This window comes from Roseofilum sp. Guam (assembly GCF_017746735.1).
Taxonomy (GTDB): Bacteria; Cyanobacteriota; Cyanobacteriia; order Cyanobacteriales; family Desertifilaceae; genus Roseofilum; species Roseofilum reptotaenium.
The window spans coordinates 1-55,478 of record NZ_JAGHZN010000010.1 but is presented as its reverse complement, the minus strand read 5'-3'; the positions used below and the strand labels follow the sequence as shown (position 1 = coordinate 55,478).

Genomic DNA, 55,478 nt, shown 5'->3' with positions numbered 1-55,478 from the left:
GATACAACGCCTGCGGCGCACCCCCAAAACCAAGACCCCTCCCAAAATTCCCAAAATTGAGGTCAAGATTACCCCAGAAGACCGCTTGCTGTTTGAGACAGAGAGCCTGATTTTACGCATTTATCTTCATGCACCGGAGGCAAGAGAGTATTTTTTGCAGATTATGGGCGATCGCAATCTCCTCTTCCAATGTGCCCCCCATCGGTTTCTCTGGTCGCAAATTGAAAGTTTACGGGAAAGCCTACCTGTAGATTCTTCGGATTTAGTCTCTAAACTGCAAGATGGAGTCGGGCAATTTCCCAATTATAGTACTCAATTTCATCCCTTACTTTATTTGCAAGAAAAGCATCTTTCTGATATCCAAAATCCCATTTTATCGATTAACAAAGCAGCCTTAACTTTAGAGCAAATTTTGTGTGGTAAGCGCAGAAGTTATGCTGCCGAGCGCCTGGCTAAGATCGATCCTCAACTCGATCCGCGAGGTTATGCATATTTCACCGAGCAGTTATATTACAATAAGCAGCGAGAAAAAGAATGCGAGCGGCTACGAAGTACCACAGTTACTGAATTAGTCGCCAGGAGTTGAGGAAGTAAGGGGACTCCATCCCCCTATCCTCCTATCCTCCACCCACAATGGTAACGATTTCCAGGCGATCGCCCTCTTTCATCTCAGTGGTATCCCAAAACTGGCGATGGAGAATTTCGCCGTTATATTCCACAGCTACCAAGCGCGGATTTAAGTCTATGGACTCTAAGAACTGGGGTAAACTCATGCCTGTAGTACAAGCTTGGGATTCCCCATTGACCTGTAAGGTTACGTCTGTCATATTCACAACCTCTACCCCCTCACTGCTTGAGGCTTTTGAATTGCTTTCATCGTTTCCATCCGGATCAATTGGGAGAGGAAATATTGGGTCACCAGTGTGGGTTGTTCTGCTTCCATGATCGCTCGCACGACAGCAATGCGATTCGCACCTGACTCTAGCACCTCATTAAAATTATTCACATCGATGCCACCGATCGCAAACCAAGGAATGGGACAATGTTGGGCTGCATAGCGCACATACTCATGGCCAGCAGCCGCCTTATTCGGCTTCGTCGGAGTCGCAAACACCGGCCCGACACCGACATAATCTGCACCTTCGGCGATCGCCCGTTTCATCTCTTCCGGGTTCGTCGTCGAACGGCCGATAATTTTCTGGGGCCCCAAAATTTCCCGTGCTACAGCAATGGGAAGATCCTGTTGTCCCAAATGAACCCCATCCGCATCCACTGCCAACGCCAAATCTACGCGGTCATTAATCAAGAACAGAGCGCCATAGCGATCGCATAATTGCCGCAACTTCTGAGCCAAAACCAGACGCTCCCCATCCTCTGTATTCTTATCCCGATATTGAATCAGTTTCAGCCCGCCTTGCAAAGCCGCTTCGGCCACCTCCAACAACTCCGGCATTGGAGAAGTCACCAAATACAATTGCGCCTCTAAAAGCTGCTGATGGCGACTATAGGCCATTAATTGGCTCTCCAGAGTATACACTCGGTAGCGCATTTGCTTACACACTCGGCCCATTTGCCGATCTTCGAGCTTGCCATACTCCTCTAGAACTCGCAGTGCCTCCTCAACCCGGCATAAATTGGCCTGGAGCAACTGATGAATCGTTCCTCGATACTCTTCCCGTTCGTGGGTTAACTGGGTTCCCGGATCGTCTGGTGTATTCCGAGCTGCCCGAATTTCTGCTGTATGCCATTGGGCCAACTCCTGGCGCAACCGCTTACACTCCTGGGTCAGATCTGGGTTATTCAACCCAAACCGACACCATTCCTCAATAATCCGCAATCCTTCCCTGGCGCGGTCTAGATTGGCATCTAAAATGCGATAGATAACAGATTTTCCCATAACTTGACCGTTGTATAGCTCCGCCATTACCCCGTTTTGATGATTCACCATTAGGATATCCTGCCATATAGCGCGAAGCGCTGGTAATAGGTAATCTCAAGTCTGGATAATCAATGTCTTTTTATTGTAGCTGATTATACTGACTTGAGATTAACCCCCAGAAGAGTATTTTGATCAAAATGTTCAACCTTGGCTTCAGCAAAAATAATGGGAGATCGCTGGTTTTACCCCAACTAGGGAATCAGCTCGCATTCAAACATCCGATTAGCAATTTGTGGAGCAACACGATTAATAAATTCTTCGCGCACTTGTGGATTGTTCCGCAGCATTTCTATTGCTTTCTTTTGCAATGCAGCTTCCGGGCCTGTAGCCTGACTCGGATCGGTAGACTTTATTTGTGATAAATCTTCGCAAGAGGAATTGACGAATTTTTGGGTAACTAGATTTGTCGCAACGTCCATTAGCATTTCTTGAGAGGGTTGAGGCTGGGATAATGACGCACAACCATAGAGCAGAGCAAAGGTAGATACCCCACTAAAGATGAGCAAAGATAAATGCTGTTTCAATTGGACTTTCATGGCGATCGCCTCTATACATATATCGAAAACACTATCGTAAAGCACTGTAAAGGCAGATGCCAACGAGGGCGCGATCTTGCTCTGTCTGGAACCCCACCTCAATGTCATTACAAGAGCAACTGAGAATCATAGCTTATAACTCAGAAATTCAACAACAACTTACAGCTATCGATCGCGAATTTAATGGAGTTGAATGGGATGGTTTGGCTCAAAGATGACGATTCATAGAGGGGAAATTTATTTGGTTAATCTCAACCCAGTACAAGGGAAAGAACAAGCCGGAAAGAGACCTGTTTTAGTGCTTTCTGTAGACAATATTAACCAACTCCCTTTAGTGGGAACTATAATTGTAGGGACAAAGGGAGAACATAATGCGACCCATCGCTAGTGCGATCGCAAACTTATAGTCAATTCGGTTAACAGTGAGACACTAAGAAGCACAGTAATTACAAATTATTTTATCTAAAGATGTTCCTTCCGAGGCATACATCCTCGCTCTTTTTAGGGCACTAAAATCATGCTCTATATCATTCAGTTCTGGAGAATATTTCGGTAAGAATACAACTTGATGACCCTCTGATTTTACTAATTCTTTTATTGCCTTTTTTCGGTGAATTGGTGCGTTCTCCATAATTAATATTGATGCCATTACTAATGACGGCAACAAGTACAGCTTTAGCCCTCCTTCAAATCCCTCCGCATTTAGGCTTCCTCTCAACAACATTGGCGCTAGTAAATCCTTTACGTTTTTTCTTCTTCCCGCTACTAGATTTTCTCGCATCACCCGTTTTCCTTGTTGGTCTCCATACAGTTTTTCTCCTCTCTTTGACCACCCATAACGGCAACTTTCTATCTCGTCAAACCCTGATTCATCAATGAATACCAGGCTTTCTATTCCCTGGCTTTTTATCACTTCTTCCAGCTTTGTCTTATATTTCCTTCTTTCTTCTTCCTCTCTTTCTCGATACCTCAGTTCTTTTTTTTTCGAGTTATCTTCATTTTCCTCAATGCCTCACACAGTGAGCTGGGATAGACTCCAATTTTTTTCCCTCTTTCTACTAAAAGAGTCTCCGGATTTTCGGCCACATCTTTTTCCACTTCCGACCAATTGAGTTTGCGATTTCGGCGTTTGACTTTCGTCCCTTTCAGATTCGGACGAGCTAACCATCTGTATATTGTCGCCCTTCCAATTCCAAATATTTCCGAGGCTTTCTTAATTTTACCTCCCTCTTCTATATATTGTATAACTTTTTGACGAAAATCCAGGCTGTACTGCATTTTGCTAACCTCAACTTACTCTCTTCAGTTTATCTCATTTATGTTTCACTGTTAACCGAATTGACTATAGTCTATTTAACAAGCCAATAATCTTATGCGATGATTTCATTAGGCAATATCATCTTGACTCAATAAACTATGGCTAGTATTACCCTAGAAGTTGATGCGGAGATAAAAGCAGCATTTGAACGGGCGAATCCCGATATTCAAAAACAATTAAGCGATCTCGTTAAATTATTATTGCGCGAGCAGTTATACAGCAAGAGCTTAACTGAGGTGATGGCGGAGATTTCTGACAAAGCACAACAGAGAGGCTTAACGTCAGAAATTTTGCAAGAGATTTTAGCGGGTGACAATGACGAATAGATTGGCAATCGAGAGTAACCTGGAAATTCTGCTGATGCACTTACTCAACTATCAATATCAACCGGAAAAACAGACGAATAACTGGCGCTACACCATTTACGAACATCGTAAACGACTCAAGAAAGCGTTTAAAGACAGTTCCAGTTTACAAGGATAACACCTGTCAGGATAAGGAGGTAAAACGGGCTGGAAAAGCCGATTTTCCGACAAGCCGTTGGTGGCTGTCAAACCTACTTTGTTCGACGATCCCACTCTGCTTGAATACCTTCTGTTAGCTTCCACACCCCTAGTTGCTTTCCAGCCCATTCAATGCCTTTAAACCCATCTACAGTAGTCTTGGCAACGAGATCGATAGGTCTTAACTCTCTCTCTAAAACAATGTATTGACCTCGATTGCCGCGAACGCGAAAACCGGCTTGATGGAGTTCATCAATAGTATGAGCAAAAACCGAGCAAATGTACTTTTTCTGTTTGTCATTCATAGATTCCATTCTAAATGCTAGCAGTCCTCCTGCACCTATCAATCCTCCAACGACTGCTAGCTGTTCTATATTATCTTGAAGCCAATCAGCAAAGTCTGACACGACTTGGATATCGGAACTCTTTCCATCCTCTTTTTGGTTGGAGATTCCCTTAATGCCCATATACGTCACCAATGCAGAAGCACCTGCTGCTAATATTGCCCCCGGAATTTCTTGCTTCCACTGAGCTTCGTACTCTAATCGAGCATTGAAGGTCTGAAAAACATCTTTTGATAATTGACCTTCAACTAAAATGAACTGGCCTGACTCAGTGTTTGGCTCATCAAGAGGGTGTTGGTTCGTGTAATTCTTGACAGCAAGCTCGAGTTCCTCAAGAGTATATACAACAGTAACTCGCTCGGCAGCAACAAGATGGCCTTCTTCTGTCAGGTTCTTACTCCAACATTTTCGACAGAAAGGTTCGAGAGGTTCCATTTCCGCCTTACACGCTGGATTTTTACAAAGAGAAATTGTACTATTGTCCATTATTTTAATAGTTTTGGTTAAAAACTAAAAAGTTATTCAAATTATAGCTCGATAATAGAGTGGATCTAGGGTGTCATGAGGGGCAATTTAGCTCAAAACTCTTGTCCTGCAAGACTTTCAACCCTAAAGAATAAAAATGCTAGTTGTACCCCTTTCGGTTTAGGGAGTTTCACAACACCCATAAAGACTGACATTAGCACAAGCGTTATGGAAACCTTAACCGATCGCTCTCTTCTACCCGATCTCTACGATCGCGACTATTACCTGTGGTTGGAAACGACATCACAGTTATTGCGAGATCGCAAACTGGAGGGCATCGATGTGGAGCATCTGGCAGAAGAATTGGAAGATATGGGTAAAAGTGAGAAAGGGGCGATCACGAGTAACCTGGAAATTCTGCTAATGCACTTACTCAAGTACCAATATCAACTGGAAAAACAGACGAATAGCTGGCGCTACACCATTTACGAACATCGGAAACGACTCCAGAAAGCGTTTAAGGATAGCCCCAGCTTACGCGGATATTTTGAGCAAGTGTTTGACTCCTGTTACACGGAAGCGCGAACGATGGCAGCTCTAGAAACGGGAATGAACAGGGATGATTTTCCAGAACTGTGTCCCTTTGCGATCGCCGAAACCTTGGATAGCGACTATTGGCCAGAGAATGAAGTATAGAATGGAGAATTAAGTTATGGAAGGCGATCGCGGATGGAGAGGCGATCGCGAAGGAGCAGGATAGGAGATTTGGAGTCAGCCTGACTCGGTTCCACCTTGGGAGTATCGGAAAAAGGGATAATACCTGTCGGTAAAAGGAGCTTTCCTGACACCCAATAACCCTGATTATGATACACCCCCTCCCCTCGCCTAGTGAAGTTACAATGTAGAAGTATCTGCTGAAAAGCACGACCGGGACAACCCTCTAGCGAAATCCTCTCAGAGTAACTCCACGCCAATGTCCATGTAGTGCCATTAACAAGGCAGAGGTATTGTCGTCTTTATTGGTCATTGCTATGCATGTTTTATTCGTTAATCTAGATGCTATCCGGCGGACTAAATCTGGATTAAAATACATCAATGTTCCCTTTGATCAAGAGCCAATCCCTAGGAGTGCAAATGTGCTTCAATCCTATGCTAATCAAGGCTTCTCTATCTATGGGATATCTAATCAAGGAGGTATTGAATGTGGGTATAAAACCCTTGATTCAGCGTTCAAAGAAATGCAGGTTACTCTAAATATATTTCCTCAGATTAATTCAATCTTATTCAGTCCTTTGATTAATGGGACTGTTTGTTGGGTTGTTTCTCGGTCTTCCCCTCCTCGCGGGTTTACCTGGATACCTAATACCAGTCAACCCATGTGGGTCAATGGCCAATGGGTCTTCCCTAATCAACTGTTTGCCTATGGGGTAGTTGGCGAACCTAGGGTTCGTAATTTTCGCAAGTCTTCATCTGGCATGATTGATTTAGTTCTTTCTCAAAGGGGTATTCCTTACCATCAGGATAGTCTGATGATTGGGAATTGCGATGGTGATGCCTACTGTGCCAACAGTAGAGGAGTTACCTTCATTCCTGCTTATAGCTTGCTAGGTGTTGGAGAGTAAGAGTTTGACAACCTTAACCAAAAGCTGATGCTGTATCACTCGCCGAGTGTCGCTCGTGCAGTTGCTCCTCCTCTGGCCCCCATGTGCGGTTGACCCTGCGTCCCTGTTGCACGGCTGGCCGGGAGGCAATGTCCTCCGCCCACCTCATCAGATGAGTATAGGACTGTACCTCTAGAAACTCACTTGCATCGTAAAGCTTGCCCAAGGTCAATGCCCCGTACCAGGGCCAGATGGCGATATCGGCAATGGTATAATCCTCACCAGAGATATACTGCTTGTCTGCTAACTCCCGGTTGAGGACATCAAGCTGACGCTTGGTCTCCATGGTAAACCGGTCAATGCAGTATTTAATTTTCGTCGGTGCATAACTATAAAAATGCCCAAACCCACCCCCAACATAGGGCGCTGAACCCATCTGCCAAAAGAGCCAGGATAGGCATTCTGTGCGTGCAGCAGCCTCAGTGGGTAGGAACACCGCAAATTTTTCCGCCAGATAGAGTAGGATAGAGCCAGATTCAAAGACACGAGTTTCTGGGGTTGTGCTGCGGTCAACCAGAGCAGGAATCTTAGAATTGGGATTAATGGCGACAAAACCACTGCCAAACTGATCTCCCTCCTGAATTTTGATCGGATAAGCATCGTACTCGGCTTCAGAAATACCCAGGGCCAACAATTCTTCGAGCAGAATAGTTACTTTTTGACCATTGGGTGTGGCCAGGGAGTACAGTTGTAGGGGATGACTGCCTACCGGTAATTCTTTCTCATGGGTAGGCCCGGCAATGGGACGATTGATTTTTGACCAAGTTCCGCCACTGTCGGTATCGGGTTGCCAGACTTGGGGAGGAGTGTAAGGAGAGGGAGTGTCCATGGATTATACAGCGCTTTGCGCTGGGGAATAGGGAATAGGGGAATAGGGTTGTGGTATATGGATTTGAGGATTTAAGCTTGTGTTTCATAACAGCCCAAAGTGCTGTATCAATAAACAATTAACAACGGGTCTGGTTTGGGGCAAGTTGGCTCTAGAGAAGCTAATCATATCAACTCTGGCTAAACTCTTGTCATTGCGATCTCCAAGATTACCGAGATGATCAAGATTGCTTTCTGCTGCGCTTTAACTGTTTTCATAGCGGTTCTCTCTTCTATAGAGTACAGCTTAAAGCCTTAGAAACCAAGCAATACAAGCTATTGCCTATTGTCTAGCGCGAAGCGCTATATTACTTTTCTTCAATTTTAAGGGGCACTTTTTCCAGCTCTGGCAACTTGACCAATTCTTCTTCCATTTCCTCTTGCTCAATGCTCACCGGTAACATCAATGGTTCTGATTCTTCTTGTATCAAAGCACTGGCGACGGGTAAAATTTGTTCTAAGTCGTCTTGAGGTCGAGGAATAATGTAAATGGCATGAAGTTCTCCAATCCGTTGAGCTTCATAGACTCCAGATTCAATAGCCATGGCTACATCAGCCACTGAACCCCGGATAATTGCGGTACAAAGTCCAGAGCCAATGGTCTCAAAAGACATCAGTTCCACATTGGCTGATTTGAGCATGGCATCGGCCGCACCCACCATGGGCGGAAAGCCAACGGTTTCCAGTAATCCTACCGCTTGACGGCTATATCGGTTTTCTCGGTTATGAGCCGTCACTTCCATAAACTGGGGATTAATGGGAAAAATGACTTCCAGATTGGGTAAAGGTCTAGGAATGACGCTACTGCTGACCAGTTGATCGGGGCCAAATTCCTTAGCTCTTTCCGCGCCATATTCTACGGCTAATCGAATATCTGCGATTCTTCCCCTGGCGATCGCCGTACAATATCCATTACCAATCTTTTCAATGCCCACCAAAACCACTTCTGCCGCCTTAATCATGGCATCGGCAACCGCAATTACAGCCGGAAAGCTCCGGGTTGACACCAAACCTAATGCACTTCCATTGAGAGTATCGAATCTACTCATGCTCTTGACTTGAGAGGGATATCCATCATCTGCACTCCTCTACTATTAGTATAGAGGCCCAATGGTGGAACTCCATCGATTTATTTACCATTATCCTCAGAAACTGGAGAATCTTGTATATTTCCATCCAATTGTTGACGATGGGGAAACAAGGTCGCCATTAACCGTTGCAGATGCTGCTGCCCATAAACCGGGGAATTGACCGATCTCGAAGTCGGGTCTTCTGTCGAGGAATCTGTAGATGGTTGGTCTGAGTTAGGAGTATCCAGGTTACCGTTTGTACGAGTTGTGGGTGGATTAGCAATTAAATTACGGGCGATCGCCGAATGAATCGAAGCTTGAGTTGCCGAAGGATTAGATTGAGGCACTTCACCTGTAATTTTAGACTCTTGAGCTTGAGGTTTAACCTCTGGTTCAGGTTCAACTTCAGGTTCAACTTCAACTTCAGGTTCAGCCTCGACTGGCTCCTCCATCTGCTGATTCTCCGTTTCCGAACGTCCCTGGTCTCCCAATAACGAACCTGGAGGAACCACCTGCTCTGACTCCACTGAGCAATTAAACACGGTTGAAACCGGGCCTATACAAGCTCTAGCGCCAATGGTTCCCGAACCCACCACTAAGACTCCTGCGCCTAAGATCGCTCCTTCCTCAACCCTTAAGGTTCCCCCATCAGCATGGAGAACCACCCCCATACCAATACAAGCACCTGCGGCGATCGCAATCCGACTTTCAGGATTGGCAATCAGTGCCACACCAGGAGCTACCACTGCGCTAGGGTCAATGCTCACCTCCCCATCAATACAAGACTTTTGGTTATGAAGAGGTTGCCAAGGCATAACCGCCATAATACTATTGAACCTCATCGTTGCAGCACATTTTTAGATCGAACCTCAGTCCGAAATCCACTCCTTGGAGGAGAAAAACCTCCCCCATTTTTTCCGTCTGCTGATTCTCTTCAGTACATTAGAGACCTTGCATCAGTTGACAGCTAGTCAATTGTAATGCAGTTATCATAATATTTTTATGACTATTGCTAGCCTGACTTCTGCAAGAAGTCCATTCAATCCGGACTTACGGTCGTTGAATCACCGATTCAGCTACGCGCCGTTTCGCCGTCGTATCGATGCCCAACATCCGTACATATTCCCCTGCATGTTCAGCTAGGCAAGCTTCCAAACCAGCGATCACATCTGACTCACGGCTCGATTCAATTGGGGTACAGCTCTGCCAAGATCCCGTTTTATAGCGCCGTTTATCCGCATGTTCCGTACCAATCTTGTAGCCTTGGGCCAGCAAGGCACGCACTTGCTCGATCGCCTCCGGACTCAATGTTCCAGAACCCACTGCTACCGGACGACTGGCGCGAGTGACTGGAGCGGCGGAACTCGCAATACGAGAGGTGCCATTACTGCTGGGAGGAACTCTACCATCGGGTCGTTGAATCACTTCCTCTGAAACCCGGCGTTTGGCATTGGGGTCAACCGCAATCAAGCGTACATATTCACCTTCACACTCTCTCAACACCGCTTCAATGCCATTCAAAACGGCTGTGGGACTGGTTCCTGTAATCGGAGCACCGGTAAGCCAGGAACTGGTACGGAAGCGTCGTTTATCCGCATGTTCTGTTGTAATTCGGTAGCCTTGCTTAACCCATTGTTCCACTTTTGAGTTCAAATCAGCAGGCACACCTGCACCATTGGAGGATGAACCATTTTGACTGGCCGGAACTCTTGAGGTGGCTGGAGGGCTGGTGCTAGGAGTACCGGGTTGATCGCCTGGTTTTTGAATAATTTTTTCTAGGACACGCCGTTTTGCTTTCGGATCGATACCAATCAGGCGCACATACTCACCCCCATGCTCTGCCATACAAGATTCAACTGCTGACAATACGGCTGTAGTATTATTTGAATCGATTACTGGGCAGCTCTTCCAAGAGCTAGTCCGGAAACGGCGTTGATCGGCATACTCTGCCCCGATTTTATAGCCTTGGGCGAGTAAATTTTTAATTTGGGTTACGGTTTCTGAATTAAGAGTTGTCATATTGCTTTGTACTTGACCATTACTAGAATTGCCCGATAAATCACCCGATTCATCACGAATGGGCGTAATACATTCGATATTGTCGGCACATCGATACCCAGCTCTGAGAGCATCATTAATACCGACCACATGGCTGGCAAAGGCCACATCACCTTTTTGCACATCTGGCAGGCGATCGGCCTGCTGTTGATTGGTAATCACCGATCCAGAAGGCACATACTTTCCTGGAGGGATTTCCACATCTTGGATCAAAGCGTGCATCATAACAATGCATCCGTGACCAATTCTGGCGTTGAAGACTGTAGAGCGGAAACCAATAAAACAATTATCTCCCACGTAGGCTGGCCCATGTACCAGCGCCATATGGGTAATAGAAGAATGATTACCAATCCAAACGGAATACTTCTGGCCATCATCGCCAACCACTCGGCCTTCCTCTAGACCATGGATGACCACACCATCTTGTACATTGGTATAATCCCCAATATAAAAAGGAGCGCCTTCATCGGCTCGGATAGACGTGCCGGGCGCTACTAAGACGTTCGTTCCAATATGGACATCACCAATTAGATTCGAGAAAGAGTGGACATAAGCACTACTATCAATTTGCGGTTCCGCTAAGTCCTTCGACCAAGGGGTGGGGGGAGCCGCACTGCTCCGTGTCTGGTTAAGCACAACCATAATAATGATTTTCCTCCTATAGCGATTTTGTCTCTGGTGTCATGGGGTTAATTGGGTCGAGTTTCGGATGTTATCCGACCTCAAAAGGGTTCTGATTGATTAAACTGAGATAGATACAATGCATACCGCCCTCGACCAACCCTGACCCTTGAGGACTGAACATTAATAGGTATCTTTTTTGCTATAGATTCGTGAATTTCCCACTGTGACCGTGTCAATGATTCCGACAACGGTTGCATCTATAGGACGATTTTGGGTTCCTTCAATTTGGCGAGCTGCACTACCACGACTCACTAGAACCCATTCATCTAACCCAGCTCCCACACTTGGATCTGCGGCTACCTCATATTCAGGAAGAAGGCGGCCCTGCTCATCTATCAACTGCAACAGCAAAAATTTAGACCCTCTAAGACTCGGATCTTTTTGGGTGCTAACGACTGTGCCACAAACTTTAGCAACTTGCATGGATCGAATATCAGATCCTTACGAACGACTGGACCGAATAGCATTGGTACTTTCGGCAAATTGCTGTACATCTTCGGTGTAACGAATGGGGAGTACATACTCCAAGTTTTCGTGGGGACGAGCAATGATATGGGTAGAAAGGACTTTTCCGCCATTGACGCGCTTGATATTATCTACTCCAGCAGCAACAGAAGCTTGTACTTCAGATACATCGCCTCTAACAATCACGGTTACTCGACCACTACCAATTTTCTCATATCCAACCAGGGTGACACGAGCGGCTTTCACCATTGCGTCGGCTGCTTCTACAACGGCAGGAAAACCTAGGGTTTCTACCATTCCAACTGCAATTGACATTGATTCAAAACTCCTAATGTTTTCAACAGAGATGGGTAAGTGTGAGGGTGAAGTTGAGTAATACTTGCTAACTCAACTTCGTCCTGTTTTGGCTTTCAACGGTGCTAGTAGCTTCGGAACTGCTCCACCGCTTCGGTGTAACGGATGGGAAGAACATACTCTAGGTTTTCGTGGGGTCTGGCAATAATGTGAGTTGATAAAACTTGTCCTCCATCAACCCGCTTGGCGGATTCAATCCCCGCAGCTACTGAAGCTTGAACTTCCGACACATCTCCCCGGATAATGACGGTTACCCGACCACTCCCAATTTTTTCGTATCCAACAAGGGTCACACGAGCAGCTTTTACCATCGCGTCAGCAGCTTCGACGACGGCAGGAAAGCCTAATGTTTCTACCATTCCAACGGCTATGGGCATTGTTAATCTCCTGATCTGAAAAAGCGAAAGATAGCACTAGGACACCCAATTTTCCTAGGAAAGCAAAATAGTTTTTTGCTTCTCTATTAAGGATATGGGAAGCATGACTCTCCTGGCAATAGAATTAATCATAATAACCCTTGATTTGAGTAATTAACTTTTGTGATGTCTTAACAGAAATTAATTTTTTATTAAAAAACTTAAGATACAATGATAGACCAACTTAATTCACGAGATAAGATGTGTAAATATACTTAAGGGAGTTGGCAGGGGACAAGTATTGTGCCAGTGATGAGCCACGCGATCGCAACAGCATTTTGGGGTAGGCTAAGGGATGGGATCATCTCTTAGCCGTAAGGTAAGGCAGGGATCAAGAGTCTGCAAATGTCAAGAAACTCAGATTAAAAGTTTAACCAAATTATTAAAATACAGCCAATTAGACCATTAACGTAACCTATGTCTGAATATTTCCTAGAAACAAGTTGGTACATTCCATTCTATGGTTTGATCGGAGGCATTCTCACCTTGCCTTGGTCAACTCGGATGGTGCGTCGTACTGGGCCTAGACCAGCAGCCTATTTTAATCTGCTGATGACAGTTTTAGCCTTCGTGCATGGATTAATTGTCTTTAATCTGGTTTGGGATAGAGAACCCCATTTAATTGTTTTTCACTGGTTAAAGGTGATTGATATTGATTTTTCCCTAACCTTGACCATTTCTGCCGTGAGTTTAGGGGCAATGTCCTTAATTACGGGATTAAGTCTATTGTCCCAAATCTACGCTCTGGGATATCTAGAAAAAGATTGGGCGCTGGCACGTTTCTTTGCCATAATGGGCTTTTTTGAAGCAGCGATGAGTGGAATTGCCCTAAGTGACTCTCTCTTGCTGACCTATGGTTTGCTGGAAATGTTGACCCTATCAACCTATCTCTTAGTGGGCTTTTGGTATGCTCAACCTTTGGTAGTGACGGCGGCAAGAGATGCATTTTTGACCAAACGAGTGGGTGATATTTTATTACTCATGGGCTTGGTCGCTTTGGGAACGACCGCAGGAACCTTGGATTTCGATCGCCTCTATATCTGGGCTGAAACGGCTGAATTATCCCCTTGGTTTGCCACTCTCCTAGGGTTAGCTTTGATTGCAGGGCCAACGGGAAAATGCGCCCAGTTCCCCTTGCATATGTGGTTGGATGAAGCCATGGAAGGGCCAAACCCGGCTTCGATTTTGAGGAATTCGGTAGTGGTGGCCTGTGGGGCTTATGTGTTAATTAAGCTACAACCGATTTTAGCGCTCTCTCCAGTGGCTTCAGCTACATTAGTCGTCATTGGTATTTTAACGGCGATCGGCTCGTCTTTAGTCGCTTTAGCACAAGTAGATATTAAACGCGCTCTATCCCACAGCACGAGTGCTTATTTGGGATTGGTATTTATTGCCGTGGGAACGCAGTGGACAGGCTTTGCATTGATGCTACTGTTTGCCCATGCGATCGCCAAAGCCTTATTGTTTATGAGTATTGGTTCGATTATCCTCACCACCAATAGCCAAGACTTAACCGAGCTAGGGGGACTACAGTCGAAAATGCCTGTGACCACCACTTCATTTCTGGTTGGTAGTGCAGGTTTAATCGGAATTTTACCCCTCGGTGGTTTTTGGGCTTTGCGCTTGGGTGCGGATAACTTTTGGTACTACGAACCTTGGTTATTGGTCGTCCTGCTCTTAGTCAATGCTTTGAGCGCCCTGAATTTAACACGCGTTTATCGTCTCGTCTTTGCTGGAGAAACCCAACCCAAAAGCCGACGGGCACCTGAAGTGGCTTGGCCCATGGCCGTACCAATGCTGAGTTTAATCATCATCACCTTAGTCTGTCCCTGGCTCTTACATCAATTATCCCTGATTCCCAATTGGGGCTATGTTCACAAAATTACGGTTATGCTGGTGATTATGTCAGGTTTAGCCGGATGTCTCGTTGGTGCCATCATTCCCCTACCCAGAACATTAGCCCGATCAATTATCAAACCGCTTAAATTTATCCAGGATCTACTAGCGTATGATTTTTATATCGATCGCCTCTATCGCATGACCGTTGTCTTTGCTGTAGAACAATCTGCTCGACTCACTTCTTGGTTCGACCGCTATATCATCGATGGTTTAGTCAACCTAGTGGGTGTGGTTACCCTGTTTAGTGGAGAAGGTCTAAAGTATAGTTCAGTTGGGATTGGCCAACTTTATGTTCTGACCATTATATTTAGCGTTGGCTTTCTGGTCACACTGATCGGTTGGTTCGTCTATGTGCATCCTTAACAACGCACAGCGTTGGGGAATAGGGTTTTGGTACATGGAGAGAGAGGATTCAAGCATGTGTTTCATAACGCAAGCAAAGTGCTGTATTCCAGACGCAGGGATAATATCAAGTCCGAGTAATCAGTTTAATATCAAATCTATTTATTTACGCTACAGAGATCTGTAGGGGCGGGTTATACCCAAATCTTGTAGACTAACAACTATTGCAAGTAAACCCGCCCTCCTCCACCATGTCTCTACTTGTAGCAACCATTTAAGGATTTGATATAACTATGAGTGCGTTTCCACTCCTACATTGTTGCGGTAGAAAATTGCCTATTCCCTATTGCATAGCGCAAAGTGGTGTAACTGGAAGAGTTACCCGTACTTCTGTACCTTGTCCACTCTGAGAAAACAGGCGAATCTCTCCATTATGCTGTTGAATAATTTGGTAACTAATGGATAATCCTAAACCGGTTCCCGAACCCACAGGTTTGGTTGTGAAAAAGGGATCAAAGACTTGAGCTTGAATGTCTTGAGGAATCCCCACACCATTATCTATAATTGTTACTTGTACTTGAGCCTCATTTACACAAACAGTGGAAAGCGTTAAATGAGGATGCTTAATCTCCGGATGCTCTTGGAAAACATCTATAGCATTGACGATTAGATTCATCCAGACTTGATTGAGTTGGGCAGGGTAGCACTCAACTAAGGGTAAAGTATGGTAGTTTTTAGTTACAGTGATCTCCGATCTAAAACGATGATCTAACATCACCAAGGTACTTTCTAAGCCTTCATGAAGATCGACGGTTTTTAAGTCTGATTCATCTAAGCGCGAGAAATTCCTTAGGGAAATGACTAGATTTTTAATCCGTTCCGATCCTTGTTTCATAGAGTTAAGCATTTTGGGTAAATCTTGCTCTAGGAATGACAGATCAATATCATGAATATAATTAACAATCTCTGAATCAGGCTGCGGATAATATTTTTGATAAAGATATAAGAGTTCTAATAAATCCTGAATATAAATTTCGGTGTGGCGTAGGTTGCCATAAATAAAATTCACAGGATTATTGATTTCATGGGCGAGTCCAGCAACCATCTGACCCAAACTAGACATTTTTTCGGTTTGAATCAGTTGAGCTTGGGTGTTTCGCAGTTTGTCTAAGGTCTGGTTCAGTTGTTGATTTTTAGATCTCAGGCGAGTTTCTGACTTTTGTAATTTTTCAGCGATTTGTTGCCGTTGAATAATTTCGCTGTTGAGGATTTGGTTATTTTCTTCTAATTGATCATAGGTATGAATATAATCAAGGATCAGTCCGGTTAAAGGAACGAGATAGGCAATGATTTTGAGAAAGTGGGCGATATTAAAGTGATTATCAAATAGAGCAGTAGAACCAAAGGCCATGTGGAGTTGGGTTGCTACATTAGGGATGGTGCTAATAATGAGGGCATGGGAAAACAGACTAGGATATTTTTGGTAGAACTGCGGATAAATCCAGAAACCACCGAGCAAAAATAGGATGAGGGGAATCAGATCCCAGGGCCGGGTGAAGAGAGTGCCAGGATACATGGTTTCTGGAAGGGTATTGCTGGTGGCGCAGAGGTAGATAATTTGGTAAGCAATGAGACCAAAGATGAAGCTGATAGCAATAACGACATGAAATTTACGTTGCCAGCGTTGAGCGTTGGGGAGAAGTAAGAGGCTAACTCCAGCTAACGCAATAAGCACATTAAATAGACGGCAAATGGCCCAAGTGAAGGGGATAAGGTTGTGGTTATCAGCAACGGCTGGTATCAGGCGATCGGCTGCTAGGGTATGGAATGCATCCATAACCCCAGCAAAGAAGAGGGTGATTCCAAGAATAGGGGTGGTTACGTCTTGGTGAATTTTGAAGTGGGCAAAGGCCAGAACTACGGTAAATAGGGCTGCACAAAAAGCACTCCATTCCAAGATAGTATGGGTAAAACTTCCGGATAGGGTATGGTGTAGAGTATCGATCAGTTGGTTAGAAGTTAGGCTAGTTGCTGCTTCTAGATCAAGTTCTGGGGGATAAGTACCAAAATCTACTCCCATCAGGTTGAGAGTGATAGGAAGTAGGCAAATGCACAGTATAGCGATCGCCAGTTGACGAGGTAAATGTAACGGTTGCTTTGAGGTTTGTCTTGGAAGAATAAGGGTCTGAGATCCCCAAACAAGCCGGAAAAATCGGCAAAGGGAATTAATGAGGAAATCGGTTTTAATCAAGGTTTCATCCTATCCTTGGACAATAATCAGGAACGTTGAAGCTATCTGGTATCGATGATGCATCCTGTAACTTCTGAGTTATGCAACCATCAGCATGTCAGATTAAAATACAGAAAACCCTACTACATGTATAATCTAGATTACCAACAAGATTAAGGGCAAGGCAGTAGCTAGATTTACGAAATCCTCGTCTAAAGTTGAAAAACGACGGAACATTGGAGCGATCGCTTCCATAGATTGCCCTTATTTGAATAAATCGATCAAAATTTGGGCAGGTTTAGCAAATCGATTCAATTCGTTGTAAGCTTCTATAAGCCGTGCCCCTTCAACTTCGATTTCCGGTGTTGGGTATTTTTGTAGGGTTTCTAATAAAGTAATTTCGCCATCTTCACTAGCGGATAAAATTAAAGCAGCTCGGAGTGCTTGAGTATTTGCACCTTGGGAAGGTGTCTGGACAATTTCCGCTACCCGATCCAGAATTTTACGCCCGATGGTGCTATTTAAAGCTCTATCGAGAAATAAAACATCAACACTGATAGGTGCAGTTAACACAGTACGAAAATCTTCAGGATTTTGCCCGAGGGTTTGTAAGTTGCGTTGCAGAGCAGGAGTCATTTCTCCAGTTTCAGCAAACGTGGTTAATTCTGCGACAGAGAGCGATCGCCGAAAGACAGAATACTTAAAGACAACGCGCTCTGCACCCCAACCCGGAAGGGAGATCAAGGGAGAGGTAAGAGCGATCGCAAAAATGGCTATCCAGGATTTCATCAGTACAATGGAATTAAAATCTAATCATTCAGGACAATTTCAGCCTGACTTTAGTTTCCATACTAATCCAATTCCCTAAGTTACCAATTACCATCGCATGAGAGAGCTTTACCCCCCCATTGAACCCTACAACCAAGACTATCTATCTGTCAGTGTCTTACATACCCTCTATTATGAACAATCGGGCAATCCAGAAGGCACTCCTGTAGTGGTCTTACATGGGGGCCCAGGAGGAGGATCTTTACCCGATTATCGCCGCTATTTTAATCCCCAGAAATGGCGTATTATTCTCTTCGATCAACGGGGATGCGGTAAAAGTACCCCCCATGCAGAATTACAAGATAATACCACCTGGGATTTAGTTGCCGATATTGAACGCTTACGCACTCATCTAGGTCTCGAACAATGGGTTGTATTTGGCGGGAGTTGGGGGAGTACCCTATCTTTAGCCTATGCTCAGAGCCATCCAGAGCGCTGTCAAGGGTTAATTCTGCGAGGCATCTTTTTATTGCGCTCCCAAGAATTAAACTGGATGTATCAGGAAGGAGCCAGTTATATTTTCCCGGATACTTGGGAAGAGTATGTTAAACCCATTCCACTCGAAGAACGGGATAACTTTTTATCTGCCTATTATCGACGACTGACTAGCGATGACCCACAGGTGAGACAGGAAGCGGCCCGAGCGTGGTCAGTGTGGGAAGCGAGTACCAGCAAGCTCTTTCCGGATCTGAATTTAATGGAAAAGTTTGCTGATGATAGGTTTGCGGATGCTTTTGCTCGGATTGAATGCCATTATTTTATCAATCTCGGCTTTTTTGATAGCGAAGATTGGTTCTTTCAAAATCTCGATCGCATTCGCCAGATCCCCACTGCTATTGTCCAAGGACGCTACGATCTCGTTTGTCCGATGAAAACGGCTTGGGAAGTCCATCGAGCTTGGCCAGAAGCTGATTTTCAGGTGATTGCTGATGCGGGTCATTCCATGGCAGAACCGGGTATCCGTAGTGCATTGATTGAAATGAGCGATCGCTTCCCAGTTTAGATCATTCACCTCATTTTTTCAGAAACAAAATTGCACCCGCAAGCACGAGTCCCACCCCCAAATAACGGGATAAGGTCATCGGACGGGGGTCAAGTCCGATGCCGTAGCTATCCAATAGGGAACCGAGAAAAAATTGAATGGCTAAACTCAAGGAAAAAGTCGCCAAAAGACCGACCCGCGATACACAATAGGAAATACCACCCACAATCACTAAACCGCAGATTCCTGGCACAATAGCATATCCGGGTAAGAGGCTATAGTTACTCCAGCTATAGTCTGCCAATACGGTCCGCAATAGGGCGATCGCTAAAATGAGTAGCCCCCCTCCCGCATAGGTCATCACAATATTATCAAATACACCGATTTTCTGTTCTAAAATGCCCATAACTTGGGCTTGAAGTGTTACCGCAACTCCGACAGCAACGACGACCAATAAAGTGACGAATTGGGTCATAATGATCTTAAAATAGGGACAGGATTAATTAGAAATTTCCGTAATTTCAATTACGCGATCGTGGAGGTCTTTCACCAAAAAATTCAAGGGTTTATTGCGGCGAATTTTATTCTTTACTCCTCGCAATTGTACCCGCATTAACACCTGTTCTAAACAATCGTGATCGAAACAAACATGGCGTTGGCGATCGTTATGGCCTAAACTTGCCCCAGAAATCACATGCAGTTGGGCATTTTTTTTCAATTGGTACCACAGTCCTTCCGGGATATCTTTTTGCACTGTTTGCGTTATTCCTGGGGAGAGATAGAGCGGATCTAAACCTGTAGTTCCCAAGGTTTGCTCGTAATTGTAATAATAATGAAGCGGTACATCGGCTTCTGGTAATTGCAGTAAATCCTCGTACAATACTCTAGCAATCTCTAAGTCCGATACCATAATCGTATAAACTTTAGGGGCACTGGTGAGGAACATCCACATCGCTCCAGCATACGCCATGAGCAACATTACCATAATTCCCTGAGTAGAAAAAAGGGAATCAATCGGTAAGAAAGAAAACAGAGACCCGAGTAAAGGGAAGGTGAAACCTGCGATCGATTGTGTTTCTAAGACCATGGACTCAAAATAAGGGCAATGTTATTTAAGAATAATGGCATACATGGGAAAATGTCCCATTGTGCCCATCATTCTAGCAACTTTGCGCTCAATCGGAAGAGGAGTTAACGGTGATGTGGTTAGCATTGGTTATGGGAAACTCGCGATTTCATTGGGGATTAGGCGATCGCCACTCATTGCTCTCTTGCTGGAATACAGCCAGCTTATCCGTAAATGAAATAGAGAAAATCATCCCTGAACTAGAACAGGGAAGAATTTCAAAACAGATCTTGGACGGATGTCCTCTCAAGGATAAATTTCATTCAAGACTATTTAGTACTCTTCCATTGTGGATTGCATCCGTAATCCCCGAAGTTACTCCCCTCTGGACATCCTATTCGCAAACCCATGTGATTGAGTTAGCCGATTTACCTCTGAAGGGAATGTATCCCACATTTGGCATCGATCGCGGGTTAGCGGTTGTTGGTGCGGGGGCAAAATGGAGATCGCCAGTATTAGTCATTGATGGAGGAACGGCATTAACCTTAACGGGAGCAGATGGCGATCGCCATTTAGTCGGTGGAGCAATTTTACCTGGATTAGGTTTGCAAACGAGTCTATTAGCCGAACATACCCGCACCTTACCCCAAATTAGCCTATCTGAGCAACTGCCCAAACGCTGGAGTTTGGATACGCAAGAGGCGATCGCCAGTGGTATTCTGTATACTGTCTTAGCTGGTTTGCACGATTTTATTCAAAATTGGCACAACCACTATCCCCAAAGTCCGATTGTTCTCACAGGTGGGGATGGAGAATTACTCACCAAAGTCCTGATCCAAGAGTTTCCTCAATTGTACTCTCATCTCCATTTTGACCCCGATTTAATCTTTTTAGGGATACGGTGTAGCATGAGCCACAAAATCTGATATAGCTGTTATCGAATTAGTGAGGTACAGATTGAAGTCTTGGAACCTAAGCCATATAAGCTATTCCCTATTCCCTATTCCCTAGCGCGAAGCACTATATGCTTTTATTCAAGATTGGGTTGTGGAAGAATTGGATCGAGGGTAACTTCTAACTGGGCATTACTGACTACTCGGCGATCGCCTGAGATCGCCGCCTCAAAACTCCAAGTTTGCTCGTTGACCAAACATTGGACTAAATTTTGATAGGCAATGCTGGCATCTTGAGAATTTAAAACCCGCGTATAAGTAGGTAAAATCTTTCCGTTCTCATCAATAGTAACGAACAAAGTAATAGTTTGACCAAAGTATTCTCGCGTATCAGACTCTACAGGACAAGTGGGATTATCGGAGTCTAAAATTAGGGGTATTCCTAAGGGTTTAGCTTTAGCCCATTCATCTGGAATATCAATTTGTTGCTCTGGGGGAGGGGGTTGGATACCTAAAAGTTTAGGAGAAAATTCCTCCGGTTTAATATCGCCAATATTGGGTAATTCTTCTTCTGCAACAGCCGGATTTTCAGGCAAGGGGTTAACGGGAGAGGCAGACACTTGAGGAGGAGGAGAGGGAAGTGGAGATCTTACAGGAACAGACTCGAGATCCGGTGAAGGAGTCACCAAAGGACGAGGAACGACACTCTGCGTAGGAACCGGAGTGCTTTCTGGACTTGGTGTCGGTTCTGGTGTTACAGACGGTTGAGGTGAAGGTTCTGGACTTGGAGTTGGAGAGGGTTGAGGTGAAGGTTTGGGTGTTGGAGTTGGAGAAGTTTCTGGGGTGGGTTCTGGACTTGGCGTTGATTCAGGTGAGGCTTCAGGCGTTGGAATTGGAGATGATTCAGGTGAAGGTTCGGGGGTTAGAGTCGGTTCAGGTGAGGCTTCAGGTGTTGGAGTGGGAGTCGGTTCAGGTGAGGCTTCAGGTGTTGGAGAAAGTTGGGGAACCGGAAAAGGGGAAAACGTAGGAGAAGGAAAGGGTTCAGGAAAAGCGTCTAAGGAAGGGACTCTCTCTTCCGGTTCAGGCTGTACTTCTGGGACAATTGGAGGTGGACTAGGAGAAGAGGATGGGGGTTCAAGTTCTGTCTCATTGACTGGAGAAGGTGCGGCTTCAGGAGCTGGAGTTTCCTCAACAATAGCCTCAAGCATCTCAATAGGAATAAAGGATACAGAATCCTGCTCCGTCATCCTCAGACGCAATAGGGGCTGTACTATCCATAACACTAATCCATGCAGCAGGATTGACCCCAAAACTAAAAGCAACCAAAATTGAGGAGAATGGGGTGATTCGCTCCGTGACCCCTTCGGGGAACGCCTCTGATGATAAGATCGATCGCGAATAAAAGACATAACCACCACCTTCAATTAAGAATTAAAAATTAAAAATTAAAAATTGATCGACGATCGCCTTTACAATTACCCGTTCCATGGCTAACTAACGATAGCTCACGCGCAAGTATCCTAACACTTCGCGACCGACTGGTACGCGATCGGTTACTTGCCTCTAGCAACACATCTGATATGATGATATTATATACAGGTAAAATTACAGAATCGCCAAATAAAGATAAAACTGCCCATAAAATTCGGGAATAGGTAATTGAGGGTGTGTAGCAGTTTATTAGGGAAGAAAAAATATTTGATGATATTACTTTAGTGATTTTGAATAAATGATGAAAAATCTAGATTTATCGATATCTTTTTCAAAAGAAAATAATGATTTTCTGACTCCTAGTTTAGAGGATTTTTTGAAGGCTATTGAGTCAGGTGATTTATCGCGAGTTGAATATTACATTTCTGTTGGAGTAGATGTCAATTCCCCTCCTCATCTAGACATTATGCCTCCATTAGGATATGCAATTGCTTATGGATATACAGATATAGTCAAAACTTTACTAAAGGCAGGTGCTGAAGTCCATGACTTCTTCATCGCTCAACTTCCTCACTTGCCTTCAATTGTTGAAGTAGCCAATCAAGAGGTTTATGATATTCTGACTCTACTGATTGAAGCAGGTATTGATATTAATTTCCCTCTTGAAGAAGAAGATACTTTACTTCATAAAGCAATTGAAGATAGGGATCTTCCCTTCGTTGATTTTCTGATAAAAGCGGGTGCTGATGTTAATGTTCGCAATCAGTATGGTTGGACTCCTCTCATGAGTACAGCTTTTTTTGTCGATACTAGCTCTCATGGAATTTATACTCAATTAGAGATAGTGAAGTTTTTACTAGAACACGGAGCTGATATAGAATTGAAAGATAACAGAGGGAAAAATGTTTTAGAACTGGCTGAAGAAGATGAAATACATAAAGAAGTAATTGAGTTACTGGAAAAGAATATATAATTATTATACAGCTTATGAAAGACAGACGGCGATCGCTAGTCATCTGAGAAAATCATGCGATCGCACCAGGAAAATATGGAATGCACAAGCATTTAAACGATTTGTTATCCTAAATATCCTTCTATTTTCAAAGTGGCACTTATCTATTGATGGAGGTGGTCATGTCATATTTATCAAATCTAATCAGTAAAGGGGATATGGAAAAATTAAGAACATTAATCTTGGAGCAGAAGTATTTAATTAAAGAATCACAAGGAATGCGTGCTGTGAGTCAAGCGATTCGTGAAGATAAAATTGAGATTGTTCAGTTATTGATTGAGTGTGGTGCAGAAGTCAATGACTTAGACAATATTCATTACTCTCATGAAATTCCAATATCTCACGCTGCATATCAAGGAAACTACGAAATGGTCAAGTTGCTGATTGATTCAGGAGCTGAAGTAAATACCTCTGATGAAGATCCAGAGTATTGGAATCCCTTAATGTGTGGAGTGAGTAGTGGCAAATTAGATGTAGTCCAACTTCTAGTTGAAGCAGGTGCAGATGTTAATCAGCTTAGAGATGGTGGAAATTGTGCGCTCAATATAGCAGCTAGTTTAGGATTTCAAGATATTTTTGAATATTTAAATTATTTGTCAAATTTACCTATACAATATAGTGATAACATCAATTGATAAATTTAATGTTAGGATAATGTTAGGATATAGAGTGTTCAACAAGTAAAAGGCTAGGGATTAAAAAGGTTATTACTCGTATGAATAGTCAAAATGAAGACGCACACGATAATATGTCTCCTCTGTTTAAATCTATTGAAGTTGGTGACATTTCATTGCTCAAACAAATCATAGAATCAGGAGATGACATTGACGAAATGGATGATGAAAATTACCCTGGATATACAGCTCTTGACTTGGCAGCAGAGAAAGGAAATACTGAAGCGATCGTGATACTTATACAAGCTGGAATGCATGTTGACTACAGTGGCGAATCATCTCCTTTACATTTCGCAATTAGAGGAAAGAGTATAGATGCAGTCCGAGTCTTAATCTCTCATGGAGCAGATTTAGAAATAGAGGAAGATGATGGTGTAACACCACTTATGAACGCAATCATGGGACATGAGACAGAGATAGTTAAATTATTGGTTGAAGCTGGAGCAGACTTAAATGCTTGGAGTCGTTTCAGCACAGTGTCTGAAGTGGCGATAAAATATGGATACAAGAATTTATCCGATCTTCAAACCTAGACGATTCTTTGCGCTTGGAGAAAGAGACGTATTACAATGCCTATTTAGCTTAAGATCATCCTCGATCGCATCGATATTCAGGTAGACTTACGGTAACAGTGGTTCCTCGATCGCCTTGGGACTCTATTTTAATAGAGCCATTATGGTTATCCACGATCGCCTTTACAATCGCCAATCCTAACCCCGATCGTGTCGCTACTTGACCTTCAGGATCTCGCACATCTCGGCTCCGAGACGGATCAACCCGGTAAAATCGATCGAAGAGATAGGGTAAATCCGCTTTAGCAATGCCTATCCCCGTATCTTTGACTTGCAATTGCACTCCAGAACCTTGAGTTAAATAGACGGTAATGGTTCCTCCCGTAGGTGTATATTGCAGAGCATTACTAATTAAATTGGTGCATAAACGGGTTAACTGAGTCCAATCTCCAGTGACAGTGAAGGGGTCTAGATCCGGAGGAAAATCGGGAGAGTCGAGATTAAAGTCTAAGGTTAAATTACGCGATCGCGCAATCAACTGCTGTTCTTCAATCACTTCCATCACCAAGGCATCTAAGGGAATAGATTGCCATTGCTGTTCAACCATACCACTATCTTGCCGAGCCAAAAATAACAGATCGTTAACTAAGCGTCCCATACGGCGCGTGAGTCGTTCTATCACTTGTAAAGGTTGATGTTGTTGAGGATCTAAACTGGGATCGGCAAGAGCCACTTGAACGTTCGTTTGAATCGTAGCAATCGGATTTCTTAATTCATGGGAAGCATCGGAGGTAAATTGCTTCAGTTGGAGATAACTGACTCTAACCGGTTCCATCGCTAAACCGGATAAAAACCACCCAATCGCCGCGACGGCAATAATGGTTAAACTAATAACAGCCGCCAAATCCACCATTAACTGGCGTGTGGGTTTAGTGACTTCAAACCAAGGATGGCTCACGCGCAAGTATCCTAACACTTCACGATCCACTTGTACGCGATCGGTTACTTGTCGCAAGAGGACATCCGAGTCTGTATAATTCCAAAGATTTCCATGGGGCGATCGTGCAATTCGTACCGTTTCCCCCATACGATTAAAATGGAGAGGAAGATTGAGGGGAGTTTCCCAGGTTGACCATAATAACTCTCCTGTGGGACTAAACCATTCTAAATCAATGCGATCGTCCTCTGCCGGTTCCACTTGGTCTTGAAAACTCGCTTCTAGATTAATCTGAAAATGGGGAGATTGACGATTAGCGGTAGACAAAGCATCAAAAATGAGCGATCGCTCCACTACTTCCACAACATGATTCAGGGTATCATCAATGCGCTCAATTAACGTCGCTCGCACATATCCATAAATCCCCCCAGCAAAACACAGCAATAGCACCGCAGTCACGGCAGTGTACCATAAGGCTAAACGGCGACGAGTTGCTTGAAACATGGATCCTAAGGAATAGGAAATAGGAAAAAACCGTTTTTATAGCGCTTCGCGATAGTGTGTTTACAATAATCTGTAGGGGAATCGGTCATGGCTGCACTTTGTCAGTAGTTGATAAGTAGTATGATAGGCGATCTCCTCTTCCCTGACTCCCTAAATAGCTTGGGTAGCGCTAAGGTAAAATACGGAAGCATTGACGATAGATATTCAAATGCAAGAATATGGAGTGGGTAGAAGGAGTGAGGATGGAGAATAATCCGCTGAAGAGTCCAGAACCAGCACGGGTGATGGATCTTCCCATTCATTTATGCGACGATTATCCAGGGTGGTTACTGCATCTGCTCAAGGAACGTCAAGGAGCACATGTGGTGACTCTGAATGCAGAAATGACTATGCAAGCGCGGGAAAATCCAGCTCTAGCAGAGGTAATCCGCCAAGCAGATTTGGTCATTCCCGATGGATCGGGAGTGGTTTTATACTTGCAATGGCAGGGGTATCAAATCCAGCGCTTTCCCGGTATTGAGTTAGCCCAAACACTGCTTTATCGTATCCCTGAATTCTCTTCATCAGAGGAAGTCTCTAAAGGGGTATTTTTCTATGGAGGACAGCCAGGAGTTGCTGAAGAGGCGGCGCAAATGTGGCAGCAGCACTGTCCAGATCTTGAGATCGTGGCGCAACATGGGTATCTGTCTGAAGCTGAACAGCAAGCCCTTTTATCTACGTTAGAAGAAAAACAACCTTACTTGATTTATGTCGGCTTAGGCGTTCCCCGTCAAGAACTCTGGATCGCTCAACATCGCTCGATCTGTCCGGAGTCCATTTGGATTGGAGTGGGGGGCAGTTTTGATATTTGGGCAGGACGAAAAGATCGCGCTCCGGTTTGGTTGCGCGATCGCCATTTAGAATGGGTGTATCGTCTCTACCAAGAACCGAGTCGTTGGCGGAGAATGTTAGCCCTACCTCGGTTTGCCTGGCTATCCTTAACGCAGTCGTTCTGAATCGGTTCAGATGAAAACCCTAAAACAAACGCTACAGTCAGTCCGGCAATGGTGGCAACCGTCTCATTCCCCAGAACCCTCGGTTGCGGGAAAAAAAATCATTATTCAGTTTCAGAACATCCAAAAAACCTATAACAATGGTACTTGTCCCCTGCGCCAAATCTCCTTAGTAGTCTGTAAGGGCGATTTTCTGTTTATTACGGGAGCATCTGGAGCGGGGAAATCGACGTTTCTCAAGCTCATTTATGGGGCAGAAAAGCCCACATCTGGTCACTTGACTGTTTTAGGGGAAACGATGACGGACTTAAAAGGCGATCGCCTTTCCCAACTGCGGCGTAAAATGGGTATTGTCTTCCAAGACTACCAACTTATCCCCCAAAAAACCATTGCTGAAAACCTGACCTTTGTTCTTCGCGCCCAAGGATTTAGCCCTGCACAAATCCAGCGCCGTCTACCCCCTACCCTGAAAATGTTGGGCTTATCCCACAAAGCCAACTGTTTCCCCCATTACCTCTCTGGAGGAGAACAGCAACGGGCAAGTTTGGCACGCGCTCTGGTGGGGACACCTCCCCTGCTGTTAGCCGATGAACCCACAGGTAACCTGGATTCCCACAACGCCATGCAAGTGATGAAAATCTTACAAAAAGTCAATCGCATGGGCATCACCATTCTGGTAACCACCCATGACGAACGATTGATTCAGTTTTTAGGAAAACCAGTCTTATCTCTCCATCAAGGGCATTTAACCCCTGTTGATTAGAATTCTACATCTTCACCCGGTTCTGGAGCTAATCCACCCACCCCAATTTGAGTATTGTAGATGGTCGCTTCTGTAATCGTCAGGTCTTGCATATCTGCACGGGTAACATCCACTTCAATCAGAGAAGCACGGGTAAAATTAACATCGACTAGATTGGCTTCATGTAAACTCGCTTGATTGAGGAAGGCATCGGTTAGATTAGCGCCTTCGAGATTAGCACCTGTGAGATCTGCACCTTCTAAGTTTGCTTCGGTCAGATTTGCACCGGATAAATCAGCATTACGTAAATCTGCGCCAATCAAATGGTGTTGGCTTAAATCTGCACCAGAGAGGTCACATCCCATACATGCGCGAGTTTCAAGCAGTTGTTGGACGTGGTCAGGATTTTCAGCTTTAGCCGGACTGAGCCATAGAAGGGGAGTAAATAAGGCTAAAACGACTGCATGTGTAAGTTTCATATTGGCTTACCTCCCACACTGGTGTATAGATCGAATGTTATGATTTTCAGTATAGGGGTTACATCCCTAGAATTTCTTCCTCCAAGTGGAGGATTTGCAATTCACCCTTGTGCCGGATGTGCGATCGCCACAGTTATGCTATAATTGCTGAGATATTGAATTGCGCTAGAACATCCATTCTAAGGAAATACCGACTCGACTATCTTTACGCTCGCTGGAGTTCTGTTTTTCAATCTCTGTTCCTAAACGCCACTGCTCAGTTAGAGCATAACCCATGGCAAGGGTCGTTAAACCAATTTCTGTGCCACTTCCCGGATTGACAAAGGTTTGAGAGAGGGATAAATCTGTACCCCCTCCCCGTGAAGGAATCAGCATCAGGCGTAGCCCCAAATTAACCCCCCCTCTTGAATAGTCTGGGGTTCCCAGATGATGATACCCGAAGACGGGAGCTAAGTTAAAATATCCACCTAGGGGGAGTACATGATAATGAAGATCTAGGCCTAAGTGCGATCGCTCCCCCCCAAACGATCCCTCATACCCTACACTGAAACTTAACCCCGTTTTTCCCACCCACCAATCTTCTAACCCCACATGAAACCCCCCTAGATGATCTGATGACGGAAACTGGGAATACCCCGCTTTCAGTCGAGTGGGCAAACTCGGATCGGTTTGGATCTCTTCTAACACATTTGGCACGTCCTCTTGCCAACGTTGCAGCACGGGAGAGCCTTCTAAAACCCCTGGTGGCACCTCCACAGGCTCGGCATAGGCAGCAAGTTCCATCCCCCATAACCCAGCGACTAACCCCAGGATGATACTCATTAAACTCTTAACAGATTCTCCCATTTCCATTGTCTTACCCTCAAAAGAGAGGTAAACTCCGTGTTTCTCCGTGACTCTGTGGTTTTATCCCTTTAAAAACCATAAAAAGGGCCTGCCAATCTTGACAGAACCCTTTCACCTCATGAAAAAATCTAATTAAAGAACAGCGCCTTCCATTTCTGTCACATCAATGGGTTTCATGAAATACAGTTTGATAAACTGAACACCATTAGAAAGGTAATGGGGAAGCTTTTGCAGGGGTTTTAAGAACTTGGGACTACTAGAAGCATCAATTTCCCGCAATTTCTTATTATTTTCGATGCAAATATCCAAATATTCATAGAATTTCGGATTGTCTACATCCAACATGACTGGGAATACCCGACCTGCGGTTTCATTGGTTTTCTTGATCACATAAATGTCGTATTCGCGCGCATCTAAACCAATGGAAGCATAGAAATCTGACCGTTGAATATCATTAAGGAACATGGTCGCAAACACCGACAACAGGAAGAAACGACTCCAGAGTTTCGCCTTCCAATCATTGAGCATTTGGGGCTGAGATTTCATAATGGCATCAAAGAAATCACCATGGCGGTTTTCGTCTTGACACCAATTTTCAAAGAAGCGGAAGATGGGATAAACTCTATCTTCAGGATGTTGCTGTAAATGGCGATAGATCGTGATATAGCGCCAGTAGCCAATTTTTTCTGACAGGTAAGTGGCGTAGAAAATAAACTTAGGCTTGAAGAAAGTATAGCTCCGACTTTTGGTCAGAAAGCCTAAATCTAAGGAGAGATTGAAGTCTGACATCGCCTTATTCAAAAATCCAGCATGACGGGCTTCGTCACGGGACATTAAATTAAAGCATTCTGCCAACACTGGACTTTTACCCTTGAGACGACGGCCTAATTCTTTATAGAGTAAGAAACCAGAAAACTCAGCGGTACAAGAGCGCTCGAGAAATTCGACAAACAACCGACGGGTTTCACCATCAATATGATCCCAGGATTGGTTAAATTCCTCGTCACGGACAAAGTGATGGCGATTATAATCTGCTCTGAATTCTTCCAGAATCGCTTGCAATTCGTCTTCATTTACAGAGATGTCCATCTCAGCCATCTCATCGAAGTCTGTGGTGTAGAATCGAGGGGTCAGGATAGTTTCCTTAGCCGGGACTTTTACGCCTGGACGGATTTCTTGAAAAGCGGGTTTTTCAGCCGAGCTTACCATAGGTCTTTAAGGATTCGTTTTGAGTTATGAGCGCTTCCCTTAAGGGGGGTTGGATCTCCGGTGAGGGAGGGTTTTTAAAGTATCTAGGGTCTTAGTTTAACAAGGTCTGAGGCAGCGATCGCCATTTTTATGTTAAGAGTTGCAACAATTCTGTTACTTTCCTTAATTTATCGCTGAGTTGAATCCTCTATCTATCCCTATCAGTAGAAGGGATACAGCCATTTTGGACTAGGCTGCACCACACGATCGCAGATTTCTTAATCTTTCTTAATCTTGGATATACTCTGTACCCTGAATCAGGGCGAACTCTGCCCGCACCAACTCCCGTCCCAGATACGCCGCATGATCGAACATCGTCACTCCGCAGGGAGGATCGGTTTCAAAGAGTTTGACGCACAATTCCTTTGCCGTTCGCGCTGTGTAAACCTGACTCGCGGTTCGTTCCACTTTCCCTTTGGCAGGAATAACCTTTCCCGTGTCCGGATCGACTGCCAGACCGCGATCGTTGATAATATTAGTAAAATGCTTGGTGCCAATCAGCCCAGCTTCTCGGTCAAGGTAAATAATAAAATACCCTCCCGGATCGAGAGCAATATCTCGCTTCGAGAGTTCGTTATCAATGGCAGTAATCTCTTGGGCAATATCAGTCATACAGAAGAAAAAGGCTAATGTTAGATAGAACATTATGGGTAAGATTGATGTTCATCGATTGAACCCCTTACCCATGCTATTTATAGTGTAAGATTTCTGGGGAATCGATTCCAAGGAAAATAGAGATTTAGGGCAGAGCAACTACTAGACAAATATCCAAATATCCATAGATAAGGGGATTTTCAGGTGGCGCAAGCAAAACCAACGATTTTAGTAACCGGTGGAGCCGGCTATATTGGCTCCCATGCAGTGTTGGCTTTACAACAGGCTAACTATGAAGTGATTATTCTAGATAATCTCAGTTATGGGCATCAGGATTTAGTCGAAGATGTTCTCAAAGTACCCTTAATTGTAGGAGATATTAGCGATCGCCTCCTACTCGATCAAATCTTCCAAACTTATCCTATCGCTGCCGTCATGCACTTCGCCGCATTTATTGCCGTTGGCGAGTCCGTCCAAAAACCGGGCATGTACTACAGCAATAACGTTCATGGCACGTTAACCCTCCTAGAAGCCATGTTAACCGCCAATGTCAAGAAGTTAGTTTTCTCTTCCACTTGTGCCATTTATGGGGAACCCCAAACTCTTCCTATCCCCGAAGATCATCCCCAAAATCCCATGAGTCCCTATGCTGCGAGTAAGGCCATGGTTGAACGTATTCTCACTGATTTTGACCATGCCTATGGTTTACAATCGGTCCGTTTCCGCTATTTTAACGCCGCTGGAGCCGAACCTGGAGGCTTATTAGGTGAGGATCATCATCCAGAAACCCATTTGATTCCCTTAGCATTGCAAACAGCTTTAGGAAAACGGGACTCTTTATCTATCTTTGGCACAGATTATGACACAGAAGACGGAACCTGTATTCGAGATTACATTCATGTACTTGACTTAGCGGCTGCCCATATTCTGGGTTTAGAATACCTGCTCAATGGTGGCGAAAGTGAAGTCTTTAATCTGGGGAATGGCAATGGCTTTTCCGTCAGACAAGTCATTGAAACGGCTAGCCAAGTGACGGGAGGTGAAATTAAAGCAGTTGAGTGCGATCGCCGTCCTGGAGATCCGCCTATATTAGTGGGTAGTAGTGACAAAGCTAGAACTCTCCTTAACTGGAATCCCATCTATCCTAATGTAGAAACCATTATTCACCATGCTTGGCAATGGCATCAGTTGAGGCATGGAATGGGGAGTAGGCAATAGGCAATAGGGAGTAGTCTATCTCCATGTCTTCGCGTCTCTGTGTCCTTGCATCCCTTTTCCTATTCCCCAAAATAATAGGGGTCAACCCACAAGTGTTGACCCCTACTATGTCACCTTAAACCCAGCTCAATTAGTTAACAAGCCCCTGTCCGATGTAAAACGACATAAACCGTTTGCCAAATTAGTTGTAAATCATAGAGAGGAGTCCAGAGGGATTGATATTCTAAATCCAAGCTCACGATATCCTCGAAATTGCTCACCAACGAACGTCCGCTCACCTGCCATTGTCCCGTTAAACCCGGTTTCACATCCAATCGTCTCCAGTGATGAGGTTTGTAGCGAATTACTTCATCATGGATGGGGGGACGAGTGCCGACTAAACTCATCTCTCCCAATAAGACATTCCAGAATTGGGGAAACTCATCTAAGCTAGTTTTACGCAAAAATTGGCCCACTTTAGTGACGCGGGGATCGGATTCATTTTTGAAGATTAATCCCTCAGCCTGGTTTTTCACCTTCGACTTCAAGTTATCAGCATGGGTCACCATGGAGCGAAACTTATAAATCGTAAATGGCTTACCATGGAGTCCATAGCGTCGCTGACTGAAGAAAATAGGCCCAGGACTATCGAGTTTAATGGCAATGGCGATTGGGATAAAGATCAGAGCTAGAATCAGCAAACCGACCAGACTACCAATAATATCGATGCTACGTTTAATCGGGCAATCTGTAGAAGGATGATGGAGTCTGGGTAAAACCGATACCAATTCCCAGCTTGAACCAAGGGAATAATTACTGTTCATAACACTTACATTATGAGGGACTTATGGGGCTTGATTCGAGTGTGTGCTTATACATCTCTATGCTAAGTCAATCCTTTGGTCTTTGGGTATAGCTCAGACTTAAGCTTCTTGAAATCTTTAAAATTCTGTACCCATTTCTTCAGTTTTATGAAGTTTTGATGAAGTTAGGGGATGGACTAACTATAGGATTTACACTGAAAGATAGATCGAATAATTTTAACAAGAAAGCGCCAACATTGACTCGTCAACCCCTTAAAGTTGATGGTATGCCCGATCCTGCTCTTAAATCTCTGAATATACTTTTGATTGGATGCATCTTAGAGCCAAGAAGTACCGGGAGAGTTGTTGCCAGCCAGAGTTAATGCACTTAAACTGGGTTTGTCTCAGCTTGAATTTAGATGATCCATGAGCATTAAATCGAATCTCCTGTTCTTTGTCATAACATCTTGTGAACTTAACCGACTATGATCGCAAATGGAGAACAATCATCTAAACTGCTGCCAATCATCAGCTTCCCCCATAGCTGCCTCGACTTCACCTAGAAGAGTTCAGTCAGTTCCGGGGAATTGTCAACATAACCCATTTCATACTCGAAAACTTGGTCAAACGGTGTTAGAGGTGCCAGATCTCGATCCCTTGAGTCAATTAAAATCAGGAAAATTGTTGATGGTCAATAAGAGCCGTCGCAATGGTCTGATCGTCTATAAACGCTATTATGCAGAATTTGCCGGTCCTGGGGCGGCTGTCGGTGGAATCTGTGATTCAGATTGTCATGGGTTGTTACCTGTGGGAAATCTGGATCTGGTCTCTCCACAAAACTTAGAGGAGCAACGACAGGCCTATTTAATTCGCCTTCAGTGGATTCGCTTTACCCATCAATTCTCTGACCAAAGTATCCCCCTCAATCGGGCCCAAAAGATTCTTCAGCATTTTGAAGCTTTTTTTGGCGCTAAAACTCTGGCAACTATACCTAATGAGGCTTTAGCGCTGATGGTAGGTGTTTTCCCAGAGACGATAAATGAGGCTCGATTGCTCACTTAAGAACGGAAACTGAGTCTAAAAGGCTATGGAGTCTTTGGTAAGTGCGTTTATTTTCGTCAGGATTGCCAATGGTGATCCTTAATCCTCCTCCAGTGTGACGAATAAGAGTGCCTTGGGTTTTCAGGCGATCGCCGAGCGCTTCGTAGGTCAGTTGGCTGCTAGAATTTAGGCGAGCATAGAGAAAATTCCCTGCACTTGGCCAAACTGTGAGCTGAGAAATTTGATTTAATTGTTCTTTTAGGTATTCTCTCTCTTCTAACAGTGAACCAACACTGCTGAGAATCGGTTGACGATTTTGGAGAGCCAACAGGGCTGCCAGTTGGGAAAACGTAGGTAAGTTATAGGGCAGTCGTACTTTTTCTAAGGCTTCAATTAATTCTGGGTGACCCACAGCATAGCCAACGCGATGGGAGGCTAATCGAAAGGCTTTGGAAAATGTCCGTAATATCACCCAATTGGGATGTTGACCCAATTCAGAGACAAGAGTGTGTTGACTAAATTCAAAATAGGCTTCATCAATCACCACTAAAATTTCTAGAGGGAGTTGTTTTAGCCACTCGATTTCTTGAGGGGTAAGTGGGTTTCCAGTAGGGGAGTTGGGATGTACCATAAAGACCACCCGAATCGGAACCGAAGTATCGGATTCTACAATCTTTTGAGCGGCTTCTAGATTGGTTTCAAAGGTTTGGGGATTGCGGTCAACGGTGACCACAGGAATGCCTAGGGTTTTGGCAAGAATCCCATACATGGAGAAGGTGGGATTAGCGGCTAAAATCGCTGTTCTCTCGCCTAAACAGGTTGCCATAAGGATGGATCGAATCAGTTCATCGGAGCCGTTTCCTAGGGCAATTTGAGCGGGGAAAAGGGCAGTTTCTGGAGAGATTCGGGCTGATTCGTTAACATATTCAGCGATCGCCTCTTTTAATTCCTGATGACTGCCATCAGGATAGCGGTTAGCCTCTAGGGAATGAACATAAAGTTCGCCTAATTTCTGTTTTAGCTCTTCCGGTAAATCATGGGTGCTTTCATTGGTATCGAGTCGATCCAAAGTCTGTGGATGACTGCCGATGATGCTTCCTGGATGGGGTTTATAGGCATTCAGTTGGGCGATCGCCGGACGGATGAAAGACAACATAGACTTAACTAACTCAGAAGTAGCGATGAAGATTAAATCAGCATATCAAATTTTATAGCGCTACGTGCTGGTCATAGCCAGCAGTGGGCAGTAGGGAATCAGGAAAACTTAGTTGAGGGTTGTAATTCCAGATAAAAAGTCTTGAATACCCTGCCAAATTTCGGGGAGTTTATCGCCTAAGCTATGATCGCTCTTTAACTCGGTTAAGTTAACCCAAGGTCGGTTCTCAGCGTAGTCTTGACTGACTTTAAAGGGAATAACTTCATCGTGTAACCCATGGAAAATGAGTGTAGGGACAGCACGGGTGAGAGACGAAGAGGAATATTGAAGTAAATCGGAGATGAAACGGTAGTGTAAGGGAAGCGATCGCTTCTGGCCATAATGATAAATGGGCCAATAGCCCCTTTTTTGCCATTCTTGACGTTCAGATTCCGTCAATTGAGTCATCCAATAGGTATAAAACTCAAAAGCAGGAGCCAGTAAAACTAATGCTTGCACTTGAGGATAACGTTCGGCTAACCAAGTGGCCGTTAACCCTCCAAAACTCGAACCAATAATATAAACTGGGGTTTCTGATGCTGGGAATAATTCCCCCACCTGTTGCAATTGGCGAGTTAGGGTGAGATGAGAAAAATCACCCTGATTTAAATCAGGGACTTGCAGGGTAATTTGGCGATCACTAAATTTTTGGGCGATCACCAGCGACTTCAAGGACTGGGGAGATGATGCAAACCCATGCAGATATAAATACAGCGCTTCGCGCGGTAACGGGAAAACCATTTTTCTTCAGGAAATAACCAGGGGGTAGGGTGAGTAGGAGAACAAAACAATTCCATTCCAGCTTATATAGCGCTACGCGCTAGGGAATAGGGAATAGGTTTCAGTATTAAAGCGGAGTCCTAGAAGCAGAAGCAGGCAGCTATGAATAATGATTATATGCTCTCTCGTCTGAGTTCCTTTTTTCAAGGGCGATTGAGAGGCTCTTACCCTGCATGGTTTTGATTGCTTACTTACATCTTACAGTTATTAATGGAAGTTCCTAAGTTTTATGGCCAAACTTTGTTGGATAAATTTCGCTATTTACAAATACAAATAAGTCGGTACTGCTCCATTGTTCATTGGAGCTAAGATCTGCTGCTGGAAACCTTGTTCGCTTAAATGTAAAGTTGTATGTCGAGATTAAACACTTTTGATCTTTATCCTGTGTTTAAACCTATTGAGTCCGACTATTCCAATGCACTATTTTAAGCTTGCCAAGCCACTAAGGCGGGTTTACTGACCTTATTGATAGGGTTCCTAGATGTTGGAGAACCGGCCCCTAAAATTGGCTTAACTGTCGGATGCCTTCGCTAGTTGAGATTTAACGGCTTGATAAAATCCCACCACGATTAAAATATTGGAGATACTTAAGAATACTTCCGCGCCGCCATGGAGCAAATCTACATTGGCTAGGGCTTCATGGTAAACGACTTGGGCATAAATGCCGGCAGGAATCGTTACGCCTACAAATACTAAGGTCATATAAAAGCCAATGAGAGCTAACCGGGGCATTTGTCCAGAGCGGGTAATAAACCATAAAAATCCCAAGTAGGGAAATAAAGAGAGTGCAAATAGGATATCTTTGGACATGGTTATCTGATGCAGGAATTAAACGGGAGTTTTAAGCTTGAGATTGGGTTTGTCGCCAGAGGAGCCAACCGGCAGCGCAGAGGGTACAATTGCCAACAACGGTCATGGCAGCTTGTAGAGTAACAATCCATTCTAGGTTGGGATCGTTATCGAAGAAATGCCAGGTACAGGCAGACATAGCACTGATCAGAGCCGGAATCATGGCAAGGGCAAACCACGACCAACGGCGATCGCCAGTTAATTCTCCATAACGCCAAATTAGCCAAATGGCCATGATCCACTCAATCACACTCGAAACATGAATCACCCAAGTCGGGATCGACAGTACATTCATAAATCGGCTTAATCCAAAACGCCAGACCTTATTTTACCTTGATGGGGGAATGGGGCGTGGGAGTTTGTAGCTAGAGTCTCCTAATTTTGCTGAGTCAATCGAGAAGCGGTATTCTTAAACAGAGGATTGCCCCTCTCCTAAGAAACAGAATCACAGCCTGGGGATGAGGTAGACTGAGGAATCAACTCAAAGCCCAGTCTCTTGGCTTTTTTGGTCAAGTGATGAACAAGTCGCTGACCCAGGTGTTCATAATAATCAACACCTGGGTCAACATAAGCCTCACCCGGAGTCCAAAGAGCATAGAAAATCTGTGCCAGTTTATGAGCAGTAGCGGTAATCGCTTTAGGAGAACCTAATCGATTGCGCAGACGACGAGAGAAAGCCCCCAAAGCGAACGGCTGTTCTTGAGAGCTTGAGCCGCCATGCGAAAGGCATTGGCTGCGCGATTAACAACTCGATGAGTGCGAGAAATTTTAATCTTGCCACCCGTAATGCAACTGCCTGGAGAAAGCCCTAACCAAGAACAAAAATGCTTGACAGAAGGAAAACGGGAGGGGTCAAGAGCAACTTCCGAGAGAATCGTTTGTACGGTTAACACGCCTAACCCATCGATTTGGGTGAAATCAACGAAAAACACAGATTTGGTCAGAGGGTCGAAAACATCCAGATAGCAAACCATAGCTGTGTAATTGCTGTAACCCCTGGCAATCAAGTACATCACTCTTGCGTCCTGGAACAGTAACCCTTGCTGTAAGTAAAATGGAGCTAAGCGGACTCGAACCGCTGACCCCCTCAATGCCATTGAGGTGCTCTACCAACTGAGCTATAGCCCCTAAAGCCCATCTACTATCATGCCTTGATTAGGGGTTACTTGTCAAGAGGTAAACCCCCAAAAAAATTCTGCTCTAGGCCGATCGCCCCCCAGAAAGCGATAAAGTAATCAAAAGATCGTTGAGTGAAGAATCACGGCTATGAGTTATTCCCCCTATTCACCTCCCAATGTAGAACCCATTGATGCAGATGCCTTGTTGCTGCAACTGCGCCGAAAACAAGGCACATGGGTTGAGTGGGGACAGGCCTGTAGCCAACTGCAAAAGGCAGGATATGCACCCGATCGCATTTTTGAAGAAACTGGATTTGAACCCGTACAACAAAATCAGGTGATGGTTGCAGCCCAAGTCTACACCAGCTTAACCAAAGCTGAAATTAAAGAATCGGTGCGATCGCACTTTAACCAAAAAGGCTCAGATCTTCTCTACGAATTCCGCATCCTTACCCAACCCCAACGGGTAGCAGCGGCTGAATTTAGCCTGGATCATAACCTGGATGCCGATCAAGCTCACGAACTGGCTAAAGCCATCAAAGACTTCTCTCGCAGCAGTTCGTCCGCTGAAGGCTTTTCCCAGCATCCCGGAGATATTATGGCCCATCAGTGCTGGAAAAGCGCCCGCCAACACAAAGACATTCAAGAGAGATCGCGCCTAATTGCTAAAGGTCTGCGTTACGCCCAGAGTAATGCGGCTCGCCAATATCTGGAACATCTGCTCACCGATTTTACCGTCGTTCCCCAAAAAAGTGCCCCCAGATTACCCGTATATCGCCTAGAATCCGCTCACGAATCGCCTCGGGTGATTCCCGTCGTTGGTCAATTTCCCCTCACCCTAGAGGATTGGAAAGCTGTACCTTTGATTGAAGCCCTTGAGCCGTTTGGAGTAGTTCGTAGTCAAGGAGCATCGGCTTTTGTCGCAGTTCCCGGATGGTCAGTGATCCGAGCAATGGGCGATCCGGTTGCTCTCTTAGCCAACAGTGACGAACTTCCTGGAGCGCTATCCGAGAATTCAGAACCTATTTTAATGTTAGTGGATCGCCAGGAGCGACAATGGGATAGCGATCGCTATTTTCTAGTAGACATCGACGGTCAATTAGAACTTCAATGGTGGGAAACTGAACCGGATCAACCCTTGTTAGCACAATTGGTCTTACTCATGCGTCCCCACCGTATCCTAGACGAGGACTTTACCAAAGAACTCTGGCAAATTGAAGAATGAGAATCATCCTTCTTGGTAATGCCGGTGCAGGAAAAAGTACCATGGCCCGTCGCTTAATTGGCGATCGCCCCATTCCCCGCCTATCCCTGGATGAAATTGCCTGGAATCCAGGGCCAGAACGAAAACCCCTCAATGAAAGTATTACCCTATTGCTCTCGTTTATCCAAGATAATCAACAATGGGTAATTGAAGGTTGCTATGCTGATATTATCGAAACCGCCTTACCCTACTGCACTGAACTGCGCTTTCTCAATCCAGGCATAGCAACCTGTATTCATCACTGTTACCAACGGCCTTGGGAACCGGAAAAATTTGCTTCTCCCCAAGAACAACAAGCCATGCTTCAAGTTTTGGTCGATTGGGTCAAAGAATACGAAACTCGCAGCGATGAATACGGACTATCCTGCCATCGTGCCCTTTACGATCAGTTTGGTGGAGAAAAACAGGAGTTTACCCATATTGAGCAGTATTATTCGGAGTTAATATAGCAGAGTAACTGTAAAGTGAAGACACCGGGCAATCGATCTTGAAACTGAACTACTTTTGCCCCACTGCCTACTCTCCATCTCTTCTACAAAGTTTCCCTAAATTCCCCCTGTTGGAGTAACTTTGAATGCCGATTCGAGTCATTATTGTTGAAGATTCTCCCATTGCCCTGAGCATCCTCAAGCGGATGCTCAACGCCTCTCCAGATATTGAAGTAGTGGGTACAGCTCGTACTGGAAAAGAGGCGATCGCCCTCATTCCTAAAGTTGATCCCCAAGTCATTTGTACGGACTTACACATGCCAGAAATGGATGGGTTAACCTTAACTGAAGAAATCATGTCTACTCGCCCTAAACCGATTTTAGTGATTAGTTCTTCGGTGCGCGAACAGGATACCCATCAAGTATTTAAAGTTTTAGAAGCAGGAGCAGTGGATGTTTTTCCTAAACCGGAAGGGGGACTTGGGGTAGACTCCGATCGCATTCAACAAGCTTTAATTAATAAGGTGAAAATCTTAGCAGGAGTGTCTGTATTTAGGAACCGTAAACGCTCTCAACAACCGGTGAATGCTTCTGTCCCTGTCTCTCAAACCAAATCCGTATTTTTTTCTACTTCTTCCTCTCGGTTTTCCCGTCCTATACTGCCGTTTAGAACGACCCATCTGGGACTCATTGCCCTAGGAGCTTCAACCGGTGGCCCACAAGTGTTAGAGCAAATTTTAAGCCAATTTCCAGCTAATCTACCTGTTCCAGTGATTTGTGTGCAACATATTAGTGAAGGTTTTTTACAAGGGTTTATTGACTGGCTCTCAAGTCGCTGTTCTCTTCCCGTGAGCGTTGCCCGAGCAGGCGATCGCCCCCAACCTGGCCATATCTATTTTCCTCCAGAACGTTCCCATCTGATCTTCGATCAGATGGGCTGTTTTGTCTACAGTCGCACCGTCGGAGGTGGAGGGCATTGTCCCTCGATTACGGTAACCTTTAATTCAGTAGCTCAATATTATAGAAATCGTAGTATTGGCGTGTTACTGACCGGAATGGGACGGGATGGAGCCGATGGTCTGTTGTCTATTTTTCAGGCTGGAGGCTTCACTTTAGCCCAAAATGAAGCCAGTTGTGTGGTGTTTGGGATGCCCAAAGAGGCGATCGCCCTCGGTGCCACGCATCAGGTTTTACCTCCAGAAGCCATTGCCACTGCCATTTTAAGGAAATTGGTTGTCTAGCTCCCTATTCCCTATTCCTTATCCTGGTGGATCGCTGACCACTTCAGGTGAGGGAATATCGGGGTTGGATAGGGAGTCAGCAGTATAAGACTTTTTCTCAGATTCAGGAACAGAGAGTTGTGGGGCTTCAGGAGGTTGTTCCTGAGCTGCACCAGAGGGTGCATCACCGTATAACCAAGCGAGTCCTCCAACAGCACCAGCCATTAATGCGGTATACCCTAAATATAGATGAGCAGGCTGTAAGTACAATCCCTTGCTTTTTTGGGTATAAAGTGAAGACCAAGACGGAACTACTGAATGAGTCAGATCCGGTTCTGGGAGACTCGAAAGGAGGCGTTGACTGTCTAAACCAAGGACAATACTGAGGCGACGGACAAAACCATGCAGGTAAATTTCTTCGGGTAGATGCTCGAAATCTCCAGCTTCTAGTGCTTTGAGTTCATGGATAGGGATACGGGTTAAGGCATGGAGCTGATCGAGGGAGAGAGCGCGCCCTAAACGCGCTTGTTGCAGTTGCTCGCCAATTTGTTTCCAACCGGCTTCCCGCTCTTGTTGTATCTTTTGTTGTGCTAACTGTGCTTTAGAGAGTTTCTGGGGGCGAGATACAGGGGCTTTGACTGATGGAACTATACCTGAATCAACAGAACCTGTCTTTTGATGACTTACCCCACGGGTTGGACTCAGTTGAGCGCTACTCTTTGGGCTAGTTACAGGAGCGATCGCTGCTGAAGGACGCACCGGTTCACAAGACTGGTGTTGATATTGACGAATAAAGTGTTGCAACGAGATCTGAATCGCTTCTCGTCCCATGGCTTTAATCAACATCTGTAGACCATCTACTCCTTCTCCTAATTGATCTTGGAGACTTTTCAGAGTGCGACGATAGACCTCAGAATGGTGGAGTTGAGCTTCAATTTGACTCAGGAGAGATCGCAACTCTTTCGGGGAAATTCCCAAAATGGCACAGGCTTCAACACTTAAAGATTTAGGGCTATTGGTCATGGTTTGCTGTCTCCGTTTACTGGTTCCCAACCCATCCAATCGGCAAATGGGGAATTAACTGAATAATCTCCCTTCCTTATTCGTAAATTTTGCTCAATCTCCGGATATTGATGGAGAGTAGGGAGGGGGAGTGGGGAGTAGGGAGGCACGGCAATACGGAGAACTGAAACAATAGAGACACTGATATAGTCGTTTACCCTGATCTGCAATACATCGAATGGCAGTTTTTAAAAGATAGCCAGAATAGCTCACTTGCTAGATTAAATCTATGGTTCACTCCCTCATTCCCCCACGAAGAGCTGTATCACAGATTATCAGATTATCAGGGTCAAGTGTGATAAACCGCGTTAAGCCAAAATAGCCTGAGCCGCTTGTCGTCCCGAAAGGGTTGCACCTTCCATGCTATCGATATAATCTTGCTGGGTATAACTTCCAGCCAGGAAAAAGTTAGGAATCGGGGTTTTCTGCGCTGGACGATAGGGGTCCATTCCCGGTGCTTCCCGATACAGAGATTGGGCCAGTTTAACTACAGAATACCAGGTCATCTTCAGATTACGGGAAGAGGGGAACAGATCTTGCACTTGTTTGAGGACATGATTGGCGATCGCCTCATTACTTTCCCGAATAAACGGATCGCCAGGTGTTAACACCAATTGTAACAGCGAGCCTTGTCCTTCCCGATAATAATCTCCGGGACTTGCTAGAGCTAAATCAGCAAAACAGGAAAAATCAGCATCCGCCGTATACAATAAATTATCAATTCCAGCCGCTTTTTCTAATTGCTTGCGTTGCTGTTCATCATTCAATTCCGTCACCCAACCATCAAAGCGCAATTGCACCGTAGCGACTGGAACCGTATCCAACTTATAGATATTATCGAACTCCGGCCACTTACGCCAATCTGAGGGCAAAAGCTTTTGAATTCCCGGTACATCACAGGCACAAACATAGGCATCAGCCGTAATCGTTTCTTCCCCTTCTCCATCGGCAACCACTAAGCCAGTGACTTCAGTTTTACCGTTACTTTCTGTGAATTGAATGTCTCTCACCCGGCGACGGGTATAGATTTTTGTCCCCCGTTCTTCTAAATAGTTCAAAATCGGTTTATGTAGATATTCATGGGGCGAACCTTCCAACATTCTTAGCACTGAAGCTTCCGTTTTTGCCGCGAAAAATTGGAAGATAGTGAGCATACAGCGAGCCGAAATATTTTCTGTATCGATAAATCCTAAAGCATAGGCAATGGGGTTCCACATCCGCTTCAGGGAACCATTCGAGCCGCCCTGTTTACGAAACCAATCGGCAAAACTGATAGAATCCAGGTTGCGAATTGTCCTCATCGCCCCATCAAAATCTACCAAACCGCGTACAATAGGACTGGTTGCTAAGGCGATCGCATTCATCGCCTTATCCTGAACCGAAAGTTGGGATGTAGTGAAAAAAGCCTTCAAACCATTAAACGGCGCACCCACCGGAAAGCGGAAATCCAACGCCCCCGTCATTCCCCCCCGGTTGATAAACGTATGGGTATGTTCCTTTAAGCGCAGATTCTCAAACGCACCCACCTTCCGCATCAAAGCAAACAGATTGTAATAGCAGCCGAAAAACACATGCAATCCCATTTCAACATGATTGCCGTTCGCATCTACCCAACTGCCGACCTTTCCACCCACAAAGGCGCGGGATTCAAAAATCTCCACTTGATGACCAGCATCAACCAATTCAACGGCAGTAGATAAGCCAGCTAAACCTGCCCCAACAATGGCAACACGCATCGAATGTCCTAAATATCCTTAACAGTTTCTTTACAGATTGTAACAGAGTTTGGGTAGCCTAGATCCTCTTTTCCCCCGCAGTCCCTAGGACTTCTTGATATAAACAGGACTTACGCATTAGCTCTATCAGTAGGGTGTGTTAGCGAAGCGTAACGCACCAATCCTCTATATATGGAGTCGTTGCGTAAGTCCTAATACAGTATCACTAACAACAATCATCCTCCTATAACCATCCCTTAGATCTCAAATGTTGGATATCTGCTTGCCATTCTTCCACATCATAATGGATGTTAATCCCACGTTCAGCAATCAACTTTTGGAAACCGATCTGGGACAAGTTCAGGAGTTCTGCTGCTTTACCTAAACTAATTTTATCCTGCTGAAATAAGACTAAAATCAGTTCATGCAGAAGTTGTTCTTCCGATAGTCCACTGGCTTTTACAATTTCTTCTGATATCACTAAACTCATACGATAATCTCCTTCCAGAAACCGGATTTTTGCCATAACCTCTGTATCCGAACCTAAATTTCTCTCAGAAACCCGGTTTCTCAGCCCCAGCGACAAATTGAGTAAAATATTGTCTAGGATGATGTATACTCAAAGCCTAACATTAAAATGACTACCCAAATTAGCGATCGCGCCAGCGAAACGGAGTTTTATCGCTCCAGCAATACCCAGCCTTATGGCCAAATCTATCAGCGCCTAGGAACCACCCCAGAACACCTAACGGAGTTTTGCCAACGTTGGTCTATCATCGAACTCGCCTTATTTGGTTCCATTCTCCGGGATGACTTTAATGCCAATAGTGACGTAGATGTTTTAGTTACCTTTAAACCCGATCACTCTTGGGGTTTAGAATTTATTCAAATGCGAGAACAACTCGCTACTCTTTTTCATCGCCCTGTCGATCTGATTACACGACAAAGTATTAATAATAGTCCGAATATGCTTCGTCGCCAGAATATCCTTAATTCGGCGGAGGTCATCTATGTCCAAGAATAAACAAGCATTAATCGATATTCTTACAGCCACGGAGCAAATTCTCAGGTATGTTCAGGATACGACACAAGAAGACTTTGAACAAGACGATCAAAAACAGGCAGCTATTTTATATAGAATCATTATTATTGGGGAAGCAACCAAACGACTATCTACTGAGTTTCGTCAACAATATCCGATAATCCCTTGGCGGGAAATGGCTGGACTACGAGATGTCGTTATCCATAATTATGACGATCTAGATTTTGAAATTCTTTGGAACGTCATTCAGGTAAATTTACCTGAAATTTTACCTGAATTACAATTAGCTTTAAACCAATTTCAAGATTAATCTATTTGATCGCACCCTTATTGACTAATTTTCATATCAAATCCGGTTAAAAACTTGTCATTGCGACCGCAGGGAAGCAATCGCCAAGATTACCGAGATGGCAGAGATTGCTTCATTCCGCTGACGCTCCATTCGCAATGACAGACTGTAACTGATTATTCAGATTTAATATCACTTAGAATTACCTGTTTAATCACCGGGGAAAGACTGTAGCGCTTATCTTTCCGTTCAATCAAGGAACGATGGCATAAAGAATGGAGTGCATTGATCAAGTCTGAGGATGAAAGCGCCTCATTTTGCAGCAATTGTCCTAACTTAACCGGTTGCTCTGCTTGTGCCAATAGATGAAGTGCTTGCTGTTCTACAGGGGATAAGCGATTGAATTGTTCCTGTAAGTTATCCTTGATATTTTCGGGTAATAATAGTCTATGTTCGGGTGATATATCCGTTGGCTCAATCTCTAGTTCCTGAATCAAAGAAACCACACTTTTTAACCAGAAGGGATTATCTTCATATTGGTTCAAAATTCGCCACTTTTCAACATCCTCTAGGTCACTCTCTCTGAGCAGAGTCTCAGTTGATAAAGAATCTAAGCCGTTTAATTGGATCGTGCGAACCCCAGGAGATTGCTGGTTAAGAGGCAGACAGTCTCTAGGATGTTCCCAACCGATGAGAATCAAGCAACTTTGATGGGGTAAGTTTTTGATTTTCCGGAACAGGGATTTATAAGGTTCATAACCCGGTTTATATTTGCCCGCGAGTTCTCCAGGACAGCACAAGCTTTGGATGTCATCGAATACGATTAAGCAGCGATGTTTTTGTAGATATTTAATTAGGGGTAATTCTTTCTTTTTCTCAGCAGAAGCATCTTCAGCTTGAGGAGAACAGAAAACTTCGATTAAGTCCGCTTCTAACTCACTCAAAGGGGGAGCCTGTTCTAGACTCCGCCAAATCACAGTTTCAAATTCAGCTTTGATCTGTTCGACGAGGTGTACCGCAAGTTGAGTTTTGCCAATGCCACTGATACCCATCAGTGCGATGATACGACAGTGGTCTTGTAAGATCCAGGTTTTTAGGGTTTCGAGTTCAGAGGCGCGATCGTAGAATGCTCCCAACTCTGGCATTTCATTTAAATCATGAGAGTCAAATAATTTAGTATTGTATTTTTCTGATAAATCTAGAGATGGTCTTGTCTTTTCACAAATATTAAAACTACTTCTGACATTTTTAAATACATTTTGAGCAAACACATTATAATTTTGTGACCTCTGGATTGCTGCTCGAAAATTAGACTTACTAATCTCTTCTCCCAGTTCTTTTGAAAGATTTTTCCATAATTCTGAACCCACTTCTCTCACCCGACTTTCAGAACAGTCAAAATCTATAGCAATTTGCTTGTATGTTTTGCGCTCCAGAGTCCCTTGCACTATTGCTTGCTGCAAATCATCCAAATGCTTACCCGTTTTAGCAAATATAACCTCATCGGCAAGATGTAACATTTCTTTGAGAATCATAATGAAAGCAAAAGATTTATGATTTTTGTATCTAGAATAAACAATTTTTCCCTACATTACAGCACTTTATCACACCTGATTGTACAACAAAGATTAACTACAGTAAACTACCCAAGAGAACAAAGACAAAACTGAACATTCATTGAGTGGTCAAATATTGGAGTTGTAAGCATTATAGAAATTAGGTATCAATCTACCCAAATCTATATTGGAGGTTTATCCCAAGATGGCAGCTTCTAATAAAAGACAAGCAAGAGTACAAGCGCGTTCAGCTATTAATAAGTGGGCTTTAGGTTTTGCATCAATAGCTTGGATTCCAGGATCTCACTATGCTATGACTGGAGGAGATGTAACTATGGTAATTCAAGTTGGATCGATTTATGACGTGGATCTGGATAGAACTACTGCTGGTGCTGTATTTACAACAATTGCAGCTCCTTTGATTGGTAGTAAAGTAGCACACTCAGTTCTTGACTTTGTTCCGATTGTAGGATGGGCAGCTAAATCAGCAGTCGCTGCGGGTGTTACAAAAGCGGTTGGTGAAGCAATGATCCGATATTTTGAGGATTGCTCAACTCTGCCTGCATAGTTCTATTGGGGGTAGGGACGAACAATTTTTGTCCCTACCAATTCAGTTTTTTAAGTTTGTCGCCAATTCTCAGTTTTCAGATCTACAACGCGATTGAATTCTCGTTGGTTAGCAGTAATCACGATCAAGTTATGTTCCAGTGCAGTAGCAGCAATCCAGACATCATAAGCACCAATGGGCTGTCCTTGAGATTTGAGTAGGGCACGAATTTGAGCTGCTTTTTCAGCTTCGGCCGCTGTGAAAGGGAGAATGGTTACAGAAGAGAGAAAACTGAGAATGATGGGTTGGATTTTTTTAGCCTGTTGTGGATTGAGGGCTAAACCGTAGTTGAGTTCCATCACTGTAATTGAGGAAACAGCAATGTTAACTGGGGCAGTTTGCTTGATTTTGCTTTGAGTACCCGGTTCGCCTTTTATGAAATCACTGATCGCACAGGTATCAAGGAGATATTGCATTAAAATAGTTCCTGTTCGTGAGGGGAAGCAGTTCATCCCGATAGGACTCGAAAGCGGGAAAATCAGGGACTCCTTGATAAGATAAAATCGCCTCTGGCCATTGACAAGTTGGAATCGGTTGCGTTGGCATTCTGTGGCGTAATACTTGCAGAATCAATGTGGATAGGGGAATATTAGATTGCTCCGCTTGACGGATGAGGTCTTGTTCGAGATCTGGCGGTAAGTCGATCGTAATTTGCATCAATAATTGTCCTTAATTTAGCACTCTTTTCCTGATATTTTATCACACGCCGATGCAGGGAAATAAATCCGGTTTCTCGCTCCTCACTAACAAACCTAATACCTGATGGGGTTATGCTCAGGAGAAATAATAAGCTGCATACAGCCAGGATGTAGTGACAGAAGTCCATGGCTCTTGCCAAGATAGAAACGATATCTTCGAGAAATGACCACTTATATAAGGCAACTATGTCCTACGATCGCGAAAAACAGGTAGCCATGGAAGCGGCCATCTTAGCCGCAAAACTCTGTCAGCAGGTACGTCAAGACATTCCAGAGGCGATCGAAAAGCACGATAAAAGTCCCGTAACCGTTGCAGATTATGGCTCCCAGGCCATTATTTGCAAAGCACTCGGCGAAATCTTTCCCAACGATCCCATTGTCGGAGAAGAAGACGCAACCGAGCTACGCAAACCGGAAATGGCCGATACTCTCAACAAAATGCTCGGTTATGTGCAAAATCTAATTCCCCATGCCACCGCCGATCAAGTAACGGACTGGATCGATCTCGGAAATGGCTCCGTATCTCCCCGATATTGGACGCTAGACCCCATTGACGGCACAAAAGGCTTTTTGCGTCAAGATCAGTATGCCGTGGCTCTAGCGCTCATTGAAGATGGGGATATCAAGGTCGGGGTTTTAGCCTGTCCTGCCATGCCCGTCGAAGGCTCAGAACCCGGTATGCTCTATGTTGCCGTGCGTGGAGAAGGGGCACAAATGAGACCCTTAGCAGGGGGAGAATTACAAACCATCCATGTAGTGAGTCCTGACGATCAAGAAAACATGCGCTTTGTCGAAAGCGTAGAAGCCGCTCACGGCGACCAATCTCGGCAAAATGCCATGGCTCAAGCCGTCGGTATTACTACTCCATCCGTGCGCGTGGACTCCCAAGCCAAATATGGCATTGTTGCATCTGGAAAAGCTGCCCTCTACCTGCGCTTACCCTCTCCCAAATATCCCGATTATCGCGAAAATATTTGGGATCATGCTGCTGGTGCAATCGTCGTAGAAGAAGCCGGAGGGAAAGTTACCGATATGCATGGACAACCCCTCAATTTTGCCGATGGGCAGAAAATGGTGAATAATCGGGGCGTTGTTGTCAGTAATGGCATGTTGCACGAGAAGATTCTCGACGTTTTGAAGAGTTAATTTCCTCAAGGGGCGAGTTCACTAAGATCTGGCAAGGAAAACCAAAGCGCTCGTGAATTCGTTCTTAAATCTTAGTGATAGAGCAGTGAACTCGTTAAGTTAGGACGGTTAGGTTATGGTTTGAGGCAAGGGAATTCCAGCCCCTTGCCTAGCCCAAATCACCTTAACCCACTTTCACTTTAACGACCTTATGTTGTTCTTCTTCAACTTTCGGTAACGTCAAGTGCAAAATCCCATCCTTATATTCCGCTTCCACATTATTATTTTGAATGCGGTTCGGTAAAGGAACAACCCTTTGGAACTGACCATAGCGAAACTCAGAGCGAGTTACACCTTTCTCTTCAGTGGTTCTTTCGCTGCGCCGTTCACCAGAAATAGAAACCGCTTCAGCCGTTACTTGAATATCGAGATCATCCGGTTTCATTCCCGGAACTTCTAATTTGATTTCAAATGCTTCAGGAGTTTCATGAAGTTCAGCCGCCGGCAAGAAATTCCCTTGATTAGAGAGGACTTCTTTGGGCACTAAATCATCAAATAAACGATTCATTTGGCGTTGTAAGGTATCGATTTCTCGGAAAGGTTCCCAACGAACTAAAGGCATACTGTTAATCTCCTAAACCAGTTACTTTTGTTTGATGAATTCAATCTAACAAACTGGCGCGAACTGTCAGGTTCGGTTTTTCTCCCCAGCTTGAGGGAAGTCCCCGTACTTCATATCGTATCGACCCTTAATCAAACAAGAAAATACCATTTCTGTATGATATTGACCTTCCCAGGCGCGTTTTAAGTTAAACTGAGGTGAAAAGAAAAGCCGATTCCTAAACTTAGGAACCGGCTTAAACATCAAGAGAATTCTAGAAAATGGCATAACCCTCATAGAGGAATAAAAGAACCCTTTGGTTACTCCGTTTTCAATGGTGCTTACTCTTAGGTTAGCGAATACAATTCAGCGTCTCAGTTCGGTTCTCTGCTAAACGGCGATCGCAATCTCCGCACCTTCGATTAGACTGTACACAAACCACTATCCTGATATAACCCTATGCTAGGTAAAAATTCCCGATTAAGATGGTTTCAAGATCTGCCCCTGCGCTCCCTGATCATTCTTCCATTTCTGGTGCAAATCTTTACCGCAGTCGGGTTAGTGGGATATTTTTCATTTCGGAATGGACAGAAGGCAGTTAATGACCTCGCTCATCAGCTAATGGATGAAGTTAGCGATCGCACAGCAGATCGGCTTGACAATTATTTGCAGAGTGCCCATTTTATCAACTCTACCAATGATAAAGCAATTCGTTTAGGTCATTTAGACCTGAATAATCTATCAACATTTGAAAAACACTTCTGGGAACAAATTCAACTCTTCGACTTAATCGGATTTATTTACTATGCTAATGAAGAGGGAGAATTTATCGGAGCAGAACAGTTAGATGATGGATCATTGAAAATTGGTGAAGTCAAAAAAGAAATTCCTGGAAACTTCAAAATTTATGCCACCAATGAGCGCGGAGAACGCACAAATCTAGAAGTAGATATTGATAACTTTGAACCTCGTCAACGTCCCTGGTATAGGACAGCAATGGAAGTGAGTCAAGCGAGTTGGGGCGAAATTTTCAGTTATAAAGGATATCCCCGGATCGCGATCTCGGCTGTTCTTCCGCTCTATGACAGTGAAGGAAATATCTATGGAATGCTAGGAACGGATCTGATTGTTTCACTGATCAGTAATTTTCTCAGAGAGCTAGAAATTGGTAAATCTGGACAAATCTTTATTATGGATCGCTCGGGCTTATTGGTGGGAAATTCTACAGTTCATGACCCTTTTATTATTGATGAACATAATCTCGTGCAATCGATCTTAGCGACCACAAGCAAAGATCGTTTAGTCCAAATGACGGCCCGCTATATCGAAGACCGTTTTGGTAATTTGACGAACATTCAAGAAACCCACAAACTTGAATTGAACTTCGACCGTCAGCCTTACTTCTTGGAAGTCCCTCCTTGGCAAGATGAATTAGGTTTAAATTGGTTAATTGTGGTCGTTGTACCTAAATCTGACTTCATGGCAGAAATTAATACCAATAATCGGACAACAATTTTATTATGTCTATTAGCGCTGTTTGTTGCTATAAGTATGGGACTGTTAACCTCCCGGTGGATTACCCAACCCATATTAGACTTAAACCAAGCGGCTGAAGAAATATCTCAGGGCAATTTAAATCAACAGGTTCATATTCAAGAAATTAAAGAACTCAAGATATTAGCTCAGGTCTTTAATCATATGGCGGCCCAACTAAAAGCCTCTTTTTCTGCCCTAGAACAAACCAATACAGAACTTGAACAACGAGTCCAAAAACGTACCGCAGAATTAGAGCAGGCTAAACAACAGGCAGAGTCTGCAAATCAAGCGAAAAGTGATTTTCTGGCATCTATGAGTCACGAGCTGAGAACGCCCCTGAATGGCATCCTCGGCTATGCTCAAATCATGGAACGAACCAAAGACCTGAACGAACAGCGCCATGGAATCAGTGTGGTTCGCCAAAGTGGAACCCACTTATTAAACTTAATTAACGATATTCTTGATTTATCAAAAATTGAAGCTCGGAAAATGGAAATCACCCCCAAAAATCTCCATTTTTCGTCTTTCTTATCGAGTGTGAGTGAAATAATTCGGATTCGTGCAGCAAGTAAAAAGATCGATTTTTTTGCCGCCCATGACCCAAATTTGCCCACGGCAATTATTGCTGATAACAAGCGTTTAGGACAAGTATTACTTAACCTGTTAGGAAATGCAGTGAAATTCACAGATAGCGGTCGAGTCACGTTCACGACAGAAGCGATCTCCCAAAACCAGGAAACTATTACTATTCGATTTATCATTGAAGAGACTGGAGTTGGCATGACTCGAGAACAACTGCAAAAAATTTTCTTACCTTTTGAGCAAGTGGGTTCTACCTCTCGTCGTGCTGAAGGAACGGGTTTGGGATTGACCATTTCTCAACAACTAGTCGAAATGATGGGCAGTCATATTGAAGTCTCCAGCATCCATGGTCAGGGGAGTCAGTTCTGCTTTACCCTGGAGTTCCCAATTGCAACGAACTGGTCAAAATCGGTAACAGAGGTCGATCTCGGTCAAATCACCGGTTACACGGGGAAACTTAGAACAATCCTCGTGGTTGACGATATTATAGACGACGAGATTCCCCCAGCTCAGGAATTAGAACAATTGCTCAATGCAGCTCGGATTGGTGATATTTTAGTGATTGAAGAAGAAGCACAACGGTTGATTCAGTTAGATCCTAACTATCGGAGGTTTGGTCATCGCATTTTACACTTTGCATCAGACTTTGATGACCAGGCAATTATTCAGTTGATTCAACAGTCTTTAGAAGAATAGTGATTATGAGTTTAAGGTTGGGATGGAATTCTTAGAATATGTTTTTTGTCAATCAAAAAATTTGAGGGTAAATCGGTATTATTGTTCTTTGCAGAAGTTTTGTATTGTTCAAGAAATGCTAGACGCACAAAAGCTGGATGTGATGGGCTACTATCGCGTTGACCATTAATTAACAATTATTAAATTATTGATTTTGAAATTGTTAATTGCTCCTTCACCGATTACTATGAATCTTGCAGACTTTATTGCCTTTTCCCCTATGATTGAACCCCAAATGAGTCCCTATGGCTCTTGGAAATCGCCTATTACCTCAGACTTAATTGTGGCAGGAGCGATCGCCCTTGGCGGCCCTCGACTCGATGCAGATTGCCTATACTGGTCGGAAGGTCGTCCGAGTGAAGGGGGACGTAGCGTCATTGTCCAGTGCACTCCAAATGGACAAATCCAGGACGTTACCCCCGCTTCCTATAACGTGCGAACCCGAGTTCATGAATATGGGGGAGGCGCTTCCTTAATAGACGCAGGAACGATCTATTTTGTGAATTTTGCCGACCAACGTCTCTATCGGCAGCCGGTGGGTGAAGACCCCCAACCGGTGACTGGCGAAAGTCAATGCTGTTATGCTGATTTTCGATTAGATTCGCGCCGTAATAGTCTAGTGAGTGTGCAAGAAGACCATAGCGCAGAAGGAGAAGCGGTTAATCGAATTGTCAGCATTGACCTGGAAACGGGTGCCTCCACCACCCTGACTGAAGGATATGATTTTTACGCTTCTCCCCGCTTAAGTCCTGATGGTTCCCAACTGTGCTGGATCTGCTGGAATCATCCCAATATGCCTTGGGATGGCACCGAGTTATGGGTTGCTCCAGTGAATGATAAGGGGACATTAGGCACACCAACCCTAGTGGCAGGAAGTACGACGGAATCGATCTTTCAGCCGCAATGGTCTCCGGATGGAGTACTGTATTTTATTAGCGATCGCACCAATTGGTGGAACCTGTATCGTTGGGATGGTCGTTCTATAGACGCTCTTTATCCCAAAGCAGCGGAATTTGGGCTTCCTCAATGGGTTTTTGGCATGAGTACCTATACGTTTGCCGATGCAGAAACGATTATCTGCATCTATTCGGAAAATGGCAACGATACCCTGGCTAAACTCAACACGAGCAGCAAAACTTTAGAGGTTATTCCTACTCCCTACAGCAGTCTGTCTGCGCCTCAAGTGCAGGGAAACCAGATTATCCTACTCGCAGCATCGGCAACTCAACCAAGCGCCTTAATTCAACTGGACTTATCGGGCGAAAATCTAGAGATTATTTATAAGTCTAGCCAGCTTGCGATCGATCCGGGCTATCTTTCGGTTCCAGAACCCATTGCCTTTCCCACAGAAAACGGCTTAATGGCCTATGGATTTTATTATCCGCCCCAGAATAAAGATTACCAAGTACCCGAAGGAGAAAAACCGCCCTTATTGGTAAAAAGTCATGGAGGACCGACGGCTTCGACTTCGAGTAGATTTAATCTGAAGCTCCAATATTGGACAAGTCGCGGGTTTGCTATCCTGGATGTGAATTATGGGGGAAGCACGGGATATGGTCGGGAGTATCGCAAACGGTTGGATAGTTCCTGGGGTATTGTGGATGTGGATGATTGCGCTAATGGTGCGAAGTATCTGGCCGAGCAGGGTAAGGTGGATGAAAATCGGTTAGCTATCTCTGGAGGAAGTGCGGGAGGCTATACAACGCTGTGCGCTCTGACATTCCGGGACACGTTTCAGGCGGGAGCGAGTTACTATGGAGTCAGCGATTTAGAAGCCTTAGCTACCGATACCCATAAGTTTGAATCGCGCTATTTAGATGGCTTGATCGGGCAGTATCCTGAACGTAAGGATGTTTATATTGAGCGATCGCCCATTCATTGTACCGAACAACTCTCCTGTCCCGTGGCTTTCTTCCAGGGACTCGAAGATAAAGTTGTCCCCCCGAACCAAGCAGAAATGATGGTGAATGCCTTAAAAGAAAAGGGTCTACCTGTTGCCTATGTCGCTTTTGAAGGGGAGCAACATGGCTTCCGCAAAGCCGAAAATATTAAACGCGCTCTTGATGGCGAATTTTACTTTTATTCCCGCGTCTTCGGCTTTGAGGTAGCTGACAAGGGGGGAGAAATTGAGATTATGAGTTGATTCATTTTAGAATCAAACATAGTAGGGGCGATTTTTTCGCCCCTACATATATTCCTGATTTTTAGAAAAAATTCACCATTGGATAGGAGAGAATAGCTTGATCTTCTGTCATAATGATTAAATCATGCTCTAAAGATTGACAGAGTAAAAGACGATCAAAGGGATCCTTATGTAAGGGTGGTAATTTAGCTAATTGAGTAATCGTAGTTTCAGCAATAGATAAACTAGAAATCAAATGTTTTTCACGCTGTTGGGGAAGGTAAATTTCAGGAGATTCTGGTAATGGTAATTTTCCTAATTGATATTTAATTGTTGCTTCCCAAACAGAAACTACACTGAGGTAAATCTCGTTATCTTGATTACTAATAGCATCATAATATTTATCTGCTAGTCGTTTATTATTAGTAATAAACCACAGAAAAACATGAGTATCTAATAGTATGTTCATGGATTGTTAAATAGGCTGATAATTTCTTCAGGGAGGGGATCGTTAAAATTATCAGGCACAATAAATTCACCTTCACATAAACCAATAGGACGGCGTTTTTTTTCAGGTAGTTTTGTTCGTATTGGTTTGATTTCAGCAATCGGTTTATCTGCTTGAGTAAGGATAAAACTATTACCTTCTTGAATCAGTTTGATAAAGTCTGATAAATTGTGTTGAATGTCATCTATATTTAGGGTGATCATGGCATTCTTTAGCGTCCATTTACATAGCCAATCTTAGTATCAATATAACTGTTGGGTGTGTTTTTGTAAATAATGCCATGATATTTTATGGTTATGGAAAGACAATCACGGCTAGTAGATAGAGATTGCATGACTTGTGGATTAAAGACTTACTCTCAAAGGAATTGGGTGGAGGTATTTTATCGAGAAGTGAAAGGATGGTTAGGTTGGAGAGAAGCCCAAGTGCGAGATAAAAAAAGCTTACTTCGCCATTTTATCTTAGTATTTTGTGCCTATACTTTTATCCTTTACCATAAGCTAACAGGTGGGCT

Annotated in this window: 61 protein-coding genes, 1 tRNA gene and 3 pseudogenes (1 of these 65 running past the window's edge); 26 read left to right on the top strand and 39 right to left on the bottom strand. The window is 44.2% G+C overall.

The window, feature by feature from the left end; translation table 11 throughout:
• Positions 1-586 carry the end of a DNA primase gene (gene dnaG, locus J7529_RS05060; RefSeq protein ID WP_318728092.1) on the top strand. It extends 1,340 nt beyond the left edge of the window, so 586 of the gene's 1,926 nt are visible here — the last part of the coding sequence; its start codon lies off the left edge, out of view; its stop codon occupies positions 584-586.
• A 31-nt stretch (positions 587-617) separates the two neighbouring features.
• On the opposite strand, the gene thiS is transcribed toward dnaG, so the two are convergent.
• From thiS to J7529_RS05045, 3 genes are all read right to left on the bottom strand, one after another.
• Complete coding sequence (gene thiS / locus J7529_RS05055) at positions 618-827, bottom strand: sulfur carrier protein ThiS (protein ID WP_271940165.1); 210 nt, start codon at positions 825-827, stop codon at positions 618-620.
• Between the two features lie 11 nt (positions 828-838).
• Positions 839-1,924 (bottom strand): thiamine phosphate synthase, encoded by a 1,086-nt coding sequence (locus tag J7529_RS05050; RefSeq protein ID WP_413038811.1) that lies wholly within the window; start codon positions 1,922-1,924, stop codon positions 839-841.
• 206 nt (positions 1,925-2,130) lie between these two features.
• Complete coding sequence (locus tag J7529_RS05045; RefSeq protein ID WP_318728090.1) at positions 2,131-2,538, bottom strand: hypothetical protein; 408 nt, start codon at positions 2,536-2,538, stop codon at positions 2,131-2,133.
• Between the two features lie 151 nt (positions 2,539-2,689).
• Here J7529_RS05045 and J7529_RS05040 point away from each other — a divergent pair.
• Positions 2,690-2,845 (top strand): annotated as a pseudogene (locus J7529_RS05040) (type II toxin-antitoxin system PemK/MazF family toxin); the annotation flags it as partial.
• 60 nt (positions 2,846-2,905) lie between these two features.
• Here J7529_RS05040 and J7529_RS05035 read toward each other — a convergent pair.
• Positions 2,906-3,753 (bottom strand): annotated as a pseudogene (locus tag J7529_RS05035) (IS630 family transposase).
• A gap of 138 nt (positions 3,754-3,891) precedes the next feature.
• On the opposite strand from J7529_RS05035, the gene J7529_RS05030 reads away from it, so the two are divergent.
• Complete coding sequence (locus J7529_RS05030; protein ID WP_318728088.1) at positions 3,892-4,119, top strand: hypothetical protein; 228 nt, start codon at positions 3,892-3,894, stop codon at positions 4,117-4,119.
• On the top strand, positions 4,109-4,276 hold the full coding sequence (locus tag J7529_RS05025; RefSeq protein ID WP_318728087.1) for a DUF29 family protein: 168 nt from the start codon (positions 4,109-4,111) through the stop codon (positions 4,274-4,276). The genes J7529_RS05030 and J7529_RS05025 overlap by 11 nt, the downstream gene beginning before the upstream one ends.
• Positions 4,277-4,349: 73 nt before the next feature.
• Here J7529_RS05025 and J7529_RS05020 read toward each other — a convergent pair whose 3' ends face one another.
• On the bottom strand, positions 4,350-5,126 hold the full coding sequence (locus tag J7529_RS05020; RefSeq protein WP_318728086.1) for a hypothetical protein: 777 nt from the start codon (positions 5,124-5,126) through the stop codon (positions 4,350-4,352).
• A 207-nt stretch (positions 5,127-5,333) separates the two neighbouring features.
• Between J7529_RS05020 and J7529_RS05015 the strand changes: the two genes are divergently transcribed.
• Positions 5,334-5,801 (top strand): DUF29 domain-containing protein, encoded by a 468-nt coding sequence (locus J7529_RS05015; protein WP_318728085.1) that lies wholly within the window; start codon positions 5,334-5,336, stop codon positions 5,799-5,801.
• A gap of 14 nt (positions 5,802-5,815) precedes the next feature.
• Here J7529_RS05015 and J7529_RS05010 read toward each other — a convergent pair whose 3' ends face one another.
• Positions 5,816-5,953 carry a hypothetical protein gene (locus J7529_RS05010; RefSeq protein WP_318728084.1) on the bottom strand — a complete coding sequence of 46 codons (138 nt, stop codon included), beginning with the start codon at positions 5,951-5,953 and terminating at the stop codon, positions 5,816-5,818.
• A gap of 288 nt (positions 5,954-6,241) precedes the next feature.
• Here J7529_RS05010 and J7529_RS05005 point away from each other — a divergent pair, with 288 nt between their 5' ends.
• Positions 6,242-6,727, top strand: coding sequence for a hypothetical protein (locus J7529_RS05005; RefSeq protein ID WP_318728083.1), 486 nt, complete (start codon positions 6,242-6,244; stop codon positions 6,725-6,727).
• Between the two features lie 13 nt (positions 6,728-6,740).
• Here J7529_RS05005 and yghU read toward each other — a convergent pair whose 3' ends face one another.
• The 7 genes from yghU to J7529_RS04970 all read right to left on the bottom strand — a co-directional run bounded on the left by yghU (position 6,741) and on the right by J7529_RS04970 (position 12,641).
• Entirely contained in the window at positions 6,741-7,595 is an 855-nt protein-coding gene (gene yghU, locus J7529_RS05000) for a glutathione-dependent disulfide-bond oxidoreductase (RefSeq protein ID WP_318728082.1), read from the bottom strand.
• Positions 7,596-7,941: 346 nt separating this feature from the next.
• Positions 7,942-8,682: a BMC domain-containing protein gene (locus tag J7529_RS04995; RefSeq protein ID WP_318728081.1), complete on the bottom strand. Its 741-nt coding sequence runs from the start codon at positions 8,680-8,682 to the stop codon at positions 7,942-7,944.
• Between the two features lie 80 nt (positions 8,683-8,762).
• The gene (locus J7529_RS04990) at positions 8,763-9,518 is read right to left on the bottom strand and encodes a hypothetical protein (protein WP_318728080.1); all 756 of its coding nucleotides are present in this window, start codon (positions 9,516-9,518) and stop codon (positions 8,763-8,765) included.
• A gap of 235 nt (positions 9,519-9,753) precedes the next feature.
• Positions 9,754-11,403, bottom strand: a complete 1,650-nt coding sequence (locus J7529_RS04985) for a ribulose bisphosphate carboxylase small subunit (protein WP_318728079.1) — start codon at positions 11,401-11,403, stop codon at positions 9,754-9,756.
• 162 nt (positions 11,404-11,565) lie between these two features.
• Positions 11,566-11,868, bottom strand: coding sequence for a EutN/CcmL family microcompartment protein (locus J7529_RS04980; RefSeq protein WP_271940154.1), 303 nt, complete (start codon positions 11,866-11,868; stop codon positions 11,566-11,568).
• An 18-nt stretch (positions 11,869-11,886) separates the two neighbouring features.
• Complete coding sequence (locus tag J7529_RS04975; RefSeq protein ID WP_271940153.1) at positions 11,887-12,225, bottom strand: carbon dioxide-concentrating mechanism protein CcmK; 339 nt, start codon at positions 12,223-12,225, stop codon at positions 11,887-11,889.
• 104 nt (positions 12,226-12,329) lie between these two features.
• Positions 12,330-12,641: a carbon dioxide-concentrating mechanism protein CcmK gene (locus J7529_RS04970; RefSeq protein WP_271940152.1), complete on the bottom strand. Its 312-nt coding sequence runs from the start codon at positions 12,639-12,641 to the stop codon at positions 12,330-12,332.
• Positions 12,642-13,097: 456 nt separating this feature from the next.
• Between J7529_RS04970 and J7529_RS04965 the strand changes: the two genes are divergently transcribed.
• Positions 13,098-14,942, top strand: a complete 1,845-nt coding sequence (locus tag J7529_RS04965) for an NAD(P)H-quinone oxidoreductase subunit F (RefSeq protein WP_318728078.1) — start codon at positions 13,098-13,100, stop codon at positions 14,940-14,942.
• A 322-nt stretch (positions 14,943-15,264) separates the two neighbouring features.
• Here J7529_RS04965 and J7529_RS04960 read toward each other — a convergent pair whose 3' ends face one another.
• Positions 15,265-17,172: an ATP-binding protein gene (locus J7529_RS04960; protein ID WP_318728077.1), complete on the bottom strand. Its 1,908-nt coding sequence runs from the start codon at positions 17,170-17,172 to the stop codon at positions 15,265-15,267.
• A gap of 243 nt (positions 17,173-17,415) precedes the next feature.
• Positions 17,416-17,940 (bottom strand): alpha/beta hydrolase, encoded by a 525-nt coding sequence (locus J7529_RS04955; protein ID WP_318728076.1) that lies wholly within the window; start codon positions 17,938-17,940, stop codon positions 17,416-17,418.
• A gap of 97 nt (positions 17,941-18,037) precedes the next feature.
• Between J7529_RS04955 and pip the strand changes: the two genes are divergently transcribed.
• Entirely contained in the window at positions 18,038-18,982 is a 945-nt protein-coding gene (gene pip / locus J7529_RS04950; RefSeq protein ID WP_318728075.1) for a prolyl aminopeptidase, read from the top strand.
• Between the two features lie 10 nt (positions 18,983-18,992).
• Here pip and J7529_RS04945 read toward each other — a convergent pair whose 3' ends face one another.
• A complete protein-coding gene (locus J7529_RS04945; RefSeq protein ID WP_318728074.1) occupies positions 18,993-19,436 on the bottom strand; it encodes a DMT family transporter in 444 nt (147 codons plus the stop codon).
• Between the two features lie 24 nt (positions 19,437-19,460).
• Positions 19,461-20,048, bottom strand: coding sequence for a glyoxalase-like domain protein (locus J7529_RS04940; RefSeq protein WP_318728073.1), 588 nt, complete (start codon positions 20,046-20,048; stop codon positions 19,461-19,463).
• Positions 20,049-20,161: 113 nt separating this feature from the next.
• Between J7529_RS04940 and J7529_RS04935 the strand changes: the two genes are divergently transcribed.
• On the top strand, positions 20,162-20,953 hold the full coding sequence (locus J7529_RS04935; protein ID WP_318728120.1) for a pantothenate kinase: 792 nt from the start codon (positions 20,162-20,164) through the stop codon (positions 20,951-20,953).
• 104 nt (positions 20,954-21,057) lie between these two features.
• Here J7529_RS04935 and J7529_RS04930 read toward each other — a convergent pair whose 3' ends face one another.
• Complete coding sequence (locus J7529_RS04930; RefSeq protein ID WP_318728072.1) at positions 21,058-22,329, bottom strand: hypothetical protein; 1,272 nt, start codon at positions 22,327-22,329, stop codon at positions 21,058-21,060.
• Positions 22,330-22,649: 320 nt separating this feature from the next.
• On the opposite strand from J7529_RS04930, the gene J7529_RS04925 reads away from it, so the two are divergent.
• From J7529_RS04925 to J7529_RS04915, 3 genes are all read left to right on the top strand, one after another.
• Entirely contained in the window at positions 22,650-23,324 is a 675-nt protein-coding gene (locus tag J7529_RS04925) for an ankyrin repeat domain-containing protein (protein WP_318728071.1), read from the top strand.
• A gap of 161 nt (positions 23,325-23,485) precedes the next feature.
• A complete protein-coding gene (locus tag J7529_RS04920) occupies positions 23,486-23,998 on the top strand; it encodes an ankyrin repeat domain-containing protein (RefSeq protein WP_318728070.1) in 513 nt (170 codons plus the stop codon).
• An 80-nt stretch (positions 23,999-24,078) separates the two neighbouring features.
• On the top strand, positions 24,079-24,570 hold the full coding sequence (locus J7529_RS04915; RefSeq protein ID WP_318728069.1) for an ankyrin repeat domain-containing protein: 492 nt from the start codon (positions 24,079-24,081) through the stop codon (positions 24,568-24,570).
• A gap of 55 nt (positions 24,571-24,625) precedes the next feature.
• Here J7529_RS04915 and J7529_RS04910 read toward each other — a convergent pair whose 3' ends face one another.
• Complete coding sequence (locus J7529_RS04910; protein WP_318728068.1) at positions 24,626-25,990, bottom strand: HAMP domain-containing sensor histidine kinase; 1,365 nt, start codon at positions 25,988-25,990, stop codon at positions 24,626-24,628.
• 242 nt (positions 25,991-26,232) lie between these two features.
• Between J7529_RS04910 and J7529_RS04905 the strand changes: the two genes are divergently transcribed.
• Positions 26,233-26,985, top strand: coding sequence for a WecB/TagA/CpsF family glycosyltransferase (locus J7529_RS04905; RefSeq protein ID WP_318728067.1), 753 nt, complete (start codon positions 26,233-26,235; stop codon positions 26,983-26,985).
• Between the two features lie 10 nt (positions 26,986-26,995).
• Entirely contained in the window at positions 26,996-27,745 is a 750-nt protein-coding gene (gene ftsE, locus J7529_RS04900) for a cell division ATP-binding protein FtsE (RefSeq protein WP_318728066.1), read from the top strand.
• On the opposite strand, the gene J7529_RS04895 is transcribed toward ftsE, so the two are convergent.
• From J7529_RS04895 to J7529_RS04880, 4 genes are all read right to left on the bottom strand, one after another.
• Positions 27,742-28,203, bottom strand: coding sequence for a pentapeptide repeat-containing protein (locus J7529_RS04895; RefSeq protein ID WP_318728065.1), 462 nt, complete (start codon positions 28,201-28,203; stop codon positions 27,742-27,744). The two genes, ftsE and J7529_RS04895, sit on opposite strands and share 4 nt — an antisense overlap.
• Positions 28,204-28,368: 165 nt before the next feature.
• Positions 28,369-29,025, bottom strand: a complete 657-nt coding sequence (locus J7529_RS04890) for a hypothetical protein (RefSeq protein WP_318728064.1) — start codon at positions 29,023-29,025, stop codon at positions 28,369-28,371.
• A 156-nt stretch (positions 29,026-29,181) separates the two neighbouring features.
• The gene (acsF, locus tag J7529_RS04885) at positions 29,182-30,258 is read right to left on the bottom strand and encodes a magnesium-protoporphyrin IX monomethyl ester (oxidative) cyclase (protein ID WP_318728063.1); all 1,077 of its coding nucleotides are present in this window, start codon (positions 30,256-30,258) and stop codon (positions 29,182-29,184) included.
• A 267-nt stretch (positions 30,259-30,525) separates the two neighbouring features.
• Positions 30,526-30,909 (bottom strand): DUF4346 domain-containing protein, encoded by a 384-nt coding sequence (locus J7529_RS04880; RefSeq protein WP_413038703.1) that lies wholly within the window; start codon positions 30,907-30,909, stop codon positions 30,526-30,528.
• 186 nt (positions 30,910-31,095) lie between these two features.
• Here J7529_RS04880 and galE point away from each other — a divergent pair, with 186 nt between their 5' ends.
• A complete protein-coding gene (galE, locus tag J7529_RS04875) occupies positions 31,096-32,109 on the top strand; it encodes a UDP-glucose 4-epimerase GalE (protein ID WP_318728061.1) in 1,014 nt (337 codons plus the stop codon).
• Positions 32,110-32,243: 134 nt separating this feature from the next.
• Here the strand turns inward: galE and J7529_RS04870 are convergent, their stop codons facing one another.
• Positions 32,244-32,912 carry a sugar transferase gene (locus J7529_RS04870; RefSeq protein WP_318728060.1) on the bottom strand — a complete coding sequence of 223 codons (669 nt, stop codon included), beginning with the start codon at positions 32,910-32,912 and terminating at the stop codon, positions 32,244-32,246.
• Positions 32,913-33,521: 609 nt separating this feature from the next.
• Between J7529_RS04870 and J7529_RS04865 the strand changes: the two genes are divergently transcribed.
• Positions 33,522-33,953, top strand: a complete 432-nt coding sequence (locus J7529_RS04865; protein WP_318728059.1) for a hypothetical protein — start codon at positions 33,522-33,524, stop codon at positions 33,951-33,953.
• Here the strand turns inward: J7529_RS04865 and J7529_RS04860 are convergent.
• The 6 genes from J7529_RS04860 to J7529_RS04835 form a co-directional block, all read right to left on the bottom strand.
• The gene (locus tag J7529_RS04860) at positions 33,946-35,088 is read right to left on the bottom strand and encodes a histidinol-phosphate transaminase (protein WP_318728058.1); all 1,143 of its coding nucleotides are present in this window, start codon (positions 35,086-35,088) and stop codon (positions 33,946-33,948) included. The genes J7529_RS04865 and J7529_RS04860 overlap by 8 nt on opposite strands.
• A 108-nt stretch (positions 35,089-35,196) precedes the next feature.
• Positions 35,197-35,868 carry a YqiA/YcfP family alpha/beta fold hydrolase gene (locus J7529_RS04855; protein ID WP_318728057.1) on the bottom strand — a complete coding sequence of 224 codons (672 nt, stop codon included), beginning with the start codon at positions 35,866-35,868 and terminating at the stop codon, positions 35,197-35,199.
• Positions 35,869-36,417: 549 nt separating this feature from the next.
• Positions 36,418-36,717, bottom strand: a complete 300-nt coding sequence (locus J7529_RS04850; protein ID WP_271937874.1) for a DUF3593 domain-containing protein — start codon at positions 36,715-36,717, stop codon at positions 36,418-36,420.
• Between the two features lie 31 nt (positions 36,718-36,748).
• Positions 36,749-37,051: a DUF2499 domain-containing protein gene (locus tag J7529_RS04845; protein ID WP_318728056.1), complete on the bottom strand. Its 303-nt coding sequence runs from the start codon at positions 37,049-37,051 to the stop codon at positions 36,749-36,751.
• A gap of 352 nt (positions 37,052-37,403) precedes the next feature.
• A complete protein-coding gene (locus J7529_RS04840; RefSeq protein ID WP_318728055.1) occupies positions 37,404-37,730 on the bottom strand; it encodes a transposase in 327 nt (108 codons plus the stop codon).
• 81 nt (positions 37,731-37,811) lie between these two features.
• Positions 37,812-37,884, bottom strand: a tRNA-Ala gene (locus J7529_RS04835).
• A 138-nt stretch (positions 37,885-38,022) separates the two neighbouring features.
• Here J7529_RS04835 and J7529_RS04830 point away from each other — a divergent pair.
• From J7529_RS04830 to cheB, 3 genes are all read left to right on the top strand, one after another.
• Positions 38,023-39,099, top strand: coding sequence for a RuBisCO accumulation factor 1 (locus J7529_RS04830; RefSeq protein WP_318728054.1), 1,077 nt, complete (start codon positions 38,023-38,025; stop codon positions 39,097-39,099).
• Positions 39,096-39,587, top strand: a complete 492-nt coding sequence (locus tag J7529_RS04825; RefSeq protein WP_318728053.1) for a hypothetical protein — start codon at positions 39,096-39,098, stop codon at positions 39,585-39,587. The genes J7529_RS04830 and J7529_RS04825 overlap by 4 nt, the downstream gene beginning before the upstream one ends.
• Before the next feature lie 125 nt (positions 39,588-39,712).
• A complete protein-coding gene (gene cheB, locus J7529_RS04820; protein WP_318728052.1) occupies positions 39,713-40,807 on the top strand; it encodes a chemotaxis-specific protein-glutamate methyltransferase CheB in 1,095 nt (364 codons plus the stop codon).
• Between the two features lie 18 nt (positions 40,808-40,825).
• On the opposite strand, the gene J7529_RS04815 is transcribed toward cheB, so the two are convergent.
• The 3 genes from J7529_RS04815 to J7529_RS04805 form a co-directional block, all read right to left on the bottom strand.
• Positions 40,826-41,809 carry a helix-turn-helix domain-containing protein gene (locus J7529_RS04815; RefSeq protein ID WP_318728051.1) on the bottom strand — a complete coding sequence of 328 codons (984 nt, stop codon included), beginning with the start codon at positions 41,807-41,809 and terminating at the stop codon, positions 40,826-40,828.
• A gap of 347 nt (positions 41,810-42,156) precedes the next feature.
• Positions 42,157-43,584, bottom strand: a complete 1,428-nt coding sequence (zds, locus tag J7529_RS04810; RefSeq protein ID WP_318728050.1) for a 9,9'-di-cis-zeta-carotene desaturase — start codon at positions 43,582-43,584, stop codon at positions 42,157-42,159.
• A 223-nt stretch (positions 43,585-43,807) separates the two neighbouring features.
• On the bottom strand, positions 43,808-44,053 hold the full coding sequence (locus tag J7529_RS04805; protein WP_413038810.1) for a UPF0175 family protein: 246 nt from the start codon (positions 44,051-44,053) through the stop codon (positions 43,808-43,810).
• Positions 44,054-44,200: 147 nt separating this feature from the next.
• Between J7529_RS04805 and J7529_RS04800 the strand changes: the two genes are divergently transcribed.
• Together J7529_RS04800 and J7529_RS04795 are read left to right on the top strand one after the other, a co-directional pair.
• A complete protein-coding gene (locus tag J7529_RS04800; RefSeq protein ID WP_318728048.1) occupies positions 44,201-44,587 on the top strand; it encodes a nucleotidyltransferase family protein in 387 nt (128 codons plus the stop codon).
• Positions 44,574-44,915, top strand: coding sequence for a DUF86 domain-containing protein (locus J7529_RS04795; protein WP_318728047.1), 342 nt, complete (start codon positions 44,574-44,576; stop codon positions 44,913-44,915). Before J7529_RS04800 ends, J7529_RS04795 begins: the two co-directional genes overlap by 14 nt.
• 155 nt (positions 44,916-45,070) lie before the next feature.
• Here the strand turns inward: J7529_RS04795 and J7529_RS04790 are convergent, their stop codons facing one another.
• The gene (locus tag J7529_RS04790) at positions 45,071-46,429 is read right to left on the bottom strand and encodes an NB-ARC domain-containing protein (RefSeq protein ID WP_318728046.1); all 1,359 of its coding nucleotides are present in this window, start codon (positions 46,427-46,429) and stop codon (positions 45,071-45,073) included.
• 226 nt (positions 46,430-46,655) lie between these two features.
• On the opposite strand from J7529_RS04790, the gene J7529_RS04785 reads away from it, so the two are divergent.
• Complete coding sequence (locus J7529_RS04785) at positions 46,656-47,018, top strand: hypothetical protein (RefSeq protein ID WP_318728045.1); 363 nt, start codon at positions 46,656-46,658, stop codon at positions 47,016-47,018.
• 50 nt (positions 47,019-47,068) lie between these two features.
• Here J7529_RS04785 and J7529_RS04780 read toward each other — a convergent pair whose 3' ends face one another.
• Both J7529_RS04780 and J7529_RS04775 read right to left on the bottom strand, forming a co-directional pair.
• Complete coding sequence (locus J7529_RS04780) at positions 47,069-47,473, bottom strand: type II toxin-antitoxin system VapC family toxin (protein ID WP_318728044.1); 405 nt, start codon at positions 47,471-47,473, stop codon at positions 47,069-47,071.
• Positions 47,457-47,714: a hypothetical protein gene (locus J7529_RS04775; protein ID WP_318728043.1), complete on the bottom strand. Its 258-nt coding sequence runs from the start codon at positions 47,712-47,714 to the stop codon at positions 47,457-47,459. Before J7529_RS04775 ends, J7529_RS04780 begins: the two co-directional genes overlap by 17 nt.
• 227 nt (positions 47,715-47,941) lie before the next feature.
• Here J7529_RS04775 and J7529_RS04770 point away from each other — a divergent pair, with 227 nt between their 5' ends.
• Positions 47,942-48,901, top strand: a complete 960-nt coding sequence (locus tag J7529_RS04770) for a 3'(2'),5'-bisphosphate nucleotidase (RefSeq protein WP_413038809.1) — start codon at positions 47,942-47,944, stop codon at positions 48,899-48,901.
• A gap of 163 nt (positions 48,902-49,064) precedes the next feature.
• Here the strand turns inward: J7529_RS04770 and J7529_RS04765 are convergent, their stop codons facing one another.
• Positions 49,065-49,502 (bottom strand): Hsp20/alpha crystallin family protein, encoded by a 438-nt coding sequence (locus tag J7529_RS04765; RefSeq protein WP_271937887.1) that lies wholly within the window; start codon positions 49,500-49,502, stop codon positions 49,065-49,067.
• 438 nt (positions 49,503-49,940) lie between these two features.
• Between J7529_RS04765 and J7529_RS04760 the strand changes: the two genes are divergently transcribed.
• Positions 49,941-52,295 (top strand): hybrid sensor histidine kinase/response regulator, encoded by a 2,355-nt coding sequence (locus J7529_RS04760; RefSeq protein WP_318728041.1) that lies wholly within the window; start codon positions 49,941-49,943, stop codon positions 52,293-52,295.
• A 226-nt stretch (positions 52,296-52,521) separates the two neighbouring features.
• Positions 52,522-54,477, top strand: coding sequence for a S9 family peptidase (locus J7529_RS04755; protein WP_318728040.1), 1,956 nt, complete (start codon positions 52,522-52,524; stop codon positions 54,475-54,477).
• 61 nt (positions 54,478-54,538) lie between these two features.
• On the opposite strand, the gene J7529_RS04750 is transcribed toward J7529_RS04755, so the two are convergent.
• Positions 54,539-54,925: a type II toxin-antitoxin system VapC family toxin gene (locus tag J7529_RS04750; protein WP_318728039.1), complete on the bottom strand. Its 387-nt coding sequence runs from the start codon at positions 54,923-54,925 to the stop codon at positions 54,539-54,541.
• Positions 54,922-55,167 carry a hypothetical protein gene (locus J7529_RS04745; RefSeq protein ID WP_318728038.1) on the bottom strand — a complete coding sequence of 82 codons (246 nt, stop codon included), beginning with the start codon at positions 55,165-55,167 and terminating at the stop codon, positions 54,922-54,924. Before J7529_RS04745 ends, J7529_RS04750 begins: the two co-directional genes overlap by 4 nt.
• A 147-nt stretch (positions 55,168-55,314) precedes the next feature.
• Here J7529_RS04745 and J7529_RS04740 point away from each other — a divergent pair.
• Positions 55,315-55,478 (top strand): annotated as a pseudogene (locus J7529_RS04740) (IS701 family transposase); the annotation flags it as partial.

What these genes read in the sequence shown, in the direction of transcription:
- thiS (WP_271940165.1), bottom strand. Translation starts at nt 827, where the DNA reads ATGACAGACGTAACCTTACAGGTCAATGGGGAATCCCAAGCTTGTACT.
- J7529_RS05050 (WP_413038811.1), bottom strand. Translation starts at nt 1,924, where the DNA reads ATGGCGGAGCTATACAACGGTCAAGTTATGGGAAAATCTGTTATCTAT.
- J7529_RS05030 (WP_318728088.1), top strand. Translation starts at nt 3,892, where the DNA reads ATGGCTAGTATTACCCTAGAAGTTGATGCGGAGATAAAAGCAGCATTT.
- J7529_RS05025 (WP_318728087.1), top strand. Translation starts at nt 4,109, where the DNA reads ATGACGAATAGATTGGCAATCGAGAGTAACCTGGAAATTCTGCTGATG.
- J7529_RS05020 (WP_318728086.1), bottom strand. Translation starts at nt 5,126, where the DNA reads ATGGACAATAGTACAATTTCTCTTTGTAAAAATCCAGCGTGTAAGGCG.
- J7529_RS05015 (WP_318728085.1), top strand. Translation starts at nt 5,334, where the DNA reads ATGGAAACCTTAACCGATCGCTCTCTTCTACCCGATCTCTACGATCGC.
- yghU (WP_318728082.1), bottom strand. Translation starts at nt 7,595, where the DNA reads ATGGACACTCCCTCTCCTTACACTCCTCCCCAAGTCTGGCAACCCGAT.
- J7529_RS04995 (WP_318728081.1), bottom strand. Translation starts at nt 8,682, where the DNA reads ATGAGTAGATTCGATACTCTCAATGGAAGTGCATTAGGTTTGGTGTCA.
- J7529_RS04990 (WP_318728080.1), bottom strand. Translation starts at nt 9,518, where the DNA reads ATGCCTTGGCAACCTCTTCATAACCAAAAGTCTTGTATTGATGGGGAG.
- J7529_RS04985 (WP_318728079.1), bottom strand. Translation starts at nt 11,403, where the DNA reads ATGGTTGTGCTTAACCAGACACGGAGCAGTGCGGCTCCCCCCACCCCT.
- J7529_RS04980 (WP_271940154.1), bottom strand. Translation starts at nt 11,868, where the DNA reads ATGCAAGTTGCTAAAGTTTGTGGCACAGTCGTTAGCACCCAAAAAGAT.
- J7529_RS04975 (WP_271940153.1), bottom strand. Translation starts at nt 12,225, where the DNA reads ATGTCAATTGCAGTTGGAATGGTAGAAACCCTAGGTTTTCCTGCCGTT.
- J7529_RS04970 (WP_271940152.1), bottom strand. Translation starts at nt 12,641, where the DNA reads ATGCCCATAGCCGTTGGAATGGTAGAAACATTAGGCTTTCCTGCCGTC.
- J7529_RS04965 (WP_318728078.1), top strand. Translation starts at nt 13,098, where the DNA reads ATGTCTGAATATTTCCTAGAAACAAGTTGGTACATTCCATTCTATGGT.
- J7529_RS04955 (WP_318728076.1), bottom strand. Translation starts at nt 17,940, where the DNA reads ATGAAATCCTGGATAGCCATTTTTGCGATCGCTCTTACCTCTCCCTTG.
- pip (WP_318728075.1), top strand. Translation starts at nt 18,038, where the DNA reads ATGAGAGAGCTTTACCCCCCCATTGAACCCTACAACCAAGACTATCTA.
- J7529_RS04945 (WP_318728074.1), bottom strand. Translation starts at nt 19,436, where the DNA reads ATGACCCAATTCGTCACTTTATTGGTCGTCGTTGCTGTCGGAGTTGCG.
- J7529_RS04940 (WP_318728073.1), bottom strand. Translation starts at nt 20,048, where the DNA reads ATGGTCTTAGAAACACAATCGATCGCAGGTTTCACCTTCCCTTTACTC.
- J7529_RS04935 (WP_318728120.1), top strand. Translation starts at nt 20,162, where the DNA reads ATGTGGTTAGCATTGGTTATGGGAAACTCGCGATTTCATTGGGGATTA.
- J7529_RS04930 (WP_318728072.1), bottom strand. Translation starts at nt 22,329, where the DNA reads ATGTCTTTTATTCGCGATCGATCTTATCATCAGAGGCGTTCCCCGAAG.
- J7529_RS04925 (WP_318728071.1), top strand. Translation starts at nt 22,650, where the DNA reads ATGATGAAAAATCTAGATTTATCGATATCTTTTTCAAAAGAAAATAAT.
- J7529_RS04920 (WP_318728070.1), top strand. Translation starts at nt 23,486, where the DNA reads ATGTCATATTTATCAAATCTAATCAGTAAAGGGGATATGGAAAAATTA.
- J7529_RS04915 (WP_318728069.1), top strand. Translation starts at nt 24,079, where the DNA reads ATGAATAGTCAAAATGAAGACGCACACGATAATATGTCTCCTCTGTTT.
- J7529_RS04910 (WP_318728068.1), bottom strand. Translation starts at nt 25,990, where the DNA reads ATGTTTCAAGCAACTCGTCGCCGTTTAGCCTTATGGTACACTGCCGTG.
- J7529_RS04905 (WP_318728067.1), top strand. Translation starts at nt 26,233, where the DNA reads ATGGAGAATAATCCGCTGAAGAGTCCAGAACCAGCACGGGTGATGGAT.
- ftsE (WP_318728066.1), top strand. Translation starts at nt 26,996, where the DNA reads ATGAAAACCCTAAAACAAACGCTACAGTCAGTCCGGCAATGGTGGCAA.
- J7529_RS04895 (WP_318728065.1), bottom strand. Translation starts at nt 28,203, where the DNA reads ATGAAACTTACACATGCAGTCGTTTTAGCCTTATTTACTCCCCTTCTA.
- J7529_RS04890 (WP_318728064.1), bottom strand. Translation starts at nt 29,025, where the DNA reads ATGAGTATCATCCTGGGGTTAGTCGCTGGGTTATGGGGGATGGAACTT.
- acsF (WP_318728063.1), bottom strand. Translation starts at nt 30,258, where the DNA reads ATGGTAAGCTCGGCTGAAAAACCCGCTTTTCAAGAAATCCGTCCAGGC.
- J7529_RS04880 (WP_413038703.1), bottom strand. Translation starts at nt 30,909, where the DNA reads ATGACTGATATTGCCCAAGAGATTACTGCCATTGATAACGAACTCTCG.
- J7529_RS04870 (WP_318728060.1), bottom strand. Translation starts at nt 32,912, where the DNA reads ATGAACAGTAATTATTCCCTTGGTTCAAGCTGGGAATTGGTATCGGTT.
- J7529_RS04860 (WP_318728058.1), bottom strand. Translation starts at nt 35,088, where the DNA reads ATGTTGTCTTTCATCCGTCCGGCGATCGCCCAACTGAATGCCTATAAA.
- J7529_RS04855 (WP_318728057.1), bottom strand. Translation starts at nt 35,868, where the DNA reads ATGGTTTTCCCGTTACCGCGCGAAGCGCTGTATTTATATCTGCATGGG.
- J7529_RS04850 (WP_271937874.1), bottom strand. Translation starts at nt 36,717, where the DNA reads ATGTCCAAAGATATCCTATTTGCACTCTCTTTATTTCCCTACTTGGGA.
- J7529_RS04845 (WP_318728056.1), bottom strand. Translation starts at nt 37,051, where the DNA reads ATGAATGTACTGTCGATCCCGACTTGGGTGATTCATGTTTCGAGTGTG.
- J7529_RS04840 (WP_318728055.1), bottom strand. Translation starts at nt 37,730, where the DNA reads ATGGTTTGCTATCTGGATGTTTTCGACCCTCTGACCAAATCTGTGTTT.
- J7529_RS04830 (WP_318728054.1), top strand. Translation starts at nt 38,023, where the DNA reads ATGAGTTATTCCCCCTATTCACCTCCCAATGTAGAACCCATTGATGCA.
- J7529_RS04825 (WP_318728053.1), top strand. Translation starts at nt 39,096, where the DNA reads ATGAGAATCATCCTTCTTGGTAATGCCGGTGCAGGAAAAAGTACCATG.
- cheB (WP_318728052.1), top strand. Translation starts at nt 39,713, where the DNA reads ATGCCGATTCGAGTCATTATTGTTGAAGATTCTCCCATTGCCCTGAGC.
- J7529_RS04815 (WP_318728051.1), bottom strand. Translation starts at nt 41,809, where the DNA reads ATGACCAATAGCCCTAAATCTTTAAGTGTTGAAGCCTGTGCCATTTTG.
- zds (WP_318728050.1), bottom strand. Translation starts at nt 43,584, where the DNA reads ATGCGTGTTGCCATTGTTGGGGCAGGTTTAGCTGGCTTATCTACTGCC.
- J7529_RS04805 (WP_413038810.1), bottom strand. Translation starts at nt 44,053, where the DNA reads ATGAGTTTAGTGATATCAGAAGAAATTGTAAAAGCCAGTGGACTATCG.
- J7529_RS04800 (WP_318728048.1), top strand. Translation starts at nt 44,201, where the DNA reads ATGACTACCCAAATTAGCGATCGCGCCAGCGAAACGGAGTTTTATCGC.
- J7529_RS04795 (WP_318728047.1), top strand. Translation starts at nt 44,574, where the DNA reads ATGTCCAAGAATAAACAAGCATTAATCGATATTCTTACAGCCACGGAG.
- J7529_RS04790 (WP_318728046.1), bottom strand. Translation starts at nt 46,429, where the DNA reads ATGATTCTCAAAGAAATGTTACATCTTGCCGATGAGGTTATATTTGCT.
- J7529_RS04785 (WP_318728045.1), top strand. Translation starts at nt 46,656, where the DNA reads ATGGCAGCTTCTAATAAAAGACAAGCAAGAGTACAAGCGCGTTCAGCT.
- J7529_RS04780 (WP_318728044.1), bottom strand. Translation starts at nt 47,473, where the DNA reads ATGCAATATCTCCTTGATACCTGTGCGATCAGTGATTTCATAAAAGGC.
- J7529_RS04775 (WP_318728043.1), bottom strand. Translation starts at nt 47,714, where the DNA reads ATGCAAATTACGATCGACTTACCGCCAGATCTCGAACAAGACCTCATC.
- J7529_RS04770 (WP_413038809.1), top strand. Translation starts at nt 47,942, where the DNA reads ATGTCCTACGATCGCGAAAAACAGGTAGCCATGGAAGCGGCCATCTTA.
- J7529_RS04765 (WP_271937887.1), bottom strand. Translation starts at nt 49,502, where the DNA reads ATGCCTTTAGTTCGTTGGGAACCTTTCCGAGAAATCGATACCTTACAA.
- J7529_RS04760 (WP_318728041.1), top strand. Translation starts at nt 49,941, where the DNA reads ATGCTAGGTAAAAATTCCCGATTAAGATGGTTTCAAGATCTGCCCCTG.
- J7529_RS04755 (WP_318728040.1), top strand. Translation starts at nt 52,522, where the DNA reads ATGAATCTTGCAGACTTTATTGCCTTTTCCCCTATGATTGAACCCCAA.
- J7529_RS04750 (WP_318728039.1), bottom strand. Translation starts at nt 54,925, where the DNA reads ATGAACATACTATTAGATACTCATGTTTTTCTGTGGTTTATTACTAAT.
- J7529_RS04745 (WP_318728038.1), bottom strand. Translation starts at nt 55,167, where the DNA reads ATGATCACCCTAAATATAGATGACATTCAACACAATTTATCAGACTTT.